Genomic DNA, 55,961 nt, shown 5'->3' on the forward strand with positions numbered 1-55,961 from the left:
GAAGGCGAGGTGTGGTCGCCGTATTCCACTTCGGCTTCGGCCAGGGCCGTATGGCAGGAGCAGCACCAGTAGATGGGCTTCTTGGCGCGCACCACGCCGCCCTTGTCCACGAACTTGGCCAGTTCGTGGGCCGTGGCGGCCTCATAGGCGGGGTTCATGCTCTTGTAGGGATCGTCCCAGTTGCCCAGCACGCCCAGGCGCTTGAACTCCTTGCGCTGGATGTCGATCCACTTGCCGGCGTAGTCGCGGCACATCTTGCGCACCACGTGGGCGGGCAGGGTCTTTTTCTTTTCCTTCAGTTCCTGTTCCACCTTGTGCTCGATGGGCAGGCCGTGGCAGTCCCAGCCGGGCACATAGTGGGCGCGATAGCCCTGCATGTTGCGCGACTTGACCACGATATCCTTCAGGATCTTGTTCAGGGCCGTGCCCATGTGGATATGACCGTTGGCATACGGCGGGCCGTCATGCAGGACGAACGCACCCTTGTCGGTGCAGTTCTCGATCATGGCTTCACAGGCTTTGGTTTCTTCCCACTGCTTGAGCTGCTGGGGCTCGCGCTGGGCAAGATTGGCCTTCATGGGGAAGGCGGTCTTGGGCAAATTCAGGGTTTTTTTATAGTCGCTCATGCTGGCTCCTCAGGCAATGTAAAAAGCGCCTAAGTTTCGGCAAATACGTTTGTAAAGTCAAGGAAAGGGCAACAGGAAAGGCCGCCCTGACGCGCTTTTCCGCCGCAAAACGCAGCCGGGGACACGGCCGCTGCCCGGCACATGCGGATGCGGGCTTTTCCGGGTGGGGCAAAGGCCCCGCCAGAAGCAGGGAAAGCTGGCGTAAAGGGCCGCGGACGGCGGGGAGGGGATAGGGGGGGCGGGCGCGCGCTGGTGAACGGCCGGGCTCCGTTGCCGGATGATGAAAAGGGCTTTCCCACGGGAAAGCCCTTTGCTGTCGCTGCGGATCAGAACAGGGGTTTCTGCCCTTCGATGGCCTCGGCCACCTCGCGCAGGGCCGCCAGGCTCTCCTGGGCCTGCTCGGGGGTGAGACTGTGCAGGGCGAAACCCGCATGGACGATGACGTAATCACCGACCTTGGGCGGCTCGGGCAGCAGGAGCATGGAAGCGGTAAGGTAGGTCTGGCTTTCGCCCACACGCACGCGGGCCATGCCCTGTTCCTGGAGTTCGACCACCTGGGCCGGAATGGCAAGACACATGACTCTTCCTCGATGGTTAACAGGTACTGTCGGGATCGTTCCCGGCGTATTGGCGGGACAGGCGCAGGATCTCCTTGCGGACCTCATCCAGATAGGCGGGGAAGCGCTCCTGCACGACGGGGGAAAGCTCCATGCTCCAGGAGGTGTAGTCCGCGGGCTCCATGCCCATGACGGTGAGGTTGGGACGGGAACCGTGGAGCATCTCGGCCATGCGCAGGGAATCCAGCAGGTCGATGTCGTGGATGGAGAGGCGCTGCTTCTCGTTGTCCACCAGCTGGTTCTCGGTCAGGTGATAGACCGTGCCGGGTCCGGCATGGCCGTGGACGATGTCCAGGATGAGCACATGGGCAAAGCCCTTGAACAGATAGAAGACATCCTGGGTGAAGGTTCCCGCTTCCATGATGGTGACGTTTTCGGGCCAGGATTCCCCGGCCAGGGTCTGGGCGGCGTGGACGCCGACACCGTCGTCGGTGAGGAGCAGGTTGCCGATACCCATGACAAGCACTTTGTCCATACTATCCTCGGTACAGGAGTTGCGCCCGCTGGGGGCGGGATGTGGTGTCCGCCGTGCCTGGTGCCGCATGGGCAGGCCATGCAGGCGCGGATGCCCCGGCTGTGACGGATCACGGACAGACGACAGCATAGCAGCCCGGCGGGGTAGCCGCAAGGGGATGGCGGAGAAGGGAGGGAAGCCCGGCGGATGGGTCATGCCCCCAGGGCGGGCGCCGGAGCACGGGCACAAAAAAAGGGCGGGGTCACCCCCGCCCTTTCGGTTTGTGTGGTTTGCGTACGGCCTAATGCTCGTCGTCGTCACCGAAGAGCCAGGGGCCCTTCTTGGGGAACAGCACGGTGTTCCAGTACAGGACGTAGACGGGCAGGGTCACGAACATCATGACGTAGGCCCAGTTCTTGGTGTAGAGGAAGTAGTCGTAAAAGGTATGGAATTCCATGATTTTCCTCCTGTCCTAGTGGGCGTCCTTGAAGTCGGGGTGTTCGTACAGCACCGGCATGTGATAGACGATGAAGCGGTACACGGTCACGATCAGGGTCACCACGAAGATGGAGATGCACACTTCCCAGATGCTGGGGAAGTAGCGCTCGTCAGCGGGCAGGGCATAGTTGAAGGCGATCATGGACACGTTGAAACGGTTCAGGACGATACCCAGCACGGCGTTGGCGGAAGCGAAGCGGCAGAGCTTGATGTTGCGATCGCGAGAGCCCTTGGCATACAGCAGAGCGGGCGTCAGCACGAAGAACAGCATTTCCACCAGCCACCACAGACCGTAACCGGTGCAGAGGTAAGGCAGGTTGGCCTGGACCAGCATGTCGATGAGCTTCAGCATGAAGTAGCCGAAGAGGATGAAGGCACCGGCCTTGGAGAAGCTGAAGACCACTTCGTCAGCTTCGCGCAGGTGGGTTTCGTCCATGTAGTGGTGCACGCCCTTGTGGGCCCACATGCCTTCAAAGATGACCATGGAGCAACCGGCAGCCATGGAGCTGACGAAGAAGAACATGGGCATGAAGGGGGAGTACCACAGCGGATGCAGCTTGCCGGGGGCGATCAGGTAGAGGGCGCCCAGCGAGGACTGGTGCAGGGTGGACAGGCACACGCCGAAGATGGTCAGGATGATGGTGCAGCGCACCACGACCTTGCGCCACTTCTTGAGGAAGGGGAACTTGCAGGACAGCCATTCCATGGGAGCCACCGAGAATTCGATGAACAGCACGGTCAGGTAGGTAGCCACGCACAGACCCACTTCGAACAGAACGGAGGTGGTGCCGGGGAAGAAGAACATGTAGGGCAGACGCAGCGGATGACCAAGGTCATACAGCAGGGCGAACACCACGAAGGCGTAGCCCAGGAAGGCGGTGGTCACAGCGGGGCGCACGGCCGAATGGAAGTGCTTCATGCCCATGACGTAGCAGGCCACGGTGGTGAAGTAACCACCGGCGGCCAGACACACGCCGCAGAGCAGGTCGAAGCCGATCCACATGCCCCAGGGCATGGTATCGGACAGGTTGGTGATGGAGCCGATACCCTGGGTGAAGCGGATGAAGGTCAGTACGAAGCCCACAACCAGGATGACCGCAGTGATCATGTTGCCGGGGCGACGCAGGGAAAACTCACCAAGGTTGAACAGTTTGTCCTTGGTGGGGATCACGATTTGGTGCTGGGACATTTACTTATCCTCCCCGTGCTTGCAGCCGCAGCAGCCGTCGCAGCCGTTTTGAGCTTCACGGGCCTTGAGGGCCTGGATCATGGCCTTGCGGGCCTCATCGGCGGCCACAGGACCCTGATTCTGCTCGATGCTGCGCACAGCGGCGTCCATGGCGGCCGTCACATCTTCCTTAGCGGTCTGGACGGTCTTTTCCTGGGCGGCCTTGCTCATGGCCTCACGACGCTTGGTCATGCCGTAGGCGCCACCGAAGAGGATGGGCCAGAAGGCGATGATCATGGGCACGGCACCCAGGGCGCCGTAGGTCAGTTCACCCATGGGACGGTTGCCCAGGTGGGTGTCCAGGCCCAGTTCCTTGAAGGTATGGCCGGCGTCGGCCGTACCGGCGGCCTTGACGGCCGACGGGGTCGGCTTGGGAGCCAGGACCATCCAGGCGGTACCGCCGGCGTCCCACTCACCATAGATGTAGTCCACGTATTTGCCGGGGTTCTCGGCGATACGCTTGCGGGCGATCTTGATGAGGTCGGAACGGCGGCCGAAGGTCAGGGCGTCCATGGGGCAGGCTTCCACACAACCGGGCAGCTTGCCTTCCTTCAGGCGGGGTTCGCAGAAGGTGCACTTCTGGACCAACGGGTCCCAGGCCTCGTCGTATTCGAAGCCGGGCACATAGAAGGGGCAGGCGATCATGCAGTAACGGCAGCCCACGCACTGGGTACCGTCGTAGGTCACGCTGCCGTCAGGCTGCTTCTGGAAGCATTTGGCGAAACAGGCGGAGGCACAGGCCGGGTCGTTGCAGTGGAAGCACTGCAGCTTGCGGAACACGGGCTTGCCGCCCACTTCGTACTTGTTGACCACCGTCCAGGCATCGGCGGAAGTGCGACGATGCTTGTCACAGACGGAAAGGTCGGTGAAGGGCTTTTCGGGCTTGGGCAGGTTGTTGACCTTGTTGCAAGCCTCTTCGCAGCTGCGGCAGCCGATGCAGCGGGTGGTATCGTGCAGGACGCCGTAGCTGTCTTCATAGTAAGGGAACATGTGGGTGCCGCCGGCCTTGGCCACTTGTGCCGTGCCCAATGCGGAAGCGACGCCAGCGCTGCCCAGGATGGTCAGAAATTTTCTACGATTCATAATCGTACTCTCCAGCTAGTTGGCGTTCTCGGTCGCACGCGGCTTGTGGCAGGACGCGCAGGACGTATCGAGGGGACGGGCAACGTCCATGCCGTCATGGCAACCCATGCACTGCAGATGATACGCGGCCTTCAGCGTGGGACGCTCGGGCACGCGGGGATCGATCTTGGCGGAGTGGCAGCTGCCGCACTTGGGCGGAGTAGCCGACAGGGGGCTGCGATGGTGGCAGGTGGCGCACAGGGTCTCGGGTTCGCTGTGGAACGCCTTGGCCAGATTGTCGCCTTCAATGCGCTTCATGAGCGAAGAGACGTGACGACGATGGTTGAAGAGGTTGGGCTCGAACTTGTCGGACAGGCTGCCGATTTCCACCTTGTAGGGGCAGGCTTCGGGGGCCAGGTAGTCCACGGGCTTGCGTTCGGCGATGGTGGCTTCGGCCAGGGCGACGCGGTCCTCGGCGGACAGCTTGCCGGCCACGCCCAGCTGGTACTGTTCGGGGGTCATCTTGGAGGTGACCACGTGGCAGACGCCACACCACTTGTCGTCACGCTTGGGAGTGACGATCTCGTGGCAGCCGGCGCATTCGCGGCGTTCCTTGTACTGTTCTTCGTGGCAGCTCACACAGCTCTTGGGCGTGACGCCATCCTTGCGCGGGGCAATCTTGGTGGCGTGCATGGCGCGCTCAAGGTTGATGAAGTTGCCCTCGGCTTTGCCTTCCACGGTATGACAGGTGCTACAGGCCACCATGTCGCCCGTGTGATGGCAGGCCGTGCAATCGTCGATCTTGTCGACGTGAGCCTGATGGTTGAATGTCACCGGCGTCATGCTGGCGCCCTTGGGATTGGGCTTTTCGCTGACCGGAAAGAGAACCGTGGCATTAGGCATTTCCGCGTCGGATTCTTCCAGACCCACCGCAACAGCGCGGTTGGCTTCGGGAAGCATCAGACAGGCCACGCCGGCCAAGGCAATCACCGCCGCCAAAAGCAGTGCTTTACCGTTCCTCATGTGCTCGTCCTTTTGAAACAGACTTTTCCCCATTCTCCCGCAGCGCGAGGCCGCGGGCGTCCTCCGGCTCTCATGAGCCAAACACACCAATAATGTGTGGCAAGTTACCGCAGGCACAAGGCCACGTCAAGGGGAGGTCGCGGGCTGAAAAGCTTACTTGTACGCTGGTATTGGGGCATCCGGGCTGGAGAAAAAGGGGGCCGCAGCGGGAAAAATCCTTGCGGCTGGCCCTGTTTCGGGAACGGATCAGGCAACGGAGGGGGCGTCGGCAGGGATGGGGGAGCTGCCAGGATGTCAAGAAATATTTTGAGAAATCTTTTGTGGTCTGCATCAAAAAAGGGAGGCCCCTGGGCCGGGCCATGCTCCCTGCGGAGGCGGACTGTCGCACGGACAGAAAAAAAGCACCACACCGCGGCTATGCCGGGCATGGTGCCGAGAGTCGTTTGCCGGTCGCGGAGTAGGCCGCGTCCCGTCTTCGTGGGGCTCAGCAGGCCTGCCGGGCGGCCGCCAGCAGGCCGTCCAGATCCTGCGGGGCGAAGAAGCGGGCCTCGCTGCGGGCCCGGAACCAGGTGCGCTGGCGTTTGGCATAGGCGCGGGTATTGTGCAGCCAGAGGCGGCGGCATTCCTCCAGAGAAAGTTCGCCGCGCAGATGGGCCAGCACTTCGGCGCAGCCGATGCCGGACCAGCCGGGGGCCGCGGCATCGTCGCAGCGCTGCCGGGCGGCGCGGGCTTCGTCCAGGGCCCCCTGTTCCAGCATCAGGTCGATGCGGCGGGCCAGGCGGGGCGTCAGGGCATCCAGCTCCATGTCCAGCACCAGCAAGGGCCCGGCGCAGGACGGTTCGGGCATGCCGTGCTCGTGCCACCAGCTGAAGGTATGGCCGGTGCCGGCCAGCACTTCCAGGGCACGCACGATGCGCTGGCGGTCATTGGGATGGATGCGGGCCGCGTAGGCGGGATCTTTGGCGGCCAGTTCGGCATGGAGGGCCGCCGGGCCCTCCTCGGCCAGCCGGGCCGTGAGGGCGGCGGTGATGGCCGGGTCGATGGCCGGTATCTCGGCGATGCCGTGCAGCAGGCCCTGGAAGTACAGGCCGGTGCCGCCCACCAGCAGGGGCACATGGCCCCGGGCCAGCACGGCCTTTGCTGCGGCCACGGCCTGGTCGGCCCAGCGGCCGGCGCTGATCTTCTGCTCCGTGGGCAAAAAGCCGTACAGATGATGCGGGCAGCAGGCCTGTTCCTCGGGCGAGGGCTGGGCCGTGATGAGCGGGAAATCGCTGTAGACCTGGCGGGAGTCGGCGTTGATGACCTCGCCGCCCAGGGCTTCGGCCAGGGCCAGGGCCGCGGCGGTCTTGCCGCAGCCCGTGGGGCCGGCCAGACAGATGACGGGCAGGGGCGCGGCCATTTTATTTGTTGACGCGGAAGCCGCCGTAGGGGGCGGAGAGGCAGGGCGTGGCCTGGCGCACTTCGCCGCGCTGGTATTTTTCCATCAGACGCAGGCGCACGTTCTCGGGCACCAGGCCCACGATGTCGGCGCCGTGGCTGGCCGCGGCCTTGACGATGGTGGAACTGATGAACAGCCACTGGTAGTCGGTCATCAGGAACACGGTCTGGATGTCGCGCTGCAGGCGGCGGTTCATGAGGGCCAGCTGGAATTCGTATTCGAAGTCCGAGACGGCGCGCAGACCGCGCAGGATGGCACAGGCCCCGCGCTTGGCCGCATATTCCACGGTCAGGCCGGTGAAGGGTTCCACCAGGATGCGGTCGTCGTCGCCCACGGCCTCGCGGGCCATGGCCACGCGCTCTTCCTGGGAGAAAAGGGGGAACTTGGGCGTATTGTCGGCCACGGCCACCACGATCTGGTCGAAGACGGCCAGGCCGCGGCGGATGAGGGCCAGATGCCCGTTGGTCAGGGGGTCGAAAGTGCCGGGATAGAGTGCCAGTTTCATGCGAGTGTCCATATCAGTATGCGGGTTTGACCAAAATGGCGTTCCACCAGCAGTTCCAGACTGTCGGGAGCGGCCACGACGGCGTCTTTTTCGATCTCGGCGCAGATGAGGGCGCCGGGCGCCAGCCAGTTACGTTTGAGCAGGCCCTGCAGAGTGGCGTTGAGCAGGTTCTTGCGGTAGGGCGGGTCCAGGAAGACCAGGTCGAAACAGCCCATGGGCGTATTGTTCAGGGTCTTGCGCACGTCGTCGCGGATCAGGCGCACGCAGTCCTCCACGCCCAGCTGGCGGATATTGTCGGCCAGACAGCGGGCGGCCACGGCGGAATTCTCCACCAGCACGGCCAGCTCGGCGCCGCGGCTCACGGCTTCGAAAGCCAGGCTGCCGCTGCCGGCGAAAAGGTCGAGCACGCGCGCTCCTTCCCAGACCACGCCCCGCGAGGTGAGCATGGAGAACAGGGATTCGCGCGTTTTGCCCATGGCCGGGCGATAGCCTTCGCCCTCCACGGTCTTGATGCGTCTGCCGCCCAGTCTGCCGGAAATGATGCGCATGGTTTTTCCTGTATTTTCTGTGCCGTGGATGCACGGCGGTTGGCTGTACAAAGAGTGCCCTCAGGGCAGGGAAAAGACTTGTACCTGCGGGGCGGCCCTTCCGTCAATGGGCGGCTCTGCGGGCCACCCGGGACGTTCCCGGTGCCAGTGCCTGAAGGAGATGGGCGCTATCATGCCGGGAGTGCAGCACGATCCCCGCGCGTTGCCCCGCTGTCGAGGGGGCTGCTGCAGAAAGGTCGCGGCCTTCCCGGGGCGTGGCCGCCTGCATGACACATGGTGGGGGAGCATGGAGAATTTGGGAGGAAGGGCCCCTTTTCTGCCTCGGGCAAAGGGACCGCTTCCTCCCAACGATACATGCGGACGACCAGCGCGCCTTACATGCGGGAAAGAAGACGGGTCAGGGCGTAGTCCATCTTGGCCAGGGCGTCCTGCAGTTCGGTCTGCTGGACCCAGGGGCTCTGTTCCACGTCGGCCAGCTTGCCCTTGAACATGTCCCACTTGCGCTCCACTTCGCCGGTGAGGAAGTCCCAGTTGATGCGGGGATGGGCCAGGGCCTCGTGCGTGACGGTCTGGGCCACTTGATGACCTTCGAGGATCATCTCTTCCATGTAGCCGGGCACCAGGGGGGTCACGCCGAATTTTTCCTTGATCAGGCCGGAAAGGACGGTCTGGGCCTTTTCTTCGCCGTGGACCAGGACCACGTTGGCCTTGTCGTGGACCAGGGGCTCCAGCCAGGAGAGCAGCTGGTCCTGCCCGGCGTGGGCGGAGAAGCCGTTGATGGTGTAGATACGGGCAGCGATGTCCATATCTTCACCGAACAGGGTGATCTTGCTGGCTTTTTCCACGATCTTGCGGCCGGGGGTGCCCACGGCCTGGTAGCCCACGAAGACGATGCTGGCCCCGGGCTTCCAGATGTTGTGCTTGAGGTGATGGCGCACGCGGCCCGCGTTGCACATGCCGCTGGCCGAGATGATGATGGCCGGGCCCTTGTAGTCGTTGATGCTCTGGGATTCCGCGGCATCCAGGGTGTAGCGCAGGTTGGGCAGCTCGAAGGGGTCGTCGCCCTGGTGGAGCATCTTCTGCGCGTCCTCGTCGAAGAGCTCGCGGTTGCGGCGGAAGACCTCGGTGGCCCGGATGGCCAGGGGGCTGTCCACGAAGACGGGCATGTCCGCGGGCAGCTTGCCCTTGCTCTGGAGGACGTGCAGGCAATAGAGGATCTCCTGCGTGCGTTCCACGGCGAAGGCAGGGATGATGACCTTTTCGCCCTTGCTGTAGCTGTAGGCGATGGCGTCGGCCAGTTCCTGGTCGCTGATGTCCTCGTTTTTGTGGTTGCGGTCGCCGTAGGTGGATTCCATGAAGATGTAATCGGCCTTGGGCGGGCTTTCGGGATCGCGCACGATGAGGGCCTGGGGACGGCCGATATCGCCCGAGAAGATGATGCTGGTGGTCTTGTCGCCTTCGGTCACTTCCAGGCGCAGGGAGCCGGAACCGAGGATGTGGCCCGCATCGTAGTAGGTGACCTTGATGCCCGGGGCGGGCTCGAAGTCCTCATGGTAGGCCACGGGGTGCAAAAGCTCGGCGGTCTTGAGGGCGTCCTCGGTGGTGTACAGGGCCTCGGGCGGGTTCTTGAGGCCACGCCGGCTGTACTTCTTGGCTTCCCACTGGGCTTCCATCTCCTGGATGTGGGCGCTGTCCTGCAGCATGATGTCCAGCAGTTCGCTGGTGGCCTTGGTGCAGTAGATGGGCTTGCTGAACCCTTCGCGCACCATGAGGGGCAGCAGGCCGGAATGGTCGATGTGCGCGTGGGTCACGAGGATGAAGTCGATATTGCCAGGGGCGTAGGGACGGGGATTGCGGTTGCGCTCCTCGATGGCCTTGTTGCCCTGGTGCATGCCGCAGTCGATACAAAAGCGCTTGCCGCAGGCCTCTATCATGTAACAGGAGCCGGTAACGGTCTGGGCAGCGCCAAGAAACTGGACTTTCATGGGGTGCTCCGGGGTGATGTCCTGCTTGCCGGATGCAAGCGGGTGATTCTTCACTATGCGCTTCCTGCCCCGGAAGCGCAAGGCCCCATAAACCTTTGACGGCCTGTTCCGGGCGGTTTAGGATGGAAGTTCATTCTTCTTTCCTGCGATCCTCGCAACAAGGAGGCTTTCATGGAGATCCGGCAGAACGTCATCGACGATCTCAACGCCATGACCACGGAGTCCTGGCGGACCATCCGCATCATGGCCGAAATGGTCCAGGCCCTGGATACCCTGAACAAGCTGGACACCGACTGCGTGTCCATCTTCGGTTCGGCCCGTTCCACTCCCGACACGCCCGAATACCGGGATGCCGAGCGCCTGGCCAGGATGCTGGTGGAAAAGGGCTTCGGCGTCATCACCGGCGGTGGGCCCGGCGTCATGGAAGCGGCCAACAAGGGGGCTGCCGAAGCGGGCGGCGTTTCTGTGGGCCTGCATATCGAGCTGCCCCACGAACAGGGCTGCAACCAGTATGTGAAGACGCGCTGCAATTTCCGCTACTTCTTCACCCGCAAGTTCATGTTCGTGAAGTATGCCATGGCCTATGTGGTCATGCCCGGCGGCATGGGGACCATCGACGAACTGTCCGAGGCCTTCGTGCTGGCCCAGACCGGACGCATCCGGCCCTTCCCCATCATCCTTTATGATTCTTCCTATTGGTCGGGTCTGCTGGAGTGGCTGCGCACAAGCATGGCCAATGGCGGTTTCATCAATAGGGAAGAGATCGACAAGCTTGTCACGGTGTGCGACACGCCCGAGCAGGTGGTGGAGCATCTGTGCAAGATCGTGATCCTGTAAGCAACGGGGCGCTGGTACGCCCCTGTGGCGGGCCTGTGCCTTCCGCGCCGCCGGGCTGGAGCTGGGAGTCCCTCATGCGTCTGGCCCTGGATGAGGCGCGGCAGGCCGCCCGCGAAGACGAAGTGCCTGTGGGCGCGGTGCTGGTGGCGGCGGACGGCCGTCTGCTGGCCCGCGCCCACAACCGGCCCGTGGCCCTGCACGATCCCACGGCCCATGCCGAGATCCTGGCCTTGCGGGCCGCCGGGGCCGCCAGCGGCAATTACCGCCTGGGTGGCGGGGTGCTGGTGGTGACCCTGGAACCCTGTGCCATGTGCGCCGCGGCCCTGGTCCATGCCCGGCTCGCCGGAGTGGTCTACGGGGCGGCCGACAGGCTGGCCGGTGCCGTGACCTCCTGCACCGAGACGCTGGACCAGCCTTTCTTCAATCACCGTGTCTGGCATATGGGCGGCGTGCTGGCCCGGGAGAGCGTGGACCTGTTGCAGGACTTCTTTGCCGGACGGCGGGACTGAGCCCGCTTTTTTTGCGGGTATGCCCGCGTACGGGACGACGATGCTGGAGATCATCGCTTTTTGTTGCGGCGCCCTGGTCATGGTGCTGGAGATGGTGGGCGCGCGCGTGCTGGCCCCGCATGTGGGTACTTCGGCCGTGGTCTGGACCAGCCTCATCGGCGTGGTGCTGGCCTGCCTGGCCGTGGGGGCCTGGCTGGGAGGCCGTCTGGCCGACAGGCACCTTTCCCGGCGGGGGCTGGCCTTCATCCTGACGGGAGCTTCCCTGGGCAGCGCCCTGGCCGCCGGGACGCACCGTCTGGTGGGGGAGGCGCTGAGCGTCGCCATCACGGACATCCATCTGGCCGCCGTGGCCTGCGCCCTGGGCATCCTGGCCCTGCCCGCCCTGTGCTGCGGCATGATCAGCCCCTACATCATCCGGCTGCGCATCCGGGACGTGGCCACGTCCGGCGCCACGGTGGGGCGGCTGTACGCCCTGTCCACGGCGGGCAGCATCGTGGGCACCTTCCTGGGGGGCTTCGTCCTCATCTCCTTCTTTGCCAGCGGCACCATCCTCTGGGGCGTGGCCCTGGGCCTGCTGCTGCTTTCGCTGCCGGCCGAGCCCTCCCGTCCCTGGGGGCGGTTGGGCCTTGTGCTGTTGCTGCTTCTGCTGGCTGTCTGGGACCGGCAGTTCCGCCAGACGGAAGGTCCTCTGATGGTGGAGAGCCCCTACAACTGCATGCTGATCCACGAGAGCCGCGACAGGGGCAGGCCGGTGCGCATCCTCTCCACGGATCCCGACTACAGCCAGTCGGGCATGTATCTGGACGACCCTGACGAGCTCTACTTCGACTACACCCGCTTTTATGCCCTGGCCGTGTTGGCCCGTCCGCAGGCCCGGGACATCCTCATGCTGGGCGGGGGCGGCGGCTCCGTGCCCAAGTGGCTGCTGTCCGGCAAGAGCGGGCTGGACGCCGCAGGCCTGCGCCTGACTGTGGTGGAGCTGGATCCCGGCATGAGCGCCGTGGCCCGGCGCTGGTTCTTCCTGCCCGGGGACGACCCGCGTCTGCGCCTGATCCATGCCGATGCCCGGACCTTCCTCAACCGGCAGCGGGAACAGTATGACATCCTGCTGGTGGACGTGTTCAATTCCTGTTATTCCATCCCCTTCCATCTGGGCACGCAGGAGGCCTTTGCCGCCATGCGTCGTGCACTGCGCCCCGGCGGCGTGCTGGCCATGAACGTCATCGCCGCGGTGGAAGGCGAGGACGGCCGCCTGCTGCGGGCCATCCATGCCGGGCTGCAACGGCATTTCGCCCGGGTGGAGGTCTTTTGCGTCACCGCCCCCGGGCATCCCGGCCAGTTGCAGAACCTGATGGTGCTGGCGTTCAGCGATGCCGCTACGGCCACGGTCCTGCGTGACGGCCCGGGCCATTCGCCGGAGATGGCGGCCATGCTGGCCTGCCGTTACCGGCCCACCCTGCCGGCTGCGGAGCCCCTGCGGGATGATTTCGCCCCGGTGGAGCGTTTCGCCCTGTCGCTGCTGCGGCGTCCCTGAGCCGGACGGCTCGTTCTTCTCCTGTGATTTTTTGATATGATGCAGGCCCGTTACGTCAGGTCGTGCTTTTCGCCACCTTCGGCGGTGAGAGGGCGGCACGGCCATCCGTTTTGGGGGAGACGGCAGGGGCAGGGCGTCCATGCCGTGCAAAGGAGTAAAGTCGCATCCGCCTGTACGGGCCGCAGCCATGCCCGCACAGGGGGGCAGGCTTGCCGTTTGGCCCCGAAATGCGTAGATTGTGCGCCATGAGAGGGATGGCACGGTCCTGGCGGACCGTGTACAGACTCTTTACTTCAACCGTGCACGTCCCGGGTGCGCGTTCGCAAGGAAGGCAGTTTTGAGCGAATCCATCGATGATCTCACAGTGGAATATGAGGAGAACGGACAGATCATCCTCAAGGAGCTGGGCAAGATCGTCCTGAGCAAGGGCGCCTGGACCACTATCCTTTTCCGCTATCAGGAGTGGAAGCCGCAGACCTCGTCCTACGGCCCCGACAAATATGTGATCCGCCGCTATAAGAAGATGGGCGGTGAATACCGGCAGCAGAGCAAGTTCACCATCTCCAGTGCCGATCAGGCCCGCAAGATCGTGGACGCCCTGCAGACCTGGATCGGGGAGGCCGAGCAGGAAAAGTAGCCGGGACAGTCTGTGCCTTCCCAGAGGTGCTGTTTGAGGAAAAAGGGCGCTGCCTATGCAGCGCCCTTTTCGTGTCCATAAGGAATAAAAAAAGGACCGTCGGGAAAAGGCGGTCCTTGATGGGACGGGATGCGGGGGAGCAGTCCCGTCCTCGCGGGGGCAGAAAGGAGCACGGCAGTATACTGCCGGTCAAAAAAACATGAAGGAAGTATAGCCCGTTGGCCGGACAAGGCAATGCTCCTGTCCCGGAGTATACAGTTTGATACACAGCCGCGGCGGGCAAGACGGGATGCGGGGCGTGCCTGCATTGGGAGGAGTGGGGCCGTGCCTTCGTCGCGTGCCTGCGTTTGGGGCGGCAGGCACTGGCCGCTTTCCTCGCGGGGGGGGGCCGCCTCTGCGTCCCGGCCGTATCTGCCTTGTGGTGACCGTCGGCTGCGGCTATACAGAGGGGGTATCAGGCTGAGGTGCCGTCGCAGGGCCCCGGTACGGGCACGGCAGGCGGCGGTAACGTTGGGCAATCTTCAACTTCTGGAAAATTCTGTGGAAAAATGTTCCTTGCGCGAATTGCTGGCCAAAGCCTCTCCCTTGCGTTCGGGGGACGTGCTGGCCGGTATCGCGGCCGAGAATGAGGAAGAGCGCATCCGGGCCCAGATGGCCCTGGCCGATGTGCCCCTGAAGCGTTTCCTGTCGGAATGCGTGGTGCCGTACGAGACGGACGAAGTCACCCGGCTCATTATAGACAGCCACGATGCGCAGGCCTTTGCGCCGGTCAGCTCCTTTACGGTGGGCCAGCTGCGTGACTGGCTGCTGACTCCTGCCGCGGACACGGCGACCCTGACGGCCCTGGCGCCGGGCCTGACCCCGGAGATGGTGGCCGCGGCCAGTAAGCTCATGCGCATCCAGGATCTGGTGCTGGTGGCCTCCAAGTGCAGCGTGGTGACGCGCTTTCGCGATACCATCGGCCTGCCGGGGCGTTTTTCCTCGCGTCTGCAGCCCAACCATCCCACCGATGACGCGCGCGGCGTGCTGGCCTCCGTCATCGACGGCCTGCAATACGGCTCCGGTGACGCGGTCATCGGCATCAACCCGGCTTCGGACAGTCTGCCCGCCATCGGGCGCCTGCTCCGCCTGCTGGACGATGTCATCGTCCGTTACGACATCCCCACCCAGAGCTGCGTGCTGACCCACGTCACCAACACCCTGGAGATGATCCGGCGCGGCGTGCCCGTGGACCTCTGCTTCCAGTCCATCGCCGGGACGGAAAAGGCCAATGCCAGTTTCGGCATCTCCCTGTCCCTGCTGGACGAAGCCTGGGACGCCACGCTCTCCCTGAAGCGCGGCACGGTGGGGGACAACGTCATGTATTTCGAGACCGGGCAGGGCAGCGCGCTTTCCGCCGGGGCCCACTTCGGCGTGGACCAGCAGACCCTGGAATGCCGCGCCTATGCCGTGGCCCGGCGCTACCGGCCCCTGCTGGTCAATACGGTGGTGGGCTTCATCGGGCCGGAGTATCTGTTCAACGGCAAGCAGATCATCCGCGCCGGTCTGGAGGACCATTGCTGCGGCAAGCTGCTGGGCCTGCCCATGGGCGAGGACGTCTGCTACACCAACCATGCCGAAGCCGACCAGGACGACATGGACATGCTCCTGACCCTGCTGGGCGTGGCGGGCTGCAATTTCGTTATGGGCATCCCCGGTGCCGATGACATCATGCTGGGCTACCAGTCCACGTCCTTCCACGATGTGGCCTGGCTGCGGCGGGTGCTGGGCAAGCGGCCCGCACCGGAATTCGAAGCATGGCTGGAGCGCATGGGCATCCTGTCCGCCACGGGCGAGCTGCTGCCGCCCGGTGAGCGCCGGGGCATGGCCGCTCTGGGCCGGGAACTGGAGGAGGGCGGCCATGGCAACTAAACAGGGTGCGCTCGCGGGCGCCGCGCCCGCCATCGTGACGCCGGACCCCTGGGAAGAACTGCGCCGCTTCACCGATGCGCGCATCGGTCTGGGCCATTGCGGGGTGAGCCTGCCCGTGAAGCGCTGGCTGGAATTCCGTCTGGCCCATGCCCGCGCCCGGGATGCCGTCATGACGCCGCTGGATGAAGAACAGGTGCGCGCCGGTCTGGCCGCCCACGGTCTGGAATGCCTCTCCCTGAGCAGCGCGGTGGCGGACAGGAACGAATATCTGACACGACCGGACAAGGGGCGTCGTCTTTCCGTGGCTTCGCGGCAGCTGCTGGATGCCTGGATGGACGCGCATCCCGGCAGTGCGCCGGACGTGAGCGTGGTCATCTGTGACGGCCTGTCCGCACGGGCCGTGCACGAGAACGCCGTGCCCTTCGCGTCCCGTTTTCTGGAAGAAGCGGCCGCTGCCGGGCTCAGTGCCGCGCCGGTGGCTTTGGTGAAGTTCGGCCGCGTGGCTGTGGGCGATGATGTGGCGGCCCTGCTCAACGCGCGGCTGGTGGTCGTGCTGGTGGGCGAACGCCCCGGCCTCAGCTCGCCCGATTCCCTGGGCGTCTACATGACCCACGCGCCCACGCCCGGCCTGACCGACGAGGCCCGCAACTGCATCTCCAACGTGCGCGCCGCAGGCCTGCCCGTGGAGGAGGCCGTGCGCAAGCTCTGTTATCTGGTGGAGAATGCCCTTGTCCGGCGTCTGTCCGGTGTGGACCTCAAGGACGACGTGCCGTCCGGCTATCTGCCGTTTGCGGAGACGCGGGCATTGGGATAGAGAAGACAGGGAGGCCCGGCAGGACGCCGGGATTCCTTTGAAAAATGAAAAGGCAGGTTTCCGCGAAGGGAACCTGCCTTTCAAATATTGGTGGGCCCACCAGGACTCGAACCTGGGACCTGCCGGTTATGAGCCGGAGGCTCTACCAACTGAGCTATAGGCCCACGAAGGAAGCGAACTATAGCCGGAAGGACGCTAGGCGGTCAAGCCCTTCCGGGGGCCTGGCCCCTGTCCGTTCGGACAGAGTGCTTCCGACAGGAAAAGGAGCATTGGGGAGAAAAGGGAGAAGTTTGCTTTTGTCAGAGCAACCGGAGGGGAACAGTGGTGTCGGGTGGCGCAGGATGCGGTCGTTGCGGGATAAGCTGCGGGGCCGTCTTCAGCATGCAGTCCGCAAAAACGAACGGGGCTGCCCGCATACACGGACAGCCCCGTAACAGGCAGGTATCGCAGCGGGGCGCTACATGGCGCCGCCGGCGTTGAGCTTGCTGATCTGTTCGTCCATGGCCTTCTTCAGGGGCGCGGGCAGGCCCATGATGTCCACGTTGAGGAAGCCGCGCACGATGGTGGAGGTGGCTTCGTCCTCGTCCAGGCCGCGGGCCATGAGGTATTCGATCTCTTCCTGAGCGATCTTGCCCACGGCGGCTTCGTGGGAGAGTTCCACGCCGTCGCGGCAGCTGTCCAGTTCGGGAATGGCATGCACGCGGCCGCCGCCCACGATGAGGCCCTTGCACTCCAGATGGCCCTTGACCGGGGTGGCCGAGGCGCCGATGAAGCCGCGGTTGATGATGGTGCCGCCGGTGGTCAGGGTGCGGGAGATGATCTCGCCGCGGGTGTGGGGGGCGTTGAGGTGGATGGCGCTGCCGCTGTCCACGTAGGAGCCCGTGGGCGTCACGATGACCGAGTTGAAGGTGGCCACGGCGCCCTCACCGTTGAGGTCGATACGGGGATAGGATTCCAGGCTGCCCACGCTCTTCAGCAGGATGTAGTTGTTCTGGAACACGCCCCCGGCTTCCACCACGCCCGCCGAGCGCGGCCGCACGGTGGTGGAGTCGCCCCAGTTGTGGATCATGGTGAAGGTCAGCTTGCCGCCCTTTTCCACATAGTATTCGGTGATGCCCAGATGCGCGGCATCATTGCTGTGCTGGGAGGTAGCGCAGCCGCCCAGGATGTTGAGCTCGGCGCCTTCTTCCACCACCACGATGTTGTGCACGGCCTGCCCGGCGGCATTGCCCTTGATGAACATGCAGGACTGCACGGGCTGGCTGATCTTCACGCCCTTGCGGGCACGCACGAAGTAACCGCCGTTAAGGTGCTCGTAGGCCATGCGGGTGATCTCGTCCTTGTTGGGATCGAGCAGCTTCCAGTAGTACTGCGGCAGGCCGTCGAACTTTTTGAGGGCCGCGCGGATGTCCATGAGGTCCAGACCTTCCTGCCGGGTGGTGCAGTGCACGTCGGCATGGTTGAGCTGCATGAAGGCACCGCTGACCTTGTTGTCGTGCACGTCGATACCGGCCAGGACCAGGCGCTGCTGGTCTTCCTGGGGCAGACGGGTCAGATCTTCGATGGGGGCGGAGTTCTCACCGCCGCTGAAGTTGAAACGGGAAAGGTCGATGCTGCTCATACCAGGGGAGCCTCCGCGATTTTGCCGTACATGTCGCCGGCCAGGCAGCGCAGGCATTCCTGGTAGCCGTGCTGGGCGATATGGTCGAGGATGACGCGCGGGCGCGCTTCACAGCAGAGCTTGCCGTGATACATGACCTGTCCGCGGTCGGCGTTGACGTATTCAAGGATGTGGCCGGTGTGGGTGATGATGAGCCCGCTGGTGGAACGCTGGCGACCCTGCTCGCGCAGGGTGGCGCTACAGCAGTCGGGCACGCCGTCCAGCAGCTTGCGCACGGTCTTGCCCACCAGGGCCATGTTTTCCAGGTCCACGCCGGATTCCGGCTCGTCGAAAAGCAGCAGGTTGGGCTGCTGGGCCATAAGCTGCAGCAGCTCGGAGCGCTTGATCTCGCCGCCGGAGAAACCGGCGTTGACGTCGCGGTCCAGGAAGGTATCGAAATGCACGCGCTTGGCCATGGCGGGGATGTCCATCTTGCGGCCGCGGCCGCACAGTTCCACCATCTTGCCCGTGGGCAGGCCGTGGATGGTGGGCGGGCGCTGGAAGGACATGCCGATGCCCAGACGGGCACGCTCGTACATGGGGGCGTAGGTGATGTCGTGGCCCTTGAAGATGATCTTGCCCCGGGTCACCTCGTAGCCGGAAAAGCCCATCAGCGTCATGAGCAGGGTGGTCTTGCCGGAGCCGTTGGGGCCGAACAGGATAAAGGTTTCGCCCGCTTCCACCTTCAGGTCGATGCCCTTGAGCACCGGCGTGCCGTGGACGGAAACGTGCAGGTCTTGGATCTCAAGCATTGTTTCCCTCAATTATGCCGGAAGTCCTCCCCCTTGCGGGAGCCCGGCAGGCTTTCTAGTCCTGGGGGTCGGTTTCACCCAGATATTCCATGACGTCGTAGTGCACGTGGTCCAGCACATGCGTCAGGTAGGAGACGCATTCGTCGCCCACGGCATGGCCCAGCAGGTCCACGATGAACGCGGCGCGCTTGGCGTTGACAAGGGCGACATTGCCGGGATCACCGTCGTCGGGGATGGCGCTCACGGCTTCGTGGAAGGCCACGAGGTCATCTTCGGTCAGGTGCTTGATGGGCTGGGGTTCGTCATTGATGTAGGGGACGCCTTCCCGCAGTTCCAGCATGACGGGATTGCCGTGCATGATCGCGATGCAGACTTGCATGATATTGATACCTCGCTGTGAAGTTGGGGGCATAGTGGCAAACTTGGACAGGCATGTCCAGTAGGGCCCCTGTTTCGGAACGCGTGCTCGCTGCGGGCCGGCGGACCTTTCCCCCGCCATAAAGATGGGGTCGCGGCGGCAAAAGGCAAGGCCGCTTCCGGCCGGGCTCCGGGATTTTCGGGCAAAAAAAAGGCCGGGGCAGGGCCCCGGCCTGGAAAGGCGTGCTCAGGCTAGCTCAGCTGGGAGATCAGGGTCTCCTTGATGGAGTCGATGGTGCCTTCGCCGTTCAGTTCGATGTACTTGGTCTTGCCTTCGGCGGCCAGGTTCTTGAAGAAGTAGGCCGCGGCCAGGGTGCCGTTTTCGGTGTTGTAGTAGATGTCGTGACGCTTGTTGATGGCGGCTTCGTCCTGGTCGTCGGAACGGGTGGAGAGCTCACCGCCACAGACGCGGCACTTGTCACCGTTGGGCTTGATGGCGTCGATGAAGATGTTGTTGGGATGGTTGTTGTTTTCCTTGCACAGGCGACGGCCCATGATGCGGTTCTTGGCGATCTCGCGGGGCAGCAGGATCTCGATGACGTAGTCCAGTTTCAGACCTTCGGCCTGCAGGGCTTCCCACAGTTTCTGGGCCTGCACCATGTTGCGGGGGAAGCCGTCCAGCAGCCAGCCGTCCTTGCCCTTGGTCTTCAGGGTTTCCAGCACCATGGGGATGGTGATGTCGTCGGGCACCAGGTCGCCGCGATCGATGTATTCCTTGGCCTTCTTGCCCAGTTCGGTGCCGCCACCGATGTGTTCACGGAAGATGGCGCCGGATTCGATGTGAGCAAGATTGTACTTAGCCTTGACCAGGTTGCCCTGGGTGCCCTTGCCGCTGCCGTTGGGACCAAAGATGAGGATATTCATGGCGCTTCTCCTTATTGAGACGGACCGTTGTTGGGTTTGTGCAAAAAAGAACAGATAGAGCCTGTCTACCCTTTGCAGGCGGTTCTGTCAACGGGGGCGGGGAAAGTGCAAGGCCTTTTCCCGCAGGGGCAGGCCGGTGGGACCGGGGTGAAAAAGGCCGGGGCGCGGGATCAGCGGAAGAGGTTCCAGGTGCCTTCCATGACCCCGCCCAGCAGCTCGAAGATGCCGTGGGTCAGGCTGGTGACGGCGTAGAGGATGGCCGTCCCTGCGCTGACCGATGTCTTGGGGTCATGGAGCTTGCCGGTCACGCGCACGGGGAATTCCTGCATGCGGTCGGTCTTGACGAAAAGGTTGCAGTCCAGGTCTTCGTTGTTGAAGTCGATGCGGCCGCCGCCGCGCACGCGCATCTCGGCATCCTGATAAAAGATGTTGCTGCTGCGGGCCACACCGCCCTGCATGTTGCCCGAGGCGCTGAGGCGCTGGAAGCGGGTGGGCTTGCCGCCGGGCCGTCCGGCCTTGTCGCGGTTCTGGTAGCTGCCGTTGATGATGGCCACGCCCCAGGTGCCGGAAAGGGCTGCGGGCATCTGGCCGTCACCGGTCAGGTGGGCGCTCATCTCCGATTCCACCGAGGCCAGGCCCCGCACGGCGCGCTTATCGTTGCGGTCGTTGCTGGCGGCGTCGAGGTTGATGTTCAGGGCCCTGACTTTGGTGGTGTAGCTCAGGCCACGGTCGAAGCGGAAGTCGCCCGAGGCACGCAGGCGCGAATTGTAAAAGTTGCCTTCCAGGGCAGGTATGGAAAGGTGCCCGTCCTTGAGGCTGAAGCGGGTGGTCATCTGCTGCATGCGCAGGCGCATGAAGCGCACCCTGTCCACGTTCAGACTCCCCTGGGCATCGAAGGCCTTCATGAAACGCAGGTCCCAGGGGGCGCCCGGGGCCTTGCTCCGTCCCTTGCTGCGGGCCTGGTCGGGGAAGAGCTCCGCCAGCAGGCGGTCCAGATCGAAGTCCGCGGCATGCAGGCGCAGGTCCAGTTGCGGTGTGCCGCTCCAGTTCACGGAAGCCTCGCCGGCCACCTGCTGCCAGCCCAGGCTGCAACGCAGGTCCTTGAGGCGCAGGCTGTCCGGAGTGCCGGAGGCCGTGCCCTTGAGGCGCAGGCTGTTGAGGGAGGCGGGCAGGGAGGCGGGTGCGCTGCCCCGGATCTGCCGGAGGCTGTGCTTCAGGTCGCGGGCGGCAAGGTCTACGCTCCCGCCCCAGGTCAGGCCGTTGCGGCCATTGCTCACGTCCAGATCGCCCTTGAGCTGCAGGCCCAGCGCCGAGAGCGTGGCCTTTTTCAGCTTCAGTCCGGCAGGGCCCGCACAGCTGAATACGCCGTCGGCATCCAGATCCATGCCCTGGGGAAGCAGATCTTTCTCAATAGATGGCACATGCAGACGCAGGGAGCCGGGAAGATCCTGCCAGGCCACGAACTCCTTGCCGCCGAACCAGACGAGGCCGTCCAGCTTCTGGCTCAGGGAAAAATCCTGGCTTTCCAGCGAGGCCGTCCAGCGGCCTTCGAAACCGGCCCGGGCCGGAGTGGGGCGCAGGTCGCGGCGGGCGCTTTGCAGGTCAAGGCGCAGCGAGAGCTTGTCGAAGGGCAGACTCTTCTTGCCTCCGGCGGGCAGCAGGCCCTTGCTGCCCTCGGCCGTGACCGTGCCGCGCATGCTCTTCAGGAACACGTCCAGGTCGCTGCCCCGGCTGGTGATGGCCGCCTGGGCGGACAGCATGCCGCGCCGTACGGGGATGAGGTCGAAATCCTTGACCAGTTTGCTGCCATGGATCTTGTCCAGACGCAGGTCGATGTCGAAGGTGGGCATGTCCGAAGGGCCGCCGATGGCGCAGCGGCCCTTGAGGCGGCCTTCGTAAAAGTCGCCCGTGGCGCGGATCACGGCCGTGCCGTTGCCGGCCTTGTCGGGTGTGCCGGGTTCGATGACCACGGCCGCGCCGGTGATGGTCACAGGGCCGTAATGCACGGTGCGGGCATTGAGGCGGATGTCATAGCCGATATGCAGATCCGTGGCGGGATCGGGCGGCGGCAGCGGCGTGGAGCGCGAGGCCCGCAGACTGGTCAGGGGACCGTGCGGGAAATAGACCTGCAGGGGCAGGGTGCCCACGGCTTCCGGGATGGCCCGGCCCAGCTCCACTTCCGGGGCGGTCAAGTTCAGAGCCACCACCGGTTCGGCCCAGCGGGCCACACCGCCGGAACCGGTGAAGCGCGAACCCGAGGCATGGGCCACGATATAGGGCACGCGCAGGCCTTCGGCATCCAGCTCGAATTCCAGAAGGCTGTCCGTGATGTTGTCCAGGGCCATCTGCAGGCCCGGGGCCAGCCCGCGGGCAAAGCCCAGCCAGCGTGTCAGGCTCAGACGGTGGGCCTGCAGGCTGCCGTTGAGGACGGGGCCCCGCTGTTTGTCGAGGATCAAGTTGCCGTCGAGGGTGGCGCTGTCTTCGCCCAGTTCCAGCCGGATGCGTTCCAGGCGCACGGGCGGGCGCGTTCCTCCCACAGCGGGCAGATCGGGCCGGGGAGCCACCTGGGCTGTGGGAGCGGTCTTCGTAGCGGCGGCATCGGCGGCCGGGACTTTGGGATCGGCCGGGGCGGGAGCCGTTGCCGGACTTTCCTTTCCGGCTGCGGCCAGCTCCTGCGGATCGGGCAGGAAGACTTCGCGCAGCATGCGCCGTACCGAGGCCTGCGGCGCGTTTCTGTCCTGCAGCAGGCGGCCGGCCACGGCAAAGGGGATGGGCTCGTCGTCCTGCATCAGGTCGCCCTGGATATCATGATCCAGCTGCCAGCCTGCGGTCGTGGCCATGAAATCGAGGTTCATGCGTACGCGGGGCAGGTGGGGCGGCAGATGCAGCAGGGTACGCAGGCGCAGGCGGGGCGTATCGCTCAAAAAACGGAGTGGACGGCTGCGGCCTTCCACGAGCAGGTTCTCCAGGTCGAGCACGGGGATCTCTTCCCCGGCGGCCAGGTTGCGGATCAGACCTGCCTGCAGTTTGCCGCGTACGTCCTGGAGGCCGCGCAGATGCAGCACGCAGGAAAGGTTGCCCGCGCGCAGGGAAGAAGCGTCCTGGGCCTGGAAGGAGAAATTGCCCTGATCTATCTCTATCTGGATGGTGCCGGGCAACAGGCTGTCCAGCCGGGCCAGGGCTCCGGCATCGTTGCTGCCGCCCCCGGTAGCGGAGGTCAGCTTGCGCAGGTCCAGCGTAGGCAGCGGCAGGCTGCCGGAGAGCACGGGATTTTGCAGGGCCACGTATTCCAGTTCCAGCCGTCCCTGCAGCAGGGCGGTCAGGCGGGGGCGCAGACGGGCCGTGCGGACGGAGATGTCCAGTTCCTGGATGCGGATGCGTACGTCATCGGCCTGGACGGCCGGAGGCAGCCAGGAAAGGCCGATGGACCTGACATGCAGGTGGAGGCCCGTGCGTTCGGTGAAGTCCTCCAGCAGGGCATGGGTGATGGCGACGGAGTTATGCTGCACATAGACCATGGCCGCGCCGGCCAGCAACAGGATGCCCAGCAGCAGGGCTGCCAGACAGCGGAGGAAAAGACGCAGGCGGCGGGATGGTTCGGGCATGGCAGGAAGGCTGCTTGACGATGAAAAGGGGCAAGGCTAGGTTGACGAAGCGCTGTCGCGGCGTGCGCGGAAGGCACGACAAAAGCCCCGCCGGAGGGAAAAGCCCGTTTCCGGGCAAAAGCGGGACAGGCCTAGCGGCTGCTGTCCATGTGCAGGTCCAGGCCCGGGTCCACCACCGGCGTGCGGGGCGCGGCCTTCTTGGCCGCAGGCGCATCAAAGCTCAGATGCAGCAGGGGGTCCTGTGCCGCAGGCGTGGCCTGCACGGCCGTTTCGGCCAGTTTGGGGGCAGGGCAGCCCAAGGCATCCAGGCGGGCTTCCATGGCGCGCAGCAGCACGCGCATCTGGGCGTGTTCGTCACGCAGGGCGCGGTTCAGGCGTTCCTGGCTGCGCAGCATGTAGAATTGTACGGCAAGCATGCCGAGAAAACAAAGAAAAATAAAGAGCATCAGGGAAAACATGGGGCGGCCTCGCGGATATTCTGGCGGCCGTCGTGCCCATGTTTCCGGGGCTGGCCGCAGCTCCGCTTATATACATTCGGACGCGGCAGGGCAAGATGCCGCAAGGAAGGAAAATGGCAACAGCAAAGATCGAACCGCATATGGTCATGGCCGATGCCCAGGGCAATATCTATGATGATCCCGACCTGCTCATGGTCTGCCGTCGCGGCGAGGAATGGGGCACGCCCCGTCCTGACGAACTCATGCCCCTGCCCGAGGAGAGCGAGCTCTTCCTCCTGCCCGGACGCCGGGCCGTGGGCCTGAACCCCGAGACCGGCGAGATAGAGTGTACCGAGGATCTGGCCGTGGCCGCCTTTGCCGCACCGGCCCATACGCTCTCCGCCCATCCGGCCTACACCAGCGATGCCGACGCCCCCCTGCTGCCCTTGTTCGCCTATGGCGCCGTGGGCTTCGCCAAGGGGCGCTTCTACATCTGTGCCCGCAAGGTGGATGCCGACCAGCGGCAGGAATTCCGCCACATCCCGCGTTCCCGTATCGAAAAGAACGTGCGTGTCCTGCTGCGCCAGTTCCCCAAGAACCGCCTGGTGGGCCACATCCTCGAAGACTGCGTCATGAAGTACGACTGCCCGGCGGCCCGCAACTTCGCCCTGGGCCGCTTCGAGGCGCCCCTGCCCAGCTCGCGCACCTGCAATGCCCGCTGTGTGGGCTGTATCTCCGAGCAGGACAAGGATTCGCCCATCAACGTGACGCCCCAGTGCCGCCTGACCTTCACCCCCACCCCCGAGGAACTGGTGGAGGTCATGAGCTTCCATGCCAGCCGCGAGACGAAAACGCCCATCTATTCCTTCGGGCAGGGCTGTGAGGGCGACCCCCTCATGAATCCCGACCTGCTGGTGGAAAGCGTGCGCCTGTTCCGCAGCCGGGGCGGTGTGGGCACGGTCAACTGCAATACCAACGCCTCCCGCACCGAGGCCGTGGAACGTCTGGCCCAGGCGGGTCTTTCCAGCATCCGCGTCAGCCTCAACAGCGCCCGGCCCGAAGTCTACGAGCGTTACTACCGGCCCCATGGTTACAGCTTCGACGACGTGCGCCGCTCCATCGCCGTGGCCCGGAAGAACGGCCTCTGGGTTTCGCTGAACCTGCTTTTCTTCCCCGGTGTCACCGACAGCGAAGGCGAGCTGGAAGCTCTGGCCCGTCTGGTGGGCGAGAACGGCGTGAGCATGATCCAGTGGCGTAACCTCAACATCGACCCCGAATGGTATCTGGGCCTCATGCGCGGCATCGACCACGGCCCCATCATGGGCCTCAGCCTGTTCATGAAGCGCCTGAAAAAGCTCTGCCCCTGGCTGCGCTTCGGCTACTTCAATCCCTATGTGGGCGAGAAGGCCGAGCTTACGGCGCCCCTGCCCGGGCAGTGGCAGATGCCAGACCTCTCCGTGGCCGACGCGCCCCTGGCCGGGCCCGCCTTGGAAGATGCCGCCGGGGAGGCGGACGCGGAAGCTGGAGCATAGTTTTTGAAGGAGAAGGTTGGGTATATTCCGGGGGAGGAGGGCGCTTTTGAAAAAGCGTCCCCCTCCCCCGGGCCTCCTCTCCCCGTAAAACTTTTGCTCTGGTGCGGATGGCAGGTCCCCGTCCTTGGCTTGCGGGGAGAGATTTCGTTTCGTTATCGGGAAAGGGGAGAGCGCGAGCGTCTCCCGTGCCTAAAAGAGAGGAAGCTGCCGGAGTAATGGCAAGACGGTTTCCGGAGCATGGCATCGTTCAGGCACGGCAGCAGGGGCGGACGTTGCAGCACACGGGCGGGAGGCTCATCCGTGAGGCGACAGAGGCGCGGAGCCCGGGTGAACAGACAGGCTCAGGGCAGGTACAGATAACGGGCAGATATTCCAGCCTGTTTCCCGGGCGGGATGTTTTTGATGGGAAAAATAATGTTTTTAGTCGGATATAAATATTTTTCGTCGGGAGACGGTCTTTTGCTTGACGCACGTCCTGTTCTTTTATAGCTTCTTTTTGAAATTGAATTTCTTTTTCTAAACATCCAACGGCGGCCATGCCGCCAGGGAGTTGTCATGAGCAAAGTCCTGATCGTTTTTGGTTCCAGCACCGGCAATACCGAGGGCATCGCCCAGAAACTGGAAGAGATCATCGCCGCCGCAGGCCATGACGTCACGCTGAAAAACGCCGCCGACGCGGATGCCGCCGGTCTGGCCGAAGGCTATGATGCCGTGCTGCTGGGCTGCTCCGCCTGGGGTGACGACGAGTTGGAGCTGCAGGACGATTTCATCCCTCTTTATGAGAACATGGAAGCCATGGGCCTTTCGGGCGTCAAACTGTCGGCGTTTGCCTCCGGCGACAGTTCCTACACGCATTTTTGCGGTGCGGTGGACGCCATCGGGGCCAAGGGCAAGGACCTGGGTGCGCAGATCGTGGCTGAGGGGCTGAAAGTGGACGGTACCGTCAGCGATGCCCCTGATGCCGTGCAGGAATTTGCGGCCGCTGTTCTGGCAGCATTGTAGCCGCAAAGGGACCCCGGCCTTCGCCGGGGCGCGTCCTGTGCCTTGCGCGGAGTCTGGCCATGGACTCCGCGCTTCTTTATGTCCTGTCCCGTTTTCAAGAGGCCTTGAGCATCCCGGGCCTTGCCAGCCGCAGACAAACATCGTAGCGTGCCGCCATTATCTTTATTGTGGAGGTCTGTATGGCGATTCTAGTTTGCGGCGGTGCGGGCTATATCGGTTCCCACGCGGTCCATGCTCTGGCAGCGGCCGGGCAGGAAGTCGTGGTGGTGGATAATCTCCAGACGGGCCATGCCGCCGCCGTGGCGGGCAAGGCTGCCTTCGTACAGGGCGACATCCGTGATGCCTCCTGCTTGGACGACATCTTCCGCCGTTTCCGCATCGACGGCGTCATGCACTTCGCCGCCGATTCGCAGGTGGGCGAGAGCATGGTCGCCCCCCTCAAGTATTTCAACAATAACGTGGGCGGCATGCAGAGCCTGCTGGAAGCCATGGTCCGTCATGGTGTGGGCCGCATCGTCTTCTCGTCCTCGGCGGCGGTCTACGGCGAGCCCGACAGCGTGCCCATCAGCGAGGATGCCCCCACCCGGCCCACCAATCCTTACGGGCACAGCAAACTGATGATGGAAGCCATGATGCGCTGGGTCTCGGCGGCCCACGGCATCCGCTATGTCTCCCTGCGTTATTTCAATGTGGCCGGGGCCCTGGCCGACGGCAGCATCGGTGAGGACCACAGCCCCGAGAGCCATCTCATCCCTCTGGTCCTGCAAGTGCCGCTGGGCCGGCGGCCGCATATCACCATCTTCGGTGATGATTATGCCACGCCCGACGGGACCTGCATCCGTGACTATATCGCCGTCACCGATCTGGTGGACGCCCATGTGAAGGCCCTGGACCATCTGCAGCGCGGCGGTGATGACCTTATCTGCAACCTGGGCAACGGGCAGGGCTTTTCCGTGCGCGAGATCGTGGACTGCGCCCGCAAGGTGACCGGTCACGAGATCCCCGTGGTCATGGGGCAGCGGCGCGCGGGCGATCCGGCCCGTCTGGTGGCTTCCGCCCGCAAGGCGCAGCAGGTGCTGGGCTGGCAGCCGCAGCTGGGTGTGGAGGCCATCATCGAATCGGCCTGGCGCTGGCACCGGGAACATCCGCACGGTTATGGCGAACGGCAGTAAGGCGGCATCCTGGCGGGGCGTCAGCCATGCGCCGTTCCTGTGGCGGAGGAGCCGCCGCAAAGGACGGTAGTGGCAGGCTGACCTGCCAGAAAAAACAACGTGTTATCCGGGGAGGCATGAGCCTCCCTTTTTTTATGGCCTCGCGCGGGCTTGCTTTTCTTTTGAGGCGCCGCTATCTTAATACTGATAACTTGTACTGATAGGAGGTGCCATGTACGGCTATCCCTGCGCGCGACGCGCCTTTTCCTTTGCCATCCTGACGCTGGCCCTGGTCCTTTCCGGGACCGGTGCCGCGGCTGCGGAACTTTCCCGCCCCACCTTTGACCCCTTACGGGAGAAAGCCCCCATGAATAATGACGGATTCCGGATCATTGCCCGCGGTGATGCCGCGGTGCCGCCCCTGACGCCCCGCGAGGCGGACATCATCCTCCGCAAGGCCACGGAAGCCCCGTGGTCCGGTGAATACGAAAAGAACACGGCCGCCGGGACCTATCTGTGCCGCCAGTGCGGCGTGGCCCTGTACCGCTCTTCGGACAAGTTCGATTCCGGGTGCGGCTGGCCAGCTTTCGACGATGCCCTGCCGGGCATGGTGCGCCGTCAGCCTGATGCCGACGGCCACCGTGTGGAAATCGTTTGCGAGCACTGCGGCGCCCACCTGGGGCATGTTTTTGAGGGCGAAGGCCTGACGGCCAAGAACACCCGCCATTGCGTCAACTCCCTGTCCATGCGCTTTGCGCCTGCTGGCAGTGAAAAGGAAAAGCTGGGCCTGGCCCTGTACGAACAGGTGCGCAACACCCAGGTGGCCGTGCTGGCGGGCGGCTGCTTCTGGGGCGTGGAAGATGCCCTGAGCAAGCTCCCCGGTGTGGTGGACGTGCGTTCCGGCTACACGGGCGGCCATACCGACCGGCCTTCCTATGAGGACGTCTGCCGGGGCGATACCGGCCATGCCGAAGCCGTGCTGGTGCGCTTTGATCCCAAAAAGATCAGCTATGAGGCCATCGTACGCCGCTTCTTTGAGGTCCACGATCCCACCCAGCTGGACAGGCAGGGACCGGACGTCGGCAGCCAGTACCGCTCTGCCATCTTCTGGCTGGACGAGTCCCAGAAGCGGACGGCCCAAAAGCTCATGGATGAGCTGCGCGGTCTGGGCTATGACGTGGTGACCCGTCTGGAAAAGGCCGGGGCCTTCTACGAGGCCGAGGCCTATCATCAGGATTTTGCCCGCCGCACGGGCCGGGGTGGCTGCCATCTGGCCGTGCCCCGTTTCGAGCGCCGCGCTGACGGCAGCCCGCGCTAGGGAACTTGCCGCATATCCATAAAAATAAAAGGCAGGCACGCCGCGATGGTGTGCCTGCCTTTTCGTGTTTTTTGTTTTCAGGGGAGGCGGAATTGGGGTTGCGCCATCTCCCTTGAAGGGCTGCCGTTTTTTTGTGCCTGATTTTGTGCGGAGGAAGGGGCTCCTTTCTCGCCAGACAACGGAGATCCTCCCGCCGGACAAGGCCCCTTTCTAGGCCTTGATGCGCCGGACCAGCGGCGCCAGGCAGAAGATGGCCACGCCCACCACCACGATGGGCGACAGGGCCCAGCGCAGATCGAACTGGTGGGAAAGGAAGCCCACCATGGGCGGGCAGCCCAAAAAGCCCAGGAAACTGAGGGACGAGACCAGCGAGATGGCCACGCTGGGCGGCACGCGCGTGGACTTGCCCGCCAGGCTGTAGCAGAGCGGCACCACGGAGGCCATGCCGAAGCCCACCAGGGCCAGCCCCGCCGTGGCGGGCAGCAGGTCGGGCCAGAGCAGGGCCAGGCTCAGGCCGGCGGCGATGCAGAGACCGCTCAGCTGGAGCACGGGCGTGACCCCGAAGCGGTTCACCAGACCGTCGGCCAGCAGGCGGCCCGTGACCATGGCACACATGCAGGCCAGGTAGCCGGCGCGGATGAGGCTCTCGCCCGGCTGGACCACCTGGGCGAAATAGACGGAGCTCCAGTCATACATGGCGCCTTCCGTGGCCATGCTGCCCAGGGCGATGCAGCCGAGCAGGGTCAGATAGAGGTCGGGGCGGAAGGAGCGCTTCCCGCTTTCGGGCGCTGCGGCGCCGATGCGCACTTCCCGGGGCATGGTCCAGGTGCGCAGGCAGCACAGCGTCGCCAGCGTGATGACGAGGATGGCGACAAAGTGGGGCAGGGGCGCCACGCCCAGCGGCGCCACGATGGAGCCGATGATGCAGCCGGCCACCCCGCCCAGGCTCCACATGCCGTGGAAGGTGGCCATGATGCTGCGGCCGTAAAGGGTCTCCACGCCCACGGCCTGGGCATTGAGGGAGATGTTGAGCATATTGTTGGCAAAACCGAAGCCCAGCAGGGCCGCGGCCAGCCAGTGCGGGCTGCCGGCCAGGGCCAGGGAGAGCAGGGCGCAGGGCATGAGCATGAGCCCCAGCATGATGATGCGGCGGCTGCGGAAGCGGCCGATGAGCCAGGCCGTAGGCGCGATGGAGAGCATCTCGCCCAGAGGGGCGGCCAGCAGGACGCTGCCCAGGGCCGCGTCGCTCATCTGCAGGGCGGCCTTGATGTCCGGGATGCGGACGGCCCAGGAGGCGAAGACCATGCCCATGACGAAGAAAAAGGCATTGATGGCGGTACGATAGAAGGCCCGGGGCGTACGCGGCAGGATGCGGGCCGCGGCCAGGCGGGGAGTGGAGATGGTCAGTTCCATGACGTATCCTCGATGAAAGCACTGGCGCTCTCCAACAGGACTGTTTGAGCGCACAGGCAACATCTATGCGCATTGCCTCGCCTTGAAAAGTATTTTTTTGCGGGGGGCTCCGGCGGGCATGCTGCTGCTCCTGCTCAAATCTGGTCATCCGCTCTTCTGGGGGATTCAGAGCGGGAGCCCCGGCATATCCCGGTTTTCCTGCGGCGCGGGCGTTGCATCCTGCGCCGGGCTTGCGTATGGGGAACGGCATACGGAGGTCGTCATGACAAAAAAGATCGTTTCCTGCCTGTTTGCCCTGGTCCTGCTGCTGGGCGGCGCCTTCCCGGCCGCAGCTCTGGAGATCCATATCGACAACAGCCAGGCCCTGGGCGGGAGCCTGGCCCTGCGCTACCTGCGCACGGACGGCGTGTGGGTCACGAAAGGCTGGGTGAACTTCGGCCCGCACAGCAAGCAGACCGTGACCCTGGAGACCTGGGAGCCCGTGTTCTACCTGCATGTGGAAGTAGGCGGCGGCGCGTCCGTGGAGCTGCCGGGAGAGAAGCACCGCTTCTGGGTGGTCCGGGACGTCTTCGAGCTGGAGGGGGATGCCCGTCCGGCGCGTGGCCAGCAGGCGGATTTCATCAAGGTGGAGGTGCGGGGGGACGATCCCCGTTTCACACTGCGCTTCTGATCCGGGCCGCCGTTGTGGCGGACAGGACAGCACGGCAATGAGCGTGCCGCAAAAAAGGCAGCCTTTCCGGTGACCGGAGGGCTGCCTTTTTTTGACGGAAGATCTTTTCCGCTAGCGGCAGTTGCAGAGCGTCCTGTCGCGCAGGGAGGGCAGGCGGATGCCGCCGCGCGTCAGTTCTAGACGCAGTTCGGCAAGGCGGCGTTCGATGGCGGCGGGCAGGCGCACACCGGCATGACGGGCCCAGACCTGGGGCGAGACGATGTCCACGCCGCCGTTGGCCAGGTCATAGGTAATGATCTCGTTACCGGCAAAGGCCCCCTGGGCGGTGGCTTTGACGATCTCGAACACGGCGCGGTCGGCCCGCTTGACGATGCTGGTCAGCATGAGCTTGGGCGCCAGGAATTGCTGGTCCTTGTCCACGCCCACCAGGGGACGCCCCTGGGCTATGGCCGCTTCCACGGCGCCCAGTCCCGAACGCCCGGCCAGCACGGCCAGGGCATTGATGTCCAGCCCCAGCAGTTCTTCGGCCTTGGCGCGGCCTTTGTCAGGGGAGCTGTAGCTGCCAGCCACCCCATTGATGACGCGCGCGCCCGGGCTTTCCAGCCGGACACCTTCCACAAAGCCGTTGAGCATGGATTTCAGCTGCGGGTCGTCTTCCCCGGCCAGCCAGCCCAGAGTCAGTTCATCGCTGTTGGCGCGTGTCCGGGGGGCGGGCAGCAGGCCGTGCTTGTGCAGCTGAGAGAGCAGGGCACCGGCCAGGAAGGCGGCCTGCTCGTCGGCAAAGGTCACGCACATGATGTTGGCGGCGCGGATGCCCGTATCGATGCAGCCGAACTTCGTCTGCCGGAAGTTGGCGGCATTGTTGCGCAAGATCTCGTGCAAGCGGGCCCCGGAGAGCAGGACGAGGTCGGCCTGCCGGGCGGCGGCTTGGAAGATGCCCTCCTGCGTCAGGCCGTTGCTGCCCTGGGGCGGGGCCACCACGACGGCTGTGCGGACGCCCAGCTCCTTCCGGGCCTGCTCCAGCCCCTGGCGCAGCAGATCGTTCCAGCCCTGGTCGGGGGCCGCATCTTCCAGCAGCAGAGCTACGCGCAGAGCCGGGGCCTCGCTGGCCGGAGCCGCCAGGACGGCGGAAAAACAAAAAACGGACAACAGGACGGACAGGCACAGCAGCCGGGTGATATCAAAGCATTTTTTCATGTCAGGCTCCCGGCGGCATACTAGCAGGGGGGGGAAAAGGCCACAAGCGCCCTGGGAGTCTGCCGGAGAAAAATTGAGTAATCGAACAATTTGCATAGTAAAAAGATTGTATTTAACAATATACTGTTTTTAAAAGATAAAAATAATAATATGAAAGATTTTTTGCTATTTTTGAGGCATTTTTCCTGCCGTTGGGCATTTTTCTGTGAAAAAAAGCACTAGGCAAGCTGTGAAACTTGTGCTAAGTCTCCTGCTCAGGAAACGTGTACTCGTGTTTCGTTCCTGCGTATGGGTTGCGCAGGGGCGGGATGCAACTCCTTGGGACATTGCTTGGAAGGATACGTTATGTCTGCATACGAGCTGCCTGCATGGCTTGACACCCGGTTCATCGAAAACGCGCTCAGTCGTACGGCTGCACCGGATAAGGCGGAGCTTCGGGATATTCTGGATAAATCTCTGGCTCTGAAGTCACTGACCATTCAGGAAGCGACGGCTCTCATGCGGGTGACGGATCCCGAAGACGTTGCCCTGATGATGAAAACGGCGGATGCGGTCAAGCAGAAGGTCTACGGTGACCGTATCGTGTTGACCGCTCCGCTGCACATCTCGAACCATTGCGGCAGTGAATGCCTTTATTGCGCCAATCGCAAGAGCAATACGCTCATCCAGCGCAAGTACATGACCTCGCCCGAGATGCGCGAGGCCGCCGGCAAGCTGATCCGTCAGGGCCACAAGCGCATCGTGCTGGTCTCCGGCCAGCTGCCCAATGCCGATGTGGAATACCTGGCCGAAGCCATCAGCATCATGTACACCGTGTTCGACGGCCACGGCGAAGTCCGCCGCGTCAACGTCAACGTGGGGCCGCTGAATGCCGATCAGTACAGCGTGCTGCTGGATGCTGATGTGGGCAACGTCCTGATCTATCAGGATACTTACCATCCCGATTACTACAAGGCCGCCCATGTGGCCGGGCCCAAGAGCCATTACGAAAAGCGCCTCAACGCGCCTGAAGTGGCCCTGGGCGCCGGTGTGCGCGATGTGGGCCTCGGCCTGCTGCTGGGCCTTGCGCCCTGGCAGTTCGATGTGCTGGCCACCATGCTGCATGTGGCCCATCTCAACCGCCTGTTCGGCGCCGGCGGCCACACCATCAGTATGTTCCGCTTGCGTCCTGCGCCGGGCAGCCTGTTCGTGCCCCCGCATCCGCTTTCGGACGACGAGTTCCTGCGCTGTGTGGCCATCATGCGCCTGGCCGTGCCCCATGCGGGCGTCGTTGTCACCACGCGTGAGCCTTCCGGCCTGTGGCGTGACGCTTGCAGCAGCGGTGTCTCCCAGGTGTTCACGGGCAGCGTGGGCAGCGCGTACGAGACCTGGAGCGAAAAGCCCGGTCCCGACGGCATCCCCTTCCCGCTGGGCGAAGACACCCATCTGGACGAAGTGGTGCGCTTCCTCATGGAAGAGGCCGAGCACCTGCCCTCGTTCTGTACCGCCTGTCCCCGTCTGGGCCGCAGCGGTGCGGATTTCATGAGCATGGTGCGCGAGTGCGGCATGCGCAGCCAGTGCAGCCCCAACTCCATCGCTTCTTTTGAAGAGTTCCTGCTCAATTACGCGACGCCCTACACCCGTGAAGCGGGTGAACGCCTGATCGCCCGCAAGCTCCCGCAGATGAGTGATGTGGAGCGCGGCGCGGCAGAACGCCTGTTGCAGAAGGTCAAGTCGGGCCGCATGGACGAATTCATCTAACAGGCAGCGGCCAGGGCCGTTCTTCAGCGAAACCGCCGCCACCGACTGCCAGAAGGCAGACGGTGGCGGTTTTTTATTTTTGTTGGCATAGTCCGTTATCCTGTTTTGCCCAACCCGGGCCACAGACAGGAAAAAAAGGGAGACGCCGTGGCAAAACTCACTGACCGTATCTTTTTTGACAAGCAGGACAGGGACATCCTCGTCCTGGTCAACCGTATCCTTGAAGCGCCCAACGTGCCCTCGCGGGACAATCTTTTCAATCCCGAGCTGCATCCCCACGGCATCAAGGAGCTGGTCACTTCTCCGGCCTCCCGCATGGCCTATGCCGTCATCAACCTGCTGCGCAATCTGGAGGTCGGCGGCTCGCGTGACCGCCTGCTGGCCCTGCAGACCCTGTATGACGAGGTGCTGACCAGCGCCCATTCGGCCCTGCGCCGCAATACTGCCCGTGCGCTCATGCAGATCATGAAGGACATGGTGCGCGCCCACGGTGACGAGACCCGCCAGCTCATGCTGGCCCATGATTTCCGCAGCACTGCCCTGGGTACGCCACGCGTGGTGCGCCGCATGCTGGCACGCTATCATCTGCCCGAGATGCCCGAAGCCTGGAATCAGCTTGCCTTCGACGACCACGTCTATGACGTGAACACCAAGGGCCGCAAAACGCCCACCCACCTCATCATGGACGCCTGGATCAAGGGCCTGCGTTCCATCACGGTGGTCTACGACAACAGTGTGGATCTGGAGGCCGCCACCGAGGTCATCCATGCGTCGGGCATCGTAGGCATCTCCGTGCGCATCGGCCTGGAATTCAGCGTGCCTTTCTATAACCGCTTCGTGAACCTGGTCTGGATGCCGCGCGGTTTCAGTTCCGGCAAGGGCTTTCTGGACTTCTTGCGCAGCCCGCAGATGCGGGTGATGCTGGAGAAAGGGCGTGAGGTACTGCATTGGCGGCGCGAAGTGGCCCTGCACACCCTGGAAGTCTGGAACGAGGACGAGCGCCCGCGTCTGGAGAAGCTCTGGGGCGTTTCGGTCCCCCCCATGGGCCTGGAGGAATTCCTTGATTTCGTGGGGCGCGGCCACGCCTCCCTGCTGCGCCTGGCCGAATACCTGCACAAGCATATCCAGCCCAGCCTGCATGCCCGGGCCGAGATCCTGCGTGCCCGGCATGATGATCCCGAGGCCATGGAAGAATTGCAGCGTCTGGACAATCTGGGTCCCGATGACGTGCAGGCCCTGTGGCTGAACCCGAACCACAACCCGCGCATCCCCAATACGGAACATCCCGGTGCCTGTGAGAACCTGCCGGAACTGATGTGCATGAGCGCTCAGGTGATCTCGGCTTATCTGAGCGGCCTTGCCACGGGTAACCGGCTGATCCTGGGCACCGAAGGCCTGAGCGTGGAAGACGTGGTGGAGCTGCTTTGGGACTGTGAAGGGCGCATCACCCATCTGGAGCTCTTCAACATGAAGAGCTGGGTGGAGGGGCACCTCAACAATATCGCGGCCATCAACGAATTGCAGCGCGTGCTCAACCAGGGCCTTGCCCCGCGCATGAAGCAGATGGTGCGCCAGATGATCCGGCAGATGGAGATGGCGGGCGACGACGAGCGCCTGGAAAAGTTCCATGCCATCCTGCGCGACATCCCCAAGCTCTGGGCCGCCTATCGCCACGAGCCGCTCAAGTCGCGTCTGGGCAGCAATTCGGCCAGCCGTTCACGTTCGTACGGCATGGGCCTGGCCATACGGGAGACGCTGCCGCGCCGGGCCCTGCTGGCCATGAAAAAGTCTGGCAGCCAGCAGTCTGCCATCCCCATCTATTCACCGGTGGAAGAGCAGATCCGCTACAACGAGCCGGAAAACCCCTCGCCCGGGCAGCGCCTGCTGGCTCATTTCCGCTTTTTGCCGGGCTGTGACCATCTGGGCATGGAGCGACGCCGCGTATGGCGGGCGGCCAGTGAGGATTGCCGCGTCAGCAACCGGGGCAACATGGTCAACCTCGGCGGCCTGAGCCCCTTCCGCGGCAATGGTCTGACCGATGCGCCGCAAGGAGAGGAGGCCAAGCCCAACGGCCAGTACCTCAACAGCAATCTGAGCAATTGCCTCAAGGTACTGCTGGGCTTCATCCCGGCTTTCGTTTCCTTCATCTATACACAGGACTGGTGGTTCCTGGCTTGGTTCGGCACCTTCATCTGGTTCGGCATCACCGGTGTGCGCAACGTAGTCCAGATGGTCATGGCAGCCCGCGGTGCCAAGCGCAGCACCCTGACCCACTGGAAGGAGCACGTCAGCGTCAAACGCATCTGTGACTCGCTCATGTACACGGGCATCTCGGTGCTGCTGCTGGAGGTGATGATCCGCGTCTGGCTTCTGGAGGACTGCTTCGGTGTGACCGTGGCGGAGCAGCCGGTGGTGGTCTTCACCGTGCTGAATATCGTCAATGGTTTCTATATATTCGCGCACAACGTCTACCGGGGGTTCCCCCGTGAGGCGGCCATCGGCAACCTGTTCCGCAGTGCCTTGGCCATCCCGGTCTCGTCCCTGTACGACTTCATCCTTTTCCACTTGCTGCTGCTCTGGGGCATCGCCGATCCCCATCTGTATCTGGTGCCCAGCGCGGCCGTCATCTCCAAGATGGCCTCGGATACGGTGGCGGCCATCATCGAAGGCTATGCCGACAGCCAGGTGAACCTGCGCATGCGCCGCTGGGACTACGAGAGCACCATCAAGCGCATCTTCGACTGCTACACCCAGCTGGAGCTGCTCTTCCCCCGCGAGGACGCCTTGATCTGTCTGGCCCGTCCCGGTGGTCTGCGCGGACGTGGCGGTGAGGAGGCCCAGCGCCTGGAGCGCATCCTCATCATCTGCGCTCTGGACCTGATGTATTTCTGGTTCTACCAGCCGCGTGCCCAGGAGGCTTTCCGGCACAAGGTACGCTCCATGGCCGAGGCGGACAGGGCCGTGCTGCTCAGCGCCCAGCTGGTGCTGATGCGCGAACGGGAAGTGAGCCAGTTCCTGGTGGACGGCCTGCTTGGACGTAATTTCTCGAAACCATTGGCTTTCTTCCTTGACAGGCGCAAGGAGTATCTGCGCCTCATGGCGCGCATCTGCATCCTTTCAAAACCCCGCGAAGCCCCGGCCTGCCCGGTTCTTTTTGGGGAAGACAAAAAAAGTTGAATCTATTTTATAAAATCTTATTGCCATGGCGGGGCTGGTCGCGTATGTTGATTCCAGTACATCCATAAACGTTTCCAAACCGGGCTCGGACGGGGATCCAGACCGTTCAGATGCCCAAACCAAGGAGTTGCACAATGAGCACGGATGTCAAGAGCATGCATATGGGCCAGATCACGTCCTTCTTCATTCCCACCGTGACTCTGGTCGGCCAGAACTGCTCCACCCAGATCCCCGATCGCCTGAAGAGCCTCGGCGGCAAGAAGCCGCTGATCGTCACCGACCAGGGCATCGTGGCCGTGGGCATCCTGAAGCAGATCACCGATATCCTTGACGCCGCCGGCATGCAGTATGCCGTGTACGACAAGACCGTGCCCAACCCCACGGACAAAAACGTTGAGGAAGCCACCGAAGCTTACAAGAGCAACGGTTGCGACAGCCTGATCACCCTGGGCGGCGGTTCTTCGCATGACTGCGGCAAGGGCGTCGGCTTCGTGGTCGGCAACGGCGGCAAGATCCACGACTACGAAGGCGTGGACAAATCCAGCAAGCCCTTCCCGCCCTATGTGGCCGTGAACACCACCGCTGGTACCGCCTCTGAAATGACCCGTTTCTGCATCATCACCGACACCTCCCGCAAGGTGAAGATGGCCATCGTTGACTGGCGCTGCACCCCCAGCGTCGCCATCGACGACCCGGTCCTGATGATGGGCATGCCTCCGTCCCTGACCGCCGCTACCGGTATGGACGCCCTGACCCACGCCGTGGAAGCTTATGTTTCCACCGCTGCCACTCCCATGACCGACGCCTGTGCTGAAAAGGCCATGGAATACATCAACCGCTACCTGCGCCGCGCCGTTGCCAACGGCAAGGATATGGAAGCCCGCGAAGGCATGTGCTACGCCCAGTACCTGGCCGGTATGGCGTTCAACAACGCCAGCCTGGGTCACGTGCACGCCATGGCTCACCAGCTGGGCGGCTTCTATGACCTGCCGCACGGCGAATGCAACGCCATCCTGCTGCCCCACGTGTGCGAGTACAACCTGATTTCCAGCCGCCGCCGCTTTGGCCGCATCGCCAAACTGCTGGGCGAACGCGTGGACGGCCTGAGCCCGACCGACGCTTCGCAGGCTGCCATCAAGGCCATCCGCATCCTGTCCAAGGACGTGGGTATCCCGGAAGGCCTGATCGCCCTGGGCAAGAAGTACGGCAAGGAAGTGAAGGAAGAGGACATCCCCACCATGACCGCCAACGCCCAGAAGGACGCCTGCGGTCTGACCAACCCGCGCATGATGAGCGACGCCGCTGTGGCCGCCATCTACAAGGCCGCCCTGTAGTCCTCGCTGCATAGCTGCATAATGGAGGCCCCCGGGAAACCGGGGGCCTTTTTGCATTTTGGCTTTAGCTTGTCGGGCGTCACGGTGCGAAATGAAAAACCACCCGCATGGCAGGTAGTTTTGATACTATGGCCGGAGTATTTCCGGATGTTGGAGATGGCGCGGACACGGCAGGGCGATATGCCCCGTTGCGGAGGGCACTGCCTTTCCCCGCCGCAGTTTTTCAAAGGCGCATGCCGGAAAAAGCGGAGGGCAGGGAAGGGGCCCCTTTACCCGGCGGAGCTCCCCTTGTGATGCGGCATCACACGAACATCCCCGGCCGGGCGGCGCGGCAGACGGCCCCGGCCACGGCATCAGCGGCCAGGGCCCCCAGCAAAAGTTCATTCCAGGGGCCGTGCCCTTCGGGCAGGGGCTGCTTGCTGGCCAGCGTGAACACGATATCGCCGTCGAAGAGCATGTGCGCGGGGATGATATGCCGGGCCAGACCGGTGGCGGCCATGCGGGCCAGACGGCTGCACTGGGTCTTGTCCAGGGGGACGTTGGTCGCCACCACGGTGAGCACGGTATTGCCGGTAGGGACCTGCCCGGCCAGAGCATCCAAAGCCTGCGCATGGGGCACAGGCGTCCCGTTGGGGAAGCGCCCTCCGGCCAGGAAATTCCCCTGGGCATCGTAGACATTGCCCAGCGCATTGAGGACCACCAGGGCCGCCACCTGTATGCCCTCCCGTTCCAGGCACAGGCTGCCCAGGCCGCTCTTGTCCGAAAGATCCAGCGGCTTGCCCGCGTCATCCTGGCAAAGGCAGAACAGGCGGCCGCAGCGGGCCCCGCAGGCGGCCCCCACAGCCCCTTCGGCCAGCGGTGCCGCAGAGGCCGCCCGGGCTGCGGTATATCCCATGGCCGCATCGGGCAGCACGCCGGGCCGGGCATTCATGTCCAGATCGTAGATGACGGCCCCCGGGACGATGGGGATGACGCCGTGCGGCATGGCGAAGCCATGCCCCTGTTCGCGCAAGAATCGCATGACACCGTCGGCAGCGGCCAGTCCGAAGGCGCTGCCCCCGGCCAGCAGCAGGCCGTGCACGGTGTCCACCTGGGATTCGGGCCGCATGAGCTCGGTCTCGCGACAGCCTGGGGCGAAGCCGGGCACGGCGATGCCCGGCGTGAAACCCTGCGGGCAAAGAATGGCGGTGCAGCCGGTGTGGTTTCGGTCATCCGTGGCGTGGCCTGCCAGCAGGCCGTCGATGGCGGTCAGGGTGGTATTGGTCATGGAAACTCCTCTGGTGGAGGTTGGCGGCTGTCCCCGTGCGGCCATGCGTCTGCGGTCGGGACAGGGGAGCATGGGACGAATCTTTCATGTTCGGGTAAAAAAGGAAAGTCTTCCCTTGCGGGGATGCGGTCCGCAGTCCGGGCTGTACCGGGAAGGGGAGGTGAAAGACGGGACATAAACAGGGCGATCTTCGGATGTGGACGAAGAAGGGCGCATTGGTACATGACGGGCCGGATATCGTACCGGAGAAGTGAGGGCGCAACCGTTGCCGCGCTAGGGTAGCCTATAAAGACAGAGCCCCGCGCGAACATAACGTTCGGCGCGGGGCTCGTTGTTTTTCGGCAGATGGTGCGGATCAGGCCAGCATGTCCAGGAAGTACTGGTGCAGGCGCAGGTCCGGGGTCAGTTCGGGGTGGAAGGAGGTGGCCAGCACATTGCCCTGACGCACGGCCACGATGCGCTCACCGCGGTCGGCATCCAGACGGGCCAGCACCTGCACGCCCTCGCCCACGCGGCTGATGAGCGGGGCGCGGATGAACACGGCCCGCAGGGGCTCACCGGCCAGGCCGTCGATGTGCAGGTCGGTCTCGAAGCTGTCCACCTGACGGCCGAAGGCATTGCGGCGCACGGTGGCGTCCAGCACGCCCAGACGCGGCTGGTCAGAGCCTTCGATCTCCTTGCAGAGCAGGATCAGGCCCGCGCAGCTGCCGTAGACGGGCATGCCGTCCAGGATGCGCTGGCGCAGCGGTTCCAGCATGTCCCATTCCACCAGCAGCTTGCCGATGGTGGTGCTTTCACCGCCGGGGATGACCATGCCCTCAAGGCCTTCCATGTCCTTGAGCTGGCGCACTTCGCAGACGTCGGCGCCCAGACGGCGCAGCGCTGCGGCATGTTCGCGGAAGGCCCCCTGCAGGGCCAGGACTCCGATGCGGGCCATGCTACCAGCCCCGCTCCTGCATGCGTTCGGCCGGCGGGATGGTGGAGATGTCGATGCCCACCATGGGTTCGCCCAGGTCGCGGGAGATCTCGGCCAGCAGGGCGTAGTCCTTGTAGTTGGTCACGGCCTGCACGATGGCGCGGGCACGCTTGGCCGGGTCGCCGGACTTGAAGATGCCGGAGCCCACGAACACGCCGTCGCAGCCCAGGTGCATCATCATGGCGGCGTCAGCGGGGGTGGCGATGCCGCCGGCGGCAAAGTTCACCACAGGCAGGCGGCCTTCCTTGCGCACGGCCATGCAGACTTCCAGGGGAGCGCCGTTTTCCTTGGCAAAGTTGGCCACTTCGGCTTCGGGCAGGGAGCAGAGCACGCGGATCTCGTCCATGACCTGGCGGCAATGGCGCACGGCTTCCACCACGTTGCCGGTGCCGGGCTCGCCCTTGGTGCGGATCATGGCCGCGCCTTCGGCGATGCGGCGCAGGGCTTCGCCCAGGTTGCGGCAGCCGCAGACGAAGGGCACGGTGAAGTCGCGCTTGTCGATATGATAACGGTCATCGGCGGGGGTCAGCACTTCGCTCTCGTCGATGTAGTCCACGCCCAGGGCCTCGAGGATGCGGGCTTCCACAAAATGGCCGATGCGGGCCTTGGCCATGACGGGGATGCTCACCACTTCCATGATGCGCTTGACGATGGTGGGGTCAGCCATGCGGGCGATGCCGCCGGCGGCGCGGATGTCGGCCGGGACGCGTTCAAGAGCCATGACGGCGCAGGCGCCGGCTTCTTCGGCGATCTTCGCCTGTTCGGGGGTGGTCACGTCCATGATGACGCCACCCTTGAGCATTTCTGCAAGACCGGTCTTCAGGCGAATGGTGCCCTGTTCCATATCTTCTACTCCTTCGGCACCGTCGTGCGGTGCGCTAAGTTGCGTGGGGCCGTTAAAGGCCAGAAGCGCGTTATATGCCATATCGTTGCCAGTGACAATAATCCGGGCCCGGCCTGCGCTTTACGGCAGACAGGCCGTGCCCGCCTCAGGGAAGGTTCGGAGCTTGTTCTGACAAGATGGACGGCAGTTTTCCGTGCCCGCACGCACAGTCTGCGGTCTGCATCGCCGTCGCGGTTGGTCGAGGTAACGGCAGCCGCCGGAAAAGATCAGGAGCCTCCCCTGAGGAAAAGCTTTTCCGCAAGTCATGGCGGGGCAGGGAAGCTCCGAAGATGTCAGGGAATGACGGCTTTTGCCTTGCAATCGTGTCCCCCTGTGGCGTATGCTAAAAACTCCAGCTTAACCAAGGATGATACATGTCTGCACTCTGTATCCGTGTCCCCGCCCTGCGTGGTCCCCTGCCCGGAGAAGCACTGCTTTTGCCCGCGGAAGGGTCCTGTCCTGTCTTGCGTCTGTGGCCCGGTCTGCCGGAAGAATTTTCCCGTCCTGCCGCCGGAGGGCTGACGGCATCCGGCCGTCGTGCCGTGACCGTCGCGGCCCCGGCTCCCGAGGGGCCGTGGCATATGCCGGAGGATCTGCCTTTTTCGCCGCGTGAAGCCGCGGCCTGTCTGGATGACCTCCAGCGCATGGGGGATGCCGCCCTTTCCGGCCAGCCGGTGGGGACTTTGGGCGCCGACGTGGGACGTGCCCGCCGCAACAGCGCGGAAAGCGCCCTGCGTGCCGGCTTGATGGCCGACGGCACCCTGGAGACGGCCCAGGCCCTGGAAGCTGCCCGCGAAGAGCGGGAAAAGGCTTGTGCGGCCCAGCGCATGCTGCTCTGGAGCTGGCTGCAGGAAGAGCGCCTGGCCGAACTCCAGGCCCTGAGCTCCAGCCTGAGCAGCAGCAATGCCCGTCTGCAGGCCGCGCTGGACATGGATCCCGCCGATCTTGACGAGACGGCCCTGCTGGCGGGCGATGCCCGCGATACGGAAGCCGCCCTGGCCACGCTGGCCACTCTCAACAGTCCCGTGCATGTGGACGACTCCCTGCTGCCCGCCTGGCCCCGTCTGCTGGACGCTGTGGTGCGCTTTGCCCCGGCGGACTGCCTGTTGCTGGCCGAAGGCCGCATGCGCCGCGACCTGCTGGACGGTCAGGGCGAACTGGAATTCCAGCCCCTGCCCGACGACAGCCCCCTGCGCCTGTGCGATGCGGAAGGAAACGCCGTATCCCTGTTGCATGCGCGCGCCCCCCTGTGGCGCATCCTCGGGCGTCCGCGTGCGCCCCGCTGCTGCCCCGGCTGGCAGGAAGAACGCACTGTAGTGCTGCGCGGGGACGACTGATGGGCAAACTTTTCCCGCACGGCCTTACCGGCATCATCTTCGACTGTGACGGGGTCATGATCGATTCCCGCACCGCCAACGCCATCTTTTACAATAAGGTGCTGGCGGCCTTGGGACTGCCGCCCCTGACCCCGGAGCAGGATGCTTATACGTTCATGGCCACGGCGCGGCAGGCGCTGGAATACATCGTGCCTCCCGAGATGCATCAGCGCATGTATGAAGTGGTGCGGACGGAGGTCATCTATTCGCGCGACATCGTTCCCCTGCTGCAGATCTATCCCGGTTACCGGGAATTCCTCGAGCTCGCGCACAGTCACGGCATGCGTCTGGCCGTGCATACCAACAGAACTGCGGAAGGGATGCAAAGGGTTCTGGACTTTTTGGCGTTGCCCTCCTATTTTAATCCTGTAGTCACGGCGACGGAAGCAGCCCCCAAGCCCGCCCCCGATGGTGTGCGGCTGATCCTTGAACAGTGGGGGGCCGATCCTGAGCAGGTGCTTTTTGTGGGCGACAGTCCCAACGACCAGAAAGCCGCCACCGCCGCAGGCGTCGTGTTCGCGGCATTCGGCGGGGAATTGCAAGGCCCGCTCGCGGCAGCCGGTTATGACGAACTGGCCGGGCTGCTGCAAAATGAATGGGAGTAGGCATGTTTTTTGTACAGAATGTCATCCTGGCCGTGGTCGATCTGCTGGCCATAGTCCTCAATCTGTATTTCTGGGTTGTCATCGTGGCGGCCGTGCTCTCGTGGGTGCGTCCCGATCCCTACAACCCTGTGGTGCGCGCGTTGCGCACCCTGACGGAACCCGTGTTCTACCGGGTGCGGAAATGGTTGCCCTTCACCTATACCAACGGCATCGATTTCTCGCCTGTGGTGGTGCTGCTGGTCATCCAGCTCATCAACCGCATCGTCATCGCATCACTGGCCCAGTTTGCCGCTACTCTGGTGTAGCAGCGGTTTGTCGTAACGGGCGCCATACTGGGCGCCGAACATCTAACGCTGGAGATTTCTTATGGATCAGCATGAAATTGAACTCATCGAACAGCTACTGCCCACTGATCCGGAGCTGAAATCCCTATGGGAAGACCACGTCATTTACAGCAAGCAGGTAGAAAAGCTGGAAGCCAAGTCTTTCCGTACCCCCACCGAGGAACAGACCCTGAAGCAGCTTAAGAAACAAAAACTTGAAGGCAAAACCAAGCTCATGGAGCTCTTGGATAGCCATCGCGCCGGAGCATAACTGCTGGCGCAGGAGTTGACCCTATGGAACTCACAGGTGCGCAGATTCTCCTTGAATCCCTTAAAAAAGAAGGTGTTGATGTACTGTTCGGTTACCCGGGCGGTGCTGTGATTGATATTTATGACGAGTTGCCGCGGCATCCGGAATTGAAACATGTTCTGGTGCGGCATGAACAAGGGGCTGTGCACGCGGCTGATGGCTATGCCCGTGCCTCCGGCAAGGTAGGGTGCTGCCTGGTCACTTCCGGACCTGGCGCCACCAATACCGTTACGGGCATAGCCACAGCCTACTGTGATTCCATTCCGCTGGTCGTCTTCACGGGACAGGTCCCCACGCAGCTCATCGGTAACGACGCCTTCCAGGAAGTCGACATCGTGGGCATTACCCGTCCCTGTACCAAACACAATTTTCTGGTGAAGGACGTGCGCAACCTGGCCAAGACCATCCGCCAGGCCTTCTATCTTGCGCGCTCCGGTCGCCCCGGGCCTGTCCTCGTGGACCTGCCCAAGGATATCATGCAGGCCCGTACGGAATTCGTCTGGCCTGAAGATATCTTCATGCGCAGCTATAATCCCACCTACAAGCCCAACCTGAACCAGCTGCGCCGTACGGCCGAAGAGCTGGCCAAGGCCCGCAAGCCCATCATTCTGGCGGGCGGCGGCGTCATCATGGCCAATGCTTCGGAAGTCCTTTGCGAGCTGGCTCACGAGCTGAACATCCCTGTGGCCACCACGCTCATGGGTCTGGGCGCCTTCCCTGCCAACGGCGACCTGTGGCTGGGCATGGTGGGCATGCATGGTACCTACGCTGCCAACATGAGCATCAACCATGCGGACCTGCTGGTCTGCGTGGGCGCGCGCTTTGACGACCGTGTGACCGGCCGTCTGCAGGACTTCGCTTCCCATGCGCGCATCGTGCATATCGATATCGACCCCACCTCCATCCGCAAGAACGTGGAAGTGGATGTGCCCGTGGTGGGCGACTGCCGCCAGGCCCTGGAAGGCATCCTGGAGATTTGCCGCGCCAAAATGGCCGATACCGACTGGTCGGGCATGCATGCCGACTGGCTGCAGACCGTGCACGAATGGAAGGCCAACCATCCGCTGGCCTATAACAAGAATGGCCACATCAAGCCGCAGCAGGTCATCGAGACCATGTACTCCATCACCAAGGGCGATGCCATCATCGCCACCGAGGTGGGGCAGAACCAGATGTGGGCCGCGCAGTTCTATACCTTCACCAAACCGCGCACCCTGCTGACCAGCGGTGGTCTGGGCACCATGGGCTACGGCTTCCCCGCGGCCATCGGCGCGCAGTTCGCCTTCCCGGACAAGCTGGTCATCAACGTGGCCGGTGACGGCTCCATCCAGATGAACATCCAGGAACTGGCCACCGTGGTGCAGAACAAGATCCCGGTCAAGGTGGTCATCCTCAATAACGGTCATCTGGGCATGGTCCGCCAGTGGCAGGAACTCTTCTACAATCGCAACTACAGCCATACCAATATGGAGGCCCAGCCCGACTTCGTGAAGCTGGCTGAGGCCTACGGCGCCGAAGGCTACCGCATCAGCAAGCCCGAAGAGCTGGAAGACGTGCTGCGCAAGGCCCTGACCTCGCCCAACCCGGCCTTCATCGACGTCATGGTTGAGCGCGAGGAAAACGTCTATCCCATGGTGCCCGCCGGGGCCGCCCTGGATGAGATGCTTTTGGTGTAGAGGAGGGACGCCATGCAAAGACATGTTCTTTCCGTGCTGGTGGAGAACGAGCCCGGTGTGCTCAGCCGCGTGGCCGGCCTGTTCAGCGGCCGCGGCTTCAATATCGATTCGCTCAATGTGGCGCCTACCCTGGAAGAGGGCGTTTCGCACATGACCATCACCACCTACGGTGACAGCCAGATCCTGGAGCAGATCATGAAACAGCTCCACAAGATCGTGACCGTCATCAAAGTGATGGATTTTGCCGACATGCCCGCCATCGAACGCGAGATGATGTTCGTCAAGGTGCAGGCCGAAGGCCCCGCCCGCAGCGAGATCCTGCGTACCGTGGAGATCTTCCGCTGCAAGGTGGTGGACGTCAGCTCCAGCGAGATGACCATTGAGGCCACCGGCGACCACGACAAGCTGGACGCCATCCTGAGCCTGCTGCACCGCTTCGGCATCAAGGAAGTGGCCCGCACCGGTTCCGTGGCCATGCGCCGCTCCAAAAAGTGTGAATAGCATCCCCGGCGGCGGGGCCGCGGACGGTCCCCCACCGGAAGATGACGGCAAATTTGCCTGAGGGATGCCGTGACGCTTGACATTTGCGCCACGGCATCCCAAATAGAAGTTTCCCCCTCGGGAATACCGAGTATTTTTCCATTGAAAAGGACAAGAGCCATGAAAGTTTACTATGATCAGGATGCCGATCTTTCCGTCTTGAAAAACAAGACTGTGGCCATCATCGGTTACGGCAGCCAGGGCCATGCCCATGCCCAGAACCTGCGCGACTCCGGCGTGAAGGTCGTCGTGGGCCAGCGCCCCGGCGGTGCCAACTACGAGCTGGCCAAGCAGCACGGCTTTACCCCCGTGTCCGCTGCCGAAGCTGCCGCTCAGGGCGACCTGATCATGATCCTGCTGCCTGACGAAGTGCAGGCCGCCGTGTACGAAAAGGACATCAAGCCCAACCTGACTCCCGGCAAGGCTCTGCTGTTCGCCCACGGCTTCAACATCCACTTCAACCAGATCGTGCCTCCCAAGGACGTGGACGTGTTCCTGATCGCCCCCAAGGGTCCCGGCCATCTGGTGCGCCGTACCTTCACCGAAGGCGGCGGCGTGCCCTGCCTGGTGGGCATCCAGCAGGACGCCACCGGTGAAGCCCTGAAGGTGGCCCTGGCCTACGCCAAGGGCATCGGCGGCACCCGCTCCGGCGTTATCGAGACCAGCTTCCGTGAAGAGACCGAAACCGACCTCTTCGGCGAACAGGCCGTGCTGTGCGGCGGTATCTCCGCCCTCATCAAGGCCGGTTTCGAAACCCTGGTGGAAGCCGGTTACCAGCCCGAAATGGCTTACTTCGAGTGCATGCACGAAATGAAGCTGATCGTTGACCTGATGTACGAAGGCGGCCTGTCCCGCATGCGTTACTCCATCAGCAACACGGCTGAATACGGCGACTATGTGACCGGCCCCCGCCTGATCACCGACGCCGTGAAGAAGGAAATGAAGGCCGTGCTGAAGGACATCCAGAGCGGCAAGTTCGCCCGTGACTTCATCCTCGAAGCCCGCGCCAACTATCCCATGTTCATGGCCACCCGCCGCAACGAAGCCAACCACCAGCTGGAGCAGGTGGGCAAGGAACTGCGCGGCATGATGACCTGGCTGAAGAAGGACAAGAAGGACTAGTTCCGCTGTCCGTCATGACGCTCACAAAGGGGGACTTCGGTCCCCCTTTTTTGTTTCGGAGGCCGGGGCGTTGAAAAGAAGCCCTGTGATGTGGCCGTGCAGGCAGCGACCAGCCTCCGGGACTTCTCGCGGCAAGACAGCGGGGAGGACAGGCTCTGCCCCTGTTCCGTGATGGAGCGGCCTCGTCCGGCCGATGACCAGTGCATCCCGGCACGATGAGACAAAGGGAGGAAACCTGTGGCACCGGATACGGCATTTTATGATCAGCGCGCGGCCAGCTACGCTGCGGCATCCCATGATATGGACCTGCGGCCCCTGTATGCCCGTTTTCTGCCGCATGTGTGCCCCGGCGGGCTCATTCTCGATGCCGGTTGCGGCTCGGGGCGGGACGCGCTGGCTTTCCGGCAGGCGGGCTTCCGGGTGGAGGCCTTCGATGCTTCGCCGCAGATGGCCCGGCAGGCAGCGCTCCTGCTGGGGCAGGAGGTGCCCGTGCTCTGCTTCGAAGACGTGGCGTGGCAGGAGCGTTTCGACGGTATCTGGGCCTGCGCCAGCCTGCTGCATGTGGCCCCGGCGGATCTGCCCGATGCCTTGCGACGTCTGCAGCGTGCCCTGCGCCCCGGCGGCGTGATGTTTTTCAATTTCAAGTACGGCCAAGGTTTGCGCCACAGTCCGGACGGACGCCGTTTCACGGATATGGATGAGGCCGGTGTCCGGGCCTTGCTGGATGCGCTGCCGGAGCTTTCTTGCCTGGATATGCGGACAGGGGAGGACGACCGTGCGGCGGAGCTGCGGGAACGTTGGATCCAGGTCCTTGTCCGGCGCATCCCCTCTTCTGATTGAGGCGACCTGCTCAGCAGGCTGACTGGAGGGGAGCGATGTGTCCATTCCTATTGACTTCCCCGACAGCTGCTCCCTGTGACTCGAGACAGAAAAAATACCCGCTTCGGCGGGTGTTTTCCGTTTAGGGCAGGGGGTGGCATCTTTGTCTTATTGCTGTCCGTCGTAACGGCTACAGCCCGTCATTGTCTGGCCTATCCCCATCCTGATGCTTTGTGCCTATCTCTGAGCGCCCCAGGCCGCTGCAAAACAAAAAAGTCCATCCGCAAGGCAGATGGACATACCGGCGTTTGGGGAGAGGAAGGGGGGCGAGGGGAGAGGCCCTTTTTTGCCGCAAGATGCGACCGGATGGCGGCCGCAAGGCCGTGCCCGTTACGACGCAGGAAGTTACGGGCATCGACAGCAGAGATGCGACCGGATGGCGGCCGCAAGGCCGTGCCCGTTACGACGCAGGAAGTTACGGGCATCGACAGCAGAGATGCGACCGGATGGCGGCCGCAAGGCCGTGCCCGTACTCATAGGAAGCTACGCCCGTCGACAGCAGAGCGAAAGGGGATCTCCTCTCGATCTAAAAAGCAACTGCGGCTTACACCGCCCAGCAGGTCACGCTGTGGTCGCCTTCGCAGCGGGCCACAGGTACGCTCTCGAAGCAGCGCGGCAGGGCTTCGTCACAGCGCGGGGCAAAGGGGCAGCCTTCGGGCATGTTGTCCAGGCGGGGGACGCTGCCGGTGATGGCGGGCAGGCGCTTCATGCCCATGGCCGCACGCCCCGGTGCGGAACGCATGAGCCCGCGCGTATACGGATGCAGGGGATTACGGAACAGCTCGGCCGTGGGAGCGTGTTCCACCAGATGCCCGGCGTACATGACGCCCACATTATCGGCGATGCGGGCCACCACGCCCAAATCGTGGGTGATGAAGAGCACGGCCATGCCGCGCTTGCGGCTCTGCTCCGTGATGAGGCTGAGGATCTGCCCCTGGATGGTGGCGTCGAGGGCCGTGGTGGGCTCGTCCGCCAGCAGCAGGTCGGGCTTGCAGGCCAGGGCCATGGCGATCATCACGCGCTGGCGCATGCCGCCGGAAAGCTGGTGGGGATAATCGTCGTACCGGCTCTCTGCTGCCGGGATGCCCACCTCGGAGAACAGGCGGATGATCTCCTGCCGCGCATCGCTGCGGGACATGCCCAGGTGCAGGCGCAGGGGCTCCGCGGTCTGCATGCCCACTTTCAGCACCGGATTGAGCGAAGTCATGGGTTCCTGGAAGATCATGGCGATATGACGGCCCCGCAGGGCGCGCATCTCTTCGGGGGGCATGGTGCGCAGATCGCGTCCGCGGAACAGGATCCGGCCGCTGATATGGGCATTTTCGGGCAGCAGATGCAGGATGGCGCGGGCCGTGAGGCTTTTGCCGCAACCGGATTCGCCCACCAGGCAGGTGATGCCCGCCGGGGGCAGGCTGAGGCTGACGGCGTGGACGGCGGGCAGGATGCCGTCGTCCGTGCTGAAACTGACGGAAAGCTGTTCCAGAGTGAGGGTATCGTCCAGGTTCATGGGCGGAGTGTTCCCCGGCTGTTGGGTTGGGCGGCCGGTCCCCCACAGGGCCCCGGCACGGCGGGTTTGAAAAAGGGAAGGAGTCTTTCCTTGCGGAAACGGCTCCTTCCCCCGGATGTCGTCAAGGTGACGGCGGATCAGCGTCTGACGCGCGCCTCGCGGTACTGGATATAGGCCTCGCGCACGGCGATGTACGGGTCCACGGCGATGCCGCTCAGGCTCTCGTAGGTGGGCAGCAGGTCGTCCAGGGCATTGAAGCGCAGGTAGAGTTCGGAAGCCGTGGCCAGCTCCCAGGGATGGACGAAAAAGAAGACATCGGTGGCGCAGTCGCCCACAAAGCCGATGCTTTCACGCACGGAGCTGGGGCCCAGGAAGGGCCAGACGATGTAGAAACCGTGCCCGATGCCCCAGCGGCCCAGGGTTTGGCCGAAATCCTCACCACCGGGATCGATGTCCACCAGGATCTTCTTGGTGCTGGCCACATCCGCAAAGCCGCCCAGGCCCACGGTGGTGTTCATGCAGAAGCGCCCGAATTCCACAAAGGCTTCCTTGACGCGGAACTGCAGCAGGCTGTTGATCATGCGCTTGGGCATGAGGATGTTGGCATAGAAGTTTTTGACACCGCCCCGGATGGGCTGGGGGACGATGGTCTCGTAGAAGTTGTAGACCGGCTTGGCGACATGCAGGAAGAAGATGTCGTTGAAGGCGAACCAGAAGCGGTTCCAGGGCTCCAGCGGGTCGGCGATGCTGGTCAGGGGCTCGCTGTCGTAATCATCCAGGGAATCCCCGTCAGCCAGCTGTTCATGGGCATAGGGATGCACGGAGATGGCCCCGGCCGGCATGGTGGGGCTGCTGCTGTCGTACAGGCTCGACGGCGCGTGTTCCGTGGCCGGAGCGGCCGGAGCGGCACCGGCGGGCACGGCGCACAGGAGCGTCAGCAGCAGGAGCGGGACAAGGATATGGGGACGCATGCTGTCTCCGTTTGGCGGCTATTTGCCGACCGGCTGCTTGCGCACTTCGTCGGCCTTGGCCTTGACGCGGGCGATGAGCTCGTCAGGGGTGCCGCTGGTCAGGATGTCCTGGAACTGGGTGCGGTAGTTTTTGACCAGGCTCAGGTTCTCCACGATGATGTCATAGACGCGCCAGCTGTTGTCCTTGGCCATCATGCGATAGGCCACGGGCACACGGGTACCGTCCTTCATGGTGATCTCGGTACGGACTTCCACACGGGTCTTGGCGGCATTGGCGATCTCGCCGGTATAGGCCACCTGCTCGCCGTTATAGCCGTCCACCTTGTTCAGATACGTGGTCAGCAGCAGGTCGGCAAAGGCATTGCTGAAGCTCTTTTTCTGGGCGGCGGAAAATTCCTTCCAGCGGGGGCCCACCGTACGGGACGAGAATTCGCCGAAATCGAAGATATGGTAGACCTCGTCCTCGATCTGGCGGCGCAGGGGCGGCCGGGTGGCGGGGTTCACATAGTCGGGGTTTTTGATGCAGTCCAGCACACGGCTGATGGAGACCTCCAGGGCTTTGCGGGCCGGAGAAGCTTCGGCCGCGTCGGCGGCGGGGGCAAAGCCGGGCAGGGACAGGCAGAGGGTGAGGGCAGCGCCGGCCAGCAGGCCGAGCACCGTGCGACGGTTGTTCATATTACACACCTCCCAGGGCGTATTTGCTGATAAGGGATTCGATGTCCACGGCGGATTCCGTTTCTTCCAGGGTGTCCCCGGAAGCCAGGATGTCTTCGGAGCCGCCGGCAGTCAGGTTGACGTACTTGTCACCGATAAGGCCGCTGGTCTTGACCGAGGCGATGGTATCGGCGGGCAGCTGCAGGTCTTTGTCCAGGATCAGGACCACGCGGGCCTGACGCCGGGAAAGGTCGTCATCCAGCTTGATGGAGGCCACACGGCCCACGGGCACACCGGCCATCTCCACGTCGGCGCCCACGCGCAGACCGGAAACGGAGTTGAAGTTGGCCACAAGCTCAAAGCCCTTGCTGTCGAAGACCTCCATCTTGCCGAGCTTGATGGTCAGGTAGGCCACGCAGACAAGGCCCAGCAGGACGAAGATGCCGACAGCGGTCTGGCGGAAAGAATTCATGGCAATTTCCTTGTGCGGCAATGCCGCGCTATGGTTATACGCCCGGCAGGGGCAATCTTCAAGGTGCGTCCGCAACGATATACGGCAACATTCGTTGGCGGCTCGCCGGGTATCAGACGATGGATGTGGCGGCACGGCCCTGCAGCGCAGCACAGGGCAGAGGGCCGCCGGCCCCGCCTAGGTCCTGAACCATTTGTCCAGGGCGGCGCTCACGCGCGGGTCGGCAGGGGCGTCGGCCAGGCTTTCCTCGTCGCCGCCTTCACGGCGCAGGAACTGGAGCAGGTACGGGTCCCGGCTGGCCTCCAGCTCCGGCAACGTACCGGAAAAGATGGCCCGGCCCTCGCGCAGCACCAGCACATGGTCGGCGATGCAGCGCAGGCTGGCCAGGTCGTGGCTGACCACCACGATGGTCATTTCCGGGTACTGGCGGTGCATGGCCTGCAACAGGGCATCCATGCGCGCTGCCGTGATGGGGTCCAGGCCGGAGGTCGGCTCGTCACACAGCAGGATGCGCGGCTCGGCGATAAGGGCCCGGGCAAGGCCCGCCCGCTTGCGCATGCCGCCCGAAAGCTGGTTGGGGAAATAGTCGGCAAAGTCTTCCAGCCCCACCATGCGCAGGACGCGCAGCCCGGCTTCGCGCAGGACGTCCTTGGGCAGGCGCAGATGCTCGCTGAGAGGCAGACAGACGTTCTGCACCAGGGTCAGGGCGCCCAGCAGGGCACCGTCCTGGAAAAGCACGCCCATGCGGCGGCGGATGCGCCGGGCTTCGGCATGGGGCAGGCTGAACAGGTCTTGGCCGCCGATGCGCAGGTTGCCGCTGATGGGGCGGGAAAGGCCGATGATGTGACGCAGCAGGGTGGACTTGCCGCAGCCGGAGCCCCCCAGGATGACGGAGACCTTGCCGCCGGGCAGGGTGGCGTTGATGTCATGCAGCACGGCGTGGTCGCCGTAGCCTACGGAAAGGGAAGAAAAAGAGATGTCCCAGGCGTTCATGGTCACCTACAGCAGGAAGGAGGTCAGCACATAGTCGGCCACCAGGATGAGCACGCAGGAGATGACCACGGCCGAGGTGGTGGCGTTGCCCACGGCTTCGGGGCCCACACTGTCACGCCGCATGTGGGTGGTGTAGCCCTGATGGCAGCAGACCGTGGCCACCAGCAGGCCGAAGACCAGGGATTTGATGAAGCCCCCGGCCACGTCGTTCATGGTCACGGAGCTGGCGATACGGTACAGGTAGGCGCCTTCGTTGATGTGCAGCATGAGCACGCCGGTGAGGTAGCCGCCGATGATGCCGATGACGTCGAAGATGGCCGTGAGCAGGGGGAAGGCCAGCAGCGAGGCCACCAGCCGGGGGCTGACCAGATAGGCCATGGAATTGATGTCCATGACGTCCAGGGCGTCGATCTGGTCGGAGATGCGCATGACGCCGATCTCGGCCGCCATGGAGGAACCGGCGCGCCCGGCCAGCATGATGGCCGTGAGCACGGGGCCCAGTTCGCGGATGAGGCTCAGCGAGACGGCCGAGCCCAGCATGCCCACGGAACCGAACTGGACAAGGGTATAGTAGCCCTGCAGGCCCAGCACCATGCCGCAGAAGATGCCGATGAGCAGGATGACGAACAGGGATTTGTAGCCGATGACGTACAGCTGCTGGATGGTGCGGGGAACGATGCGGGGACTGGAGAAGATATGGCGCAGGCCGTCGAGCATGAAAAGGGTCACGGCGCCCAGACTGTCCAGCATGCGCAGCACAGCGGCGCCCAGCCGGTTGCAGAACGTCAGGATGCTGCTCATAAAGGGTAACACGCCTCACTAGCGGGGGCGGGGTTTACCGCCTACCCGTTTTTTGGATTTTTGCAGGGGAGAGCCGAGCCGCATGCGTTGCAGCTCTTCTTTGAGGTTGGCGGCATCCAGATCCGTGCCGCGCATGTGGACCATGACCAGGGTCAGCTTGCCGCTTTTCTGGCCGCGTGTGCGCAGCCCCTGGCCTTCCAGGCGCTGGCGCAGGCGGTCGGCATCATCCACATTGCGGAAGGCCGCCACCTGGAACACGAAATCATACAGGGGCGCGCCGTTCGTCGCCGCCTGGGGCTTGGCCGGTGCCGTCGTTTTTTCGGAAGCGGGCTGGGCTGCGCCCTTGGGGGCATTGCCCCAGGCCGCCAGTCCGTTGCCCGAGGGCTTGTTGAAAGGATGCGAGCTTTTGGCGGCAGGAGCCGCAGCCGGTGCGGCGGATGCGTTGGGTGCGGCAGCGGGGGCCGCGACGGCATCCCCGTCAGGAGCGGCAGGGGCGCCGCCCACGGGCTGCTGGCTCAGGTCGGCCAGTTTGTCGCGCAGGCTCGCATCTTCGGAACCGGCCATGGCCTTGTCCATCTCGGCCAGAGTTTCCCTGTCGGGACGGCCGATGCCGGTCAGTTCCCGCATCTCTTCGCCGGGGTTCTGACCGTGGCCCACCATATAGCCCATGAAGAAGGCCCAGCCTATGCAGGCCAGCATGACGATGCAGACGGCCCCCGCGGCCAGGGGCGGCAGCGTGAAGCTGAAACCGCCCTTGGGCACAGCGGGAGCGATACGCTGGCGGATCTTTCGCAAAGGCTGGGCCATAGGATCTACATGGCCTCGGGAGCGCTGACGCCCAGCAGGTCAAGGCCGTTGCGCAGCACCTGGCTCACGGCGCGCAGCAGGGCCAGACGCGAGAGGGTGCGGGCCGTATCGTCGGCCAGCAGCACCTGATGCTTGGCGTAGTAGCTGTGCAGCATGCCGGCCAGATCCATCAGATAGTGGCTGACGTGATGCACGGCCAGGGCCTGGGCAGCGGTGGCCACCATGTCCTCGAAACCGGCCATCTTGCGCAGCAGGGCCATGTCTTCGGGGGTGTCCAGGGCCGCCAGCAGTTCGTCCGTGGCGGCGGCGGGCAGGGTGATGCCGCGTTCCTCGGCACGACGCAGCACGGCGCAGATGCGGGCGTGGGCGTACTGCACATAGTACACCGGGTTGTCCAGGCTGCGCTGCTTGGCCAGTTCCAGGTCGAAGTCCAGGCTGGTGTCGCTCTTGCGCGAAAGGAACATGAAGCGGGCGGCGTCGGCGCCCACTTCCTTGACCACGTCGGCCAGGGTCTCGAAGGTACCGGCACGGGTGGACATGCTCACGGGCTTGCCGCCCTGGAGCAGGTTCACCAGCTGGATGAGCACCACGTCGAAGCTTTCGCGGGGCTTGCCCATGGCGGTGATGGCGGCGCGCATACGGGGCACATAACCGTGGTGGTCGGCGCCCCAGATGTCGATAAGCCAGTCATAGCCGCGCTGGAACTTGTTGTGGTGGTAGGCGATGTCCGAGGCGAAATAGGTCAGGCTGCCGTCGGACTTGCGCAGCACGCGGTCCTTGTCGTCGCCCAGGGCCTGGGTGGCGAACCAGAAGGCGCCGTCCTTGTCGAAGGTGTGCCCGGCTTCGGTCAGAGCGTCGAAGGCGGCCTTGACGGCACCGCTTTCCACCAGGGTCTTTTCCGAGAACCAGTGCTGGTGTTCCACGCGGAAGTCGGCCAGGTCGGCCTTGATACCGTCCAGGATCTCGTTCATGGCGCGTTCGTAGCAGCGGTCCTGACCGGCCTGGTCTTCCATGTCGGGCAGGCTGGGATCTTCGGCCAGCATCTCGCGGGCGATGTCGATGATGTAGCTGCCGCGGTAGTAGTCTTCAGGCCATTCCACGGGACGACCGGCCAGTTCCTTCACGCGCAGCCACACGGAAAGGCCCAGAATGCGCATCTGGCGACCGGCGTCGTTGATGTAGTACTCGGTCTCCACGTCGAAGCCGGCCTTGCGCAGCAGGCGGGCCAGGCTGTCGCCCACGGCGGCGCCGCGGCCATGACCCACATGCAGGGGGCCGGTGGGGTTGGCGGAAACGTATTCCAC

At 63.9% G+C, this 55,961-nt stretch carries 52 protein-coding genes and 1 tRNA gene (2 of these 53 cut by a window edge); 22 read left to right on the plus strand and 31 right to left on the minus strand.

The window, feature by feature from the left end:
* The 11 genes from ileS to ACQRBR_RS03075 form a co-directional block, all read right to left on the minus strand.
* Positions 1 to 626, minus strand: partial view of an isoleucine--tRNA ligase gene (gene ileS / locus ACQRBR_RS03025; RefSeq protein WP_427812288.1) — the start only. It extends 2,194 nt beyond the left edge of the window; 626 of the gene's 2,820 nt are visible here — the first part of the coding sequence; the start codon lies at positions 624 to 626; the stop codon falls past the left edge of the window.
* Between the two features lie 326 nt (positions 627 to 952).
* The gene (locus ACQRBR_RS03030; RefSeq protein ID WP_006006184.1) at positions 953 to 1,204 is read right to left on the minus strand and encodes a HypC/HybG/HupF family hydrogenase formation chaperone; all 252 of its coding nucleotides are present in this window, start codon (positions 1,202 to 1,204) and stop codon (positions 953 to 955) included.
* 16 nt (positions 1,205 to 1,220) lie between these two features.
* Complete coding sequence (gene hysD, locus ACQRBR_RS03035; RefSeq protein WP_006006186.1) at positions 1,221 to 1,718, minus strand: NiFeSe hydrogenase maturation protease; 498 nt, start codon at positions 1,716 to 1,718, stop codon at positions 1,221 to 1,223.
* A gap of 280 nt (positions 1,719 to 1,998) precedes the next feature.
* On the minus strand, positions 1,999 to 2,154 hold the full coding sequence (locus ACQRBR_RS03040; RefSeq protein ID WP_006006188.1) for a hypothetical protein: 156 nt from the start codon (positions 2,152 to 2,154) through the stop codon (positions 1,999 to 2,001).
* 15 nt (positions 2,155 to 2,169) lie between these two features.
* A complete protein-coding gene (gene hmcC / locus ACQRBR_RS03045; RefSeq protein WP_006006190.1) occupies positions 2,170 to 3,384 on the minus strand; it encodes a sulfate respiration complex protein HmcC in 1,215 nt (404 codons plus the stop codon).
* Entirely contained in the window at positions 3,385 to 4,506 is a 1,122-nt protein-coding gene (gene hmcB / locus ACQRBR_RS03050; protein ID WP_303878234.1) for a sulfate respiration complex iron-sulfur protein HmcB, read from the minus strand.
* Positions 4,507 to 4,521: 15 nt separating this feature from the next.
* Positions 4,522 to 5,508 (minus strand): nine-heme cytochrome c, encoded by a 987-nt coding sequence (locus tag ACQRBR_RS03055; protein WP_303878232.1) that lies wholly within the window; start codon positions 5,506 to 5,508, stop codon positions 4,522 to 4,524.
* A gap of 484 nt (positions 5,509 to 5,992) precedes the next feature.
* On the minus strand, positions 5,993 to 6,907 hold the full coding sequence (gene miaA, locus ACQRBR_RS03060) for a tRNA (adenosine(37)-N6)-dimethylallyltransferase MiaA (protein WP_427812289.1): 915 nt from the start codon (positions 6,905 to 6,907) through the stop codon (positions 5,993 to 5,995).
* A 1-nt stretch (position 6,908) separates the two neighbouring features.
* Positions 6,909 to 7,463, minus strand: a complete 555-nt coding sequence (coaD, locus tag ACQRBR_RS03065) for a pantetheine-phosphate adenylyltransferase (RefSeq protein ID WP_006006201.1) — start codon at positions 7,461 to 7,463, stop codon at positions 6,909 to 6,911.
* Positions 7,448 to 7,999 (minus strand): 16S rRNA (guanine(966)-N(2))-methyltransferase RsmD, encoded by a 552-nt coding sequence (rsmD, locus tag ACQRBR_RS03070; protein ID WP_168934504.1) that lies wholly within the window; start codon positions 7,997 to 7,999, stop codon positions 7,448 to 7,450. The genes coaD and rsmD overlap by 16 nt, the downstream gene beginning before the upstream one ends.
* 374 nt (positions 8,000 to 8,373) lie before the next feature.
* On the minus strand, positions 8,374 to 9,984 hold the full coding sequence (locus ACQRBR_RS03075) for an MBL fold metallo-hydrolase RNA specificity domain-containing protein (protein WP_427812290.1): 1,611 nt from the start codon (positions 9,982 to 9,984) through the stop codon (positions 8,374 to 8,376).
* 171 nt (positions 9,985 to 10,155) lie between these two features.
* Here ACQRBR_RS03075 and ACQRBR_RS03080 point away from each other — a divergent pair, with 171 nt between their 5' ends.
* The 6 genes from ACQRBR_RS03080 to eutC all read left to right on the plus strand — a co-directional run bounded on the left by ACQRBR_RS03080 (position 10,156) and on the right by eutC (position 16,226).
* Positions 10,156 to 10,821 (plus strand): TIGR00730 family Rossman fold protein, encoded by a 666-nt coding sequence (locus tag ACQRBR_RS03080; protein ID WP_204673869.1) that lies wholly within the window; start codon positions 10,156 to 10,158, stop codon positions 10,819 to 10,821.
* A 35-nt stretch (positions 10,822 to 10,856) separates the two neighbouring features.
* Entirely contained in the window at positions 10,857 to 11,330 is a 474-nt protein-coding gene (tadA, locus tag ACQRBR_RS03085) for a tRNA adenosine(34) deaminase TadA (protein ID WP_370684896.1), read from the plus strand.
* A 40-nt stretch (positions 11,331 to 11,370) separates the two neighbouring features.
* On the plus strand, positions 11,371 to 12,864 hold the full coding sequence (locus tag ACQRBR_RS03090) for a fused MFS/spermidine synthase (RefSeq protein ID WP_427812291.1): 1,494 nt from the start codon (positions 11,371 to 11,373) through the stop codon (positions 12,862 to 12,864).
* Between the two features lie 337 nt (positions 12,865 to 13,201).
* Complete coding sequence (locus tag ACQRBR_RS03095) at positions 13,202 to 13,501, plus strand: hypothetical protein (RefSeq protein ID WP_040369500.1); 300 nt, start codon at positions 13,202 to 13,204, stop codon at positions 13,499 to 13,501.
* Between the two features lie 540 nt (positions 13,502 to 14,041).
* Positions 14,042 to 15,412 carry an ethanolamine ammonia-lyase subunit EutB gene (locus ACQRBR_RS03100; RefSeq protein WP_427812292.1) on the plus strand — a complete coding sequence of 457 codons (1,371 nt, stop codon included), beginning with the start codon at positions 14,042 to 14,044 and terminating at the stop codon, positions 15,410 to 15,412.
* Positions 15,402 to 16,226, plus strand: a complete 825-nt coding sequence (eutC, locus tag ACQRBR_RS03105; protein WP_427812293.1) for an ethanolamine ammonia-lyase subunit EutC — start codon at positions 15,402 to 15,404, stop codon at positions 16,224 to 16,226. The genes ACQRBR_RS03100 and eutC overlap by 11 nt, the downstream gene beginning before the upstream one ends.
* 88 nt (positions 16,227 to 16,314) lie before the next feature.
* Here eutC and ACQRBR_RS03110 read toward each other — a convergent pair.
* The 7 genes from ACQRBR_RS03110 to ACQRBR_RS03140 all read right to left on the minus strand — a co-directional run bounded on the left by ACQRBR_RS03110 (position 16,315) and on the right by ACQRBR_RS03140 (position 23,982).
* Positions 16,315 to 16,390: transfer RNA gene (locus tag ACQRBR_RS03110), tRNA-Ile, on the minus strand.
* A gap of 293 nt (positions 16,391 to 16,683) precedes the next feature.
* Positions 16,684 to 17,847 (minus strand): SufB/SufD family protein, encoded by a 1,164-nt coding sequence (locus ACQRBR_RS03115; protein ID WP_303878214.1) that lies wholly within the window; start codon positions 17,845 to 17,847, stop codon positions 16,684 to 16,686.
* Positions 17,844 to 18,638, minus strand: coding sequence for an ABC transporter ATP-binding protein (locus ACQRBR_RS03120; protein ID WP_006006220.1), 795 nt, complete (start codon positions 18,636 to 18,638; stop codon positions 17,844 to 17,846). The genes ACQRBR_RS03115 and ACQRBR_RS03120 overlap by 4 nt, the downstream gene beginning before the upstream one ends.
* A gap of 55 nt (positions 18,639 to 18,693) precedes the next feature.
* Positions 18,694 to 19,017 (minus strand): hypothetical protein, encoded by a 324-nt coding sequence (locus ACQRBR_RS03125; protein WP_006006222.1) that lies wholly within the window; start codon positions 19,015 to 19,017, stop codon positions 18,694 to 18,696.
* 230 nt (positions 19,018 to 19,247) lie between these two features.
* Positions 19,248 to 19,919: an adenylate kinase gene (locus ACQRBR_RS03130; RefSeq protein ID WP_006006223.1), complete on the minus strand. Its 672-nt coding sequence runs from the start codon at positions 19,917 to 19,919 to the stop codon at positions 19,248 to 19,250.
* Between the two features lie 170 nt (positions 19,920 to 20,089).
* Complete coding sequence (locus ACQRBR_RS03135) at positions 20,090 to 23,524, minus strand: AsmA-like C-terminal region-containing protein (RefSeq protein WP_427812294.1); 3,435 nt, start codon at positions 23,522 to 23,524, stop codon at positions 20,090 to 20,092.
* A 131-nt stretch (positions 23,525 to 23,655) separates the two neighbouring features.
* Positions 23,656 to 23,982 carry a hypothetical protein gene (locus ACQRBR_RS03140; RefSeq protein WP_168934494.1) on the minus strand — a complete coding sequence of 109 codons (327 nt, stop codon included), beginning with the start codon at positions 23,980 to 23,982 and terminating at the stop codon, positions 23,656 to 23,658.
* Between the two features lie 113 nt (positions 23,983 to 24,095).
* Here ACQRBR_RS03140 and ACQRBR_RS03145 point away from each other — a divergent pair, with 113 nt between their 5' ends.
* From ACQRBR_RS03145 to ACQRBR_RS03160, 4 genes are all read left to right on the plus strand, one after another.
* Positions 24,096 to 25,493 carry a radical SAM protein gene (locus tag ACQRBR_RS03145; protein ID WP_427812295.1) on the plus strand — a complete coding sequence of 466 codons (1,398 nt, stop codon included), beginning with the start codon at positions 24,096 to 24,098 and terminating at the stop codon, positions 25,491 to 25,493.
* A 555-nt stretch (positions 25,494 to 26,048) separates the two neighbouring features.
* Complete coding sequence (locus ACQRBR_RS03150; protein ID WP_427812296.1) at positions 26,049 to 26,495, plus strand: flavodoxin; 447 nt, start codon at positions 26,049 to 26,051, stop codon at positions 26,493 to 26,495.
* Positions 26,496 to 26,674: 179 nt separating this feature from the next.
* The gene (gene galE / locus ACQRBR_RS03155) at positions 26,675 to 27,667 is read left to right on the plus strand and encodes a UDP-glucose 4-epimerase GalE (RefSeq protein WP_427812297.1); all 993 of its coding nucleotides are present in this window, start codon (positions 26,675 to 26,677) and stop codon (positions 27,665 to 27,667) included.
* Between the two features lie 211 nt (positions 27,668 to 27,878).
* A complete protein-coding gene (locus ACQRBR_RS03160) occupies positions 27,879 to 28,964 on the plus strand; it encodes a bifunctional methionine sulfoxide reductase B/A protein (RefSeq protein ID WP_427812298.1) in 1,086 nt (361 codons plus the stop codon).
* Positions 28,965 to 29,174: 210 nt separating this feature from the next.
* Here the strand turns inward: ACQRBR_RS03160 and ACQRBR_RS03165 are convergent, their stop codons facing one another.
* Entirely contained in the window at positions 29,175 to 30,377 is a 1,203-nt protein-coding gene (locus ACQRBR_RS03165) for an MFS transporter (RefSeq protein WP_427812299.1), read from the minus strand.
* Between the two features lie 262 nt (positions 30,378 to 30,639).
* Between ACQRBR_RS03165 and ACQRBR_RS03170 the strand changes: the two genes are divergently transcribed.
* A complete protein-coding gene (locus ACQRBR_RS03170; RefSeq protein ID WP_427812300.1) occupies positions 30,640 to 31,047 on the plus strand; it encodes a hypothetical protein in 408 nt (135 codons plus the stop codon).
* Positions 31,048 to 31,158: 111 nt separating this feature from the next.
* Here the strand turns inward: ACQRBR_RS03170 and ACQRBR_RS03175 are convergent, their stop codons facing one another.
* Complete coding sequence (locus ACQRBR_RS03175; RefSeq protein ID WP_427812301.1) at positions 31,159 to 32,244, minus strand: BMP family lipoprotein; 1,086 nt, start codon at positions 32,242 to 32,244, stop codon at positions 31,159 to 31,161.
* A gap of 345 nt (positions 32,245 to 32,589) precedes the next feature.
* Here ACQRBR_RS03175 and hydG point away from each other — a divergent pair, with 345 nt between their 5' ends.
* From hydG to ACQRBR_RS03190, 3 genes are all read left to right on the plus strand, one after another.
* Positions 32,590 to 33,984, plus strand: coding sequence for a [FeFe] hydrogenase H-cluster radical SAM maturase HydG (gene hydG, locus ACQRBR_RS03180; RefSeq protein ID WP_427812302.1), 1,395 nt, complete (start codon positions 32,590 to 32,592; stop codon positions 33,982 to 33,984).
* 147 nt (positions 33,985 to 34,131) lie between these two features.
* A complete protein-coding gene (locus ACQRBR_RS03185) occupies positions 34,132 to 37,161 on the plus strand; it encodes a hypothetical protein (RefSeq protein ID WP_427812303.1) in 3,030 nt (1,009 codons plus the stop codon).
* A 134-nt stretch (positions 37,162 to 37,295) separates the two neighbouring features.
* Positions 37,296 to 38,495, plus strand: coding sequence for an iron-containing alcohol dehydrogenase (locus ACQRBR_RS03190; protein WP_204625164.1), 1,200 nt, complete (start codon positions 37,296 to 37,298; stop codon positions 38,493 to 38,495).
* 301 nt (positions 38,496 to 38,796) lie between these two features.
* Here ACQRBR_RS03190 and ACQRBR_RS03195 read toward each other — a convergent pair whose 3' ends face one another.
* The 3 genes from ACQRBR_RS03195 to pdxS form a co-directional block, all read right to left on the minus strand.
* Positions 38,797 to 39,762, minus strand: coding sequence for a P1 family peptidase (locus tag ACQRBR_RS03195; RefSeq protein ID WP_427812304.1), 966 nt, complete (start codon positions 39,760 to 39,762; stop codon positions 38,797 to 38,799).
* 355 nt (positions 39,763 to 40,117) lie between these two features.
* Complete coding sequence (pdxT, locus tag ACQRBR_RS03200; protein ID WP_278900346.1) at positions 40,118 to 40,699, minus strand: pyridoxal 5'-phosphate synthase glutaminase subunit PdxT; 582 nt, start codon at positions 40,697 to 40,699, stop codon at positions 40,118 to 40,120.
* A gap of 1 nt (position 40,700) precedes the next feature.
* Complete coding sequence (gene pdxS / locus ACQRBR_RS03205) at positions 40,701 to 41,663, minus strand: pyridoxal 5'-phosphate synthase lyase subunit PdxS (protein WP_427812305.1); 963 nt, start codon at positions 41,661 to 41,663, stop codon at positions 40,701 to 40,703.
* A gap of 332 nt (positions 41,664 to 41,995) precedes the next feature.
* Between pdxS and ACQRBR_RS03210 the strand changes: the two genes are divergently transcribed.
* From ACQRBR_RS03210 to ACQRBR_RS03245, 8 genes are all read left to right on the plus strand, one after another.
* Positions 41,996 to 42,958: a hypothetical protein gene (locus ACQRBR_RS03210; RefSeq protein ID WP_427812306.1), complete on the plus strand. Its 963-nt coding sequence runs from the start codon at positions 41,996 to 41,998 to the stop codon at positions 42,956 to 42,958.
* Positions 42,958 to 43,602, plus strand: coding sequence for an HAD family hydrolase (locus ACQRBR_RS03215; protein ID WP_303878191.1), 645 nt, complete (start codon positions 42,958 to 42,960; stop codon positions 43,600 to 43,602). The genes ACQRBR_RS03210 and ACQRBR_RS03215 overlap by 1 nt, the downstream gene beginning before the upstream one ends.
* Positions 43,603 to 43,604: 2 nt before the next feature.
* Positions 43,605 to 43,907, plus strand: coding sequence for a YggT family protein (locus ACQRBR_RS03220; protein WP_040369507.1), 303 nt, complete (start codon positions 43,605 to 43,607; stop codon positions 43,905 to 43,907).
* A gap of 61 nt (positions 43,908 to 43,968) precedes the next feature.
* Complete coding sequence (locus tag ACQRBR_RS03225; RefSeq protein ID WP_168934480.1) at positions 43,969 to 44,196, plus strand: DUF465 domain-containing protein; 228 nt, start codon at positions 43,969 to 43,971, stop codon at positions 44,194 to 44,196.
* A 23-nt stretch (positions 44,197 to 44,219) separates the two neighbouring features.
* Entirely contained in the window at positions 44,220 to 45,911 is a 1,692-nt protein-coding gene (gene ilvB, locus ACQRBR_RS03230; RefSeq protein WP_168934479.1) for a biosynthetic-type acetolactate synthase large subunit, read from the plus strand.
* 12 nt (positions 45,912 to 45,923) lie between these two features.
* Positions 45,924 to 46,412, plus strand: coding sequence for an acetolactate synthase small subunit (ilvN, locus tag ACQRBR_RS03235; RefSeq protein ID WP_006006283.1), 489 nt, complete (start codon positions 45,924 to 45,926; stop codon positions 46,410 to 46,412).
* A 159-nt stretch (positions 46,413 to 46,571) separates the two neighbouring features.
* Complete coding sequence (gene ilvC / locus ACQRBR_RS03240) at positions 46,572 to 47,573, plus strand: ketol-acid reductoisomerase (protein WP_006006284.1); 1,002 nt, start codon at positions 46,572 to 46,574, stop codon at positions 47,571 to 47,573.
* A 237-nt stretch (positions 47,574 to 47,810) separates the two neighbouring features.
* Positions 47,811 to 48,413 carry a class I SAM-dependent methyltransferase gene (locus ACQRBR_RS03245; protein ID WP_427812307.1) on the plus strand — a complete coding sequence of 201 codons (603 nt, stop codon included), beginning with the start codon at positions 47,811 to 47,813 and terminating at the stop codon, positions 48,411 to 48,413.
* Between the two features lie 583 nt (positions 48,414 to 48,996).
* Here the strand turns inward: ACQRBR_RS03245 and ACQRBR_RS03250 are convergent.
* From ACQRBR_RS03250 to argS, 8 genes are all read right to left on the minus strand, one after another.
* On the minus strand, positions 48,997 to 49,959 hold the full coding sequence (locus ACQRBR_RS03250) for an ABC transporter ATP-binding protein (RefSeq protein ID WP_427812308.1): 963 nt from the start codon (positions 49,957 to 49,959) through the stop codon (positions 48,997 to 48,999).
* A 137-nt stretch (positions 49,960 to 50,096) separates the two neighbouring features.
* On the minus strand, positions 50,097 to 50,930 hold the full coding sequence (locus ACQRBR_RS03255; protein ID WP_321030937.1) for a VacJ family lipoprotein: 834 nt from the start codon (positions 50,928 to 50,930) through the stop codon (positions 50,097 to 50,099).
* Between the two features lie 18 nt (positions 50,931 to 50,948).
* Positions 50,949 to 51,605 (minus strand): ABC transporter substrate-binding protein, encoded by a 657-nt coding sequence (locus ACQRBR_RS03260; RefSeq protein WP_006006298.1) that lies wholly within the window; start codon positions 51,603 to 51,605, stop codon positions 50,949 to 50,951.
* 1 nt (position 51,606) lies between these two features.
* A complete protein-coding gene (gene mlaD, locus ACQRBR_RS03265; RefSeq protein ID WP_006006299.1) occupies positions 51,607 to 52,056 on the minus strand; it encodes an outer membrane lipid asymmetry maintenance protein MlaD in 450 nt (149 codons plus the stop codon).
* Positions 52,057 to 52,233: 177 nt separating this feature from the next.
* Positions 52,234 to 53,049, minus strand: coding sequence for an ABC transporter ATP-binding protein (locus ACQRBR_RS03270; RefSeq protein ID WP_168934473.1), 816 nt, complete (start codon positions 53,047 to 53,049; stop codon positions 52,234 to 52,236).
* 6 nt (positions 53,050 to 53,055) lie between these two features.
* On the minus strand, positions 53,056 to 53,850 hold the full coding sequence (locus ACQRBR_RS03275) for an MlaE family ABC transporter permease (RefSeq protein WP_303878175.1): 795 nt from the start codon (positions 53,848 to 53,850) through the stop codon (positions 53,056 to 53,058).
* Between the two features lie 18 nt (positions 53,851 to 53,868).
* Complete coding sequence (locus ACQRBR_RS03280; protein ID WP_427812309.1) at positions 53,869 to 54,657, minus strand: SPOR domain-containing protein; 789 nt, start codon at positions 54,655 to 54,657, stop codon at positions 53,869 to 53,871.
* A 5-nt stretch (positions 54,658 to 54,662) separates the two neighbouring features.
* A protein-coding gene (argS, locus tag ACQRBR_RS03285) for an arginine--tRNA ligase (protein ID WP_204625156.1) crosses the window boundary here: on the minus strand, positions 54,663 to 55,961 show its 3' portion. The gene runs 357 nt beyond the window's last position; 1,299 of the gene's 1,656 nt are visible here — the last part of the coding sequence; its start codon lies off the right edge, out of view; it ends in the stop codon at positions 54,663 to 54,665.

The sequence above is a fragment of the Desulfovibrio sp. SGI.133 genome, from assembly GCF_050313955.1.
GTDB lineage: Bacteria > Desulfobacterota > Desulfovibrionia > Desulfovibrionales > Desulfovibrionaceae > Desulfovibrio.

Excerpts from the sequence above, each read along its gene's own strand:
- ACQRBR_RS03030 (WP_006006184.1), bottom strand. The coding sequence starts at position 1,204 with ATGTGTCTTGCCATTCCGGCCCAGGTGGTCGAACTCCAGGAACAGGGC.
- hysD (WP_006006186.1), bottom strand. The coding sequence starts at position 1,718 with ATGGACAAAGTGCTTGTCATGGGTATCGGCAACCTGCTCCTCACCGAC.
- ACQRBR_RS03040 (WP_006006188.1), bottom strand. The coding sequence starts at position 2,154 with ATGGAATTCCATACCTTTTACGACTACTTCCTCTACACCAAGAACTGG.
- hmcC (WP_006006190.1), bottom strand. The coding sequence starts at position 3,384 with ATGTCCCAGCACCAAATCGTGATCCCCACCAAGGACAAACTGTTCAAC.
- hmcB (WP_303878234.1), bottom strand. The coding sequence starts at position 4,506 with ATGAATCGTAGAAAATTTCTGACCATCCTGGGCAGCGCTGGCGTCGCT.
- ACQRBR_RS03055 (WP_303878232.1), bottom strand. The coding sequence starts at position 5,508 with ATGAGGAACGGTAAAGCACTGCTTTTGGCGGCGGTGATTGCCTTGGCC.
- miaA (WP_427812289.1), bottom strand. The coding sequence starts at position 6,907 with ATGGCCGCGCCCCTGCCCGTCATCTGTCTGGCCGGCCCCACGGGCTGC.
- coaD (WP_006006201.1), bottom strand. The coding sequence starts at position 7,463 with ATGGACACTCGCATGAAACTGGCACTCTATCCCGGCACTTTCGACCCC.
- rsmD (WP_168934504.1), bottom strand. The coding sequence starts at position 7,999 with ATGCGCATCATTTCCGGCAGACTGGGCGGCAGACGCATCAAGACCGTG.
- ACQRBR_RS03075 (WP_427812290.1), bottom strand. The coding sequence starts at position 9,984 with ATGAAAGTCCAGTTTCTTGGCGCTGCCCAGACCGTTACCGGCTCCTGT.
- ACQRBR_RS03080 (WP_204673869.1), top strand. The coding sequence starts at position 10,156 with ATGGAGATCCGGCAGAACGTCATCGACGATCTCAACGCCATGACCACG.
- ACQRBR_RS03090 (WP_427812291.1), top strand. The coding sequence starts at position 11,371 with ATGCTGGAGATCATCGCTTTTTGTTGCGGCGCCCTGGTCATGGTGCTG.
- eutC (WP_427812293.1), top strand. The coding sequence starts at position 15,402 with ATGGCAACTAAACAGGGTGCGCTCGCGGGCGCCGCGCCCGCCATCGTG.
- ACQRBR_RS03115 (WP_303878214.1), bottom strand. The coding sequence starts at position 17,847 with ATGAGCAGCATCGACCTTTCCCGTTTCAACTTCAGCGGCGGTGAGAAC.
- ACQRBR_RS03120 (WP_006006220.1), bottom strand. The coding sequence starts at position 18,638 with ATGCTTGAGATCCAAGACCTGCACGTTTCCGTCCACGGCACGCCGGTG.
- ACQRBR_RS03125 (WP_006006222.1), bottom strand. The coding sequence starts at position 19,017 with ATGCAAGTCTGCATCGCGATCATGCACGGCAATCCCGTCATGCTGGAA.
- ACQRBR_RS03130 (WP_006006223.1), bottom strand. The coding sequence starts at position 19,919 with ATGAATATCCTCATCTTTGGTCCCAACGGCAGCGGCAAGGGCACCCAG.
- ACQRBR_RS03135 (WP_427812294.1), bottom strand. The coding sequence starts at position 23,524 with ATGCCCGAACCATCCCGCCGCCTGCGTCTTTTCCTCCGCTGTCTGGCA.
- ACQRBR_RS03140 (WP_168934494.1), bottom strand. The coding sequence starts at position 23,982 with ATGTTTTCCCTGATGCTCTTTATTTTTCTTTGTTTTCTCGGCATGCTT.
- ACQRBR_RS03145 (WP_427812295.1), top strand. The coding sequence starts at position 24,096 with ATGGCAACAGCAAAGATCGAACCGCATATGGTCATGGCCGATGCCCAG.
- ACQRBR_RS03150 (WP_427812296.1), top strand. The coding sequence starts at position 26,049 with ATGAGCAAAGTCCTGATCGTTTTTGGTTCCAGCACCGGCAATACCGAG.
- galE (WP_427812297.1), top strand. The coding sequence starts at position 26,675 with ATGGCGATTCTAGTTTGCGGCGGTGCGGGCTATATCGGTTCCCACGCG.
- ACQRBR_RS03160 (WP_427812298.1), top strand. The coding sequence starts at position 27,879 with ATGTACGGCTATCCCTGCGCGCGACGCGCCTTTTCCTTTGCCATCCTG.
- ACQRBR_RS03165 (WP_427812299.1), bottom strand. The coding sequence starts at position 30,377 with ATGGAACTGACCATCTCCACTCCCCGCCTGGCCGCGGCCCGCATCCTG.
- ACQRBR_RS03170 (WP_427812300.1), top strand. The coding sequence starts at position 30,640 with ATGACAAAAAAGATCGTTTCCTGCCTGTTTGCCCTGGTCCTGCTGCTG.
- ACQRBR_RS03175 (WP_427812301.1), bottom strand. The coding sequence starts at position 32,244 with ATGAAAAAATGCTTTGATATCACCCGGCTGCTGTGCCTGTCCGTCCTG.
- hydG (WP_427812302.1), top strand. The coding sequence starts at position 32,590 with ATGTCTGCATACGAGCTGCCTGCATGGCTTGACACCCGGTTCATCGAA.
- ACQRBR_RS03190 (WP_204625164.1), top strand. The coding sequence starts at position 37,296 with ATGAGCACGGATGTCAAGAGCATGCATATGGGCCAGATCACGTCCTTC.
- ACQRBR_RS03195 (WP_427812304.1), bottom strand. The coding sequence starts at position 39,762 with ATGACCAATACCACCCTGACCGCCATCGACGGCCTGCTGGCAGGCCAC.
- pdxT (WP_278900346.1), bottom strand. The coding sequence starts at position 40,699 with ATGGCCCGCATCGGAGTCCTGGCCCTGCAGGGGGCCTTCCGCGAACAT.
- pdxS (WP_427812305.1), bottom strand. The coding sequence starts at position 41,663 with ATGGCATATAACGCGCTTCTGGCCTTTAACGGCCCCACGCAACTTAGC.
- ACQRBR_RS03210 (WP_427812306.1), top strand. The coding sequence starts at position 41,996 with ATGTCTGCACTCTGTATCCGTGTCCCCGCCCTGCGTGGTCCCCTGCCC.
- ACQRBR_RS03215 (WP_303878191.1), top strand. The coding sequence starts at position 42,958 with ATGGGCAAACTTTTCCCGCACGGCCTTACCGGCATCATCTTCGACTGT.
- ACQRBR_RS03220 (WP_040369507.1), top strand. The coding sequence starts at position 43,605 with ATGTTTTTTGTACAGAATGTCATCCTGGCCGTGGTCGATCTGCTGGCC.
- ACQRBR_RS03225 (WP_168934480.1), top strand. The coding sequence starts at position 43,969 with ATGGATCAGCATGAAATTGAACTCATCGAACAGCTACTGCCCACTGAT.
- ilvB (WP_168934479.1), top strand. The coding sequence starts at position 44,220 with ATGGAACTCACAGGTGCGCAGATTCTCCTTGAATCCCTTAAAAAAGAA.
- ilvN (WP_006006283.1), top strand. The coding sequence starts at position 45,924 with ATGCAAAGACATGTTCTTTCCGTGCTGGTGGAGAACGAGCCCGGTGTG.
- ilvC (WP_006006284.1), top strand. The coding sequence starts at position 46,572 with ATGAAAGTTTACTATGATCAGGATGCCGATCTTTCCGTCTTGAAAAAC.
- ACQRBR_RS03250 (WP_427812308.1), bottom strand. The coding sequence starts at position 49,959 with ATGAACCTGGACGATACCCTCACTCTGGAACAGCTTTCCGTCAGTTTC.
- ACQRBR_RS03255 (WP_321030937.1), bottom strand. The coding sequence starts at position 50,930 with ATGCGTCCCCATATCCTTGTCCCGCTCCTGCTGCTGACGCTCCTGTGC.
- ACQRBR_RS03260 (WP_006006298.1), bottom strand. The coding sequence starts at position 51,605 with ATGAACAACCGTCGCACGGTGCTCGGCCTGCTGGCCGGCGCTGCCCTC.
- mlaD (WP_006006299.1), bottom strand. The coding sequence starts at position 52,056 with ATGAATTCTTTCCGCCAGACCGCTGTCGGCATCTTCGTCCTGCTGGGC.
- ACQRBR_RS03270 (WP_168934473.1), bottom strand. The coding sequence starts at position 53,049 with ATGAACGCCTGGGACATCTCTTTTTCTTCCCTTTCCGTAGGCTACGGC.
- ACQRBR_RS03275 (WP_303878175.1), bottom strand. The coding sequence starts at position 53,850 with ATGAGCAGCATCCTGACGTTCTGCAACCGGCTGGGCGCCGCTGTGCTG.
- ACQRBR_RS03280 (WP_427812309.1), bottom strand. The coding sequence starts at position 54,657 with ATGGCCCAGCCTTTGCGAAAGATCCGCCAGCGTATCGCTCCCGCTGTG.